46 protein-coding genes and 2 pseudogenes (2 of these 48 only partly in view) are annotated in these 57,671 nt (G+C 46.3%); 24 read left to right on the plus strand and 24 right to left on the minus strand.

Annotated elements, in window-relative coordinates; all coding sequences use genetic code 11:
* Positions 1 to 192 carry the start of a cytochrome-c oxidase, cbb3-type subunit I gene (gene ccoN / locus F5971_RS02720; protein ID WP_036507188.1) on the minus strand. It extends 1,245 nt beyond the left edge of the window, so 192 of the gene's 1,437 nt are visible here — the first part of the coding sequence; it begins with the start codon at positions 190 to 192; the stop codon falls past the left edge of the window.
* A 438-nt stretch (positions 193 to 630) separates the two neighbouring features.
* Here ccoN and rlmM point away from each other — a divergent pair, with 438 nt between their 5' ends.
* The 3 genes from rlmM to F5971_RS02735 all read left to right on the plus strand — a co-directional run bounded on the left by rlmM (position 631) and on the right by F5971_RS02735 (position 2,655).
* Entirely contained in the window at positions 631 to 1,701 is a 1,071-nt protein-coding gene (rlmM, locus tag F5971_RS02725; RefSeq protein WP_193493859.1) for a 23S rRNA (cytidine(2498)-2'-O)-methyltransferase RlmM, read from the plus strand.
* Positions 1,702 to 1,835: 134 nt separating this feature from the next.
* Positions 1,836 to 2,078, plus strand: a complete 243-nt coding sequence (gene tusA / locus F5971_RS02730) for a sulfurtransferase TusA (protein ID WP_036514456.1) — start codon at positions 1,836 to 1,838, stop codon at positions 2,076 to 2,078.
* Positions 2,047 to 2,655, plus strand: coding sequence for a ProQ/FINO family protein (locus tag F5971_RS02735; RefSeq protein ID WP_237748701.1), 609 nt, complete (start codon positions 2,047 to 2,049; stop codon positions 2,653 to 2,655). The genes tusA and F5971_RS02735 overlap by 32 nt, the downstream gene beginning before the upstream one ends.
* On the opposite strand, the gene F5971_RS02740 is transcribed toward F5971_RS02735, so the two are convergent.
* The 3 genes from F5971_RS02740 to F5971_RS02750 form a co-directional block, all read right to left on the minus strand.
* Positions 2,630 to 3,643 carry a DUF3080 family protein gene (locus F5971_RS02740; RefSeq protein ID WP_193493861.1) on the minus strand — a complete coding sequence of 338 codons (1,014 nt, stop codon included), beginning with the start codon at positions 3,641 to 3,643 and terminating at the stop codon, positions 2,630 to 2,632. The two genes, F5971_RS02735 and F5971_RS02740, sit on opposite strands and share 26 nt — an antisense overlap.
* 55 nt (positions 3,644 to 3,698) lie before the next feature.
* Positions 3,699 to 5,066 carry an MATE family efflux transporter gene (locus F5971_RS02745; protein WP_193493863.1) on the minus strand — a complete coding sequence of 456 codons (1,368 nt, stop codon included), beginning with the start codon at positions 5,064 to 5,066 and terminating at the stop codon, positions 3,699 to 3,701.
* A gap of 92 nt (positions 5,067 to 5,158) precedes the next feature.
* A complete protein-coding gene (locus F5971_RS02750; RefSeq protein WP_036514460.1) occupies positions 5,159 to 6,895 on the minus strand; it encodes a PHA/PHB synthase family protein in 1,737 nt (578 codons plus the stop codon).
* A 171-nt stretch (positions 6,896 to 7,066) separates the two neighbouring features.
* Here F5971_RS02750 and F5971_RS02755 point away from each other — a divergent pair, with 171 nt between their 5' ends.
* Positions 7,067 to 7,318, plus strand: coding sequence for a glutaredoxin family protein (locus F5971_RS02755; protein WP_193493866.1), 252 nt, complete (start codon positions 7,067 to 7,069; stop codon positions 7,316 to 7,318).
* Positions 7,319 to 7,359: 41 nt separating this feature from the next.
* On the opposite strand, the gene F5971_RS02760 is transcribed toward F5971_RS02755, so the two are convergent.
* Positions 7,360 to 9,303 (minus strand): transglycosylase SLT domain-containing protein, encoded by a 1,944-nt coding sequence (locus tag F5971_RS02760; RefSeq protein ID WP_193493868.1) that lies wholly within the window; start codon positions 9,301 to 9,303, stop codon positions 7,360 to 7,362.
* A 137-nt stretch (positions 9,304 to 9,440) separates the two neighbouring features.
* Here F5971_RS02760 and F5971_RS02765 point away from each other — a divergent pair, with 137 nt between their 5' ends.
* The gene (locus F5971_RS02765) at positions 9,441 to 11,342 is read left to right on the plus strand and encodes an ATP-binding cassette domain-containing protein (protein WP_193493870.1); all 1,902 of its coding nucleotides are present in this window, start codon (positions 9,441 to 9,443) and stop codon (positions 11,340 to 11,342) included.
* 20 nt (positions 11,343 to 11,362) lie between these two features.
* Here the strand turns inward: F5971_RS02765 and F5971_RS02770 are convergent, their stop codons facing one another.
* Entirely contained in the window at positions 11,363 to 11,797 is a 435-nt protein-coding gene (locus F5971_RS02770; RefSeq protein WP_036514462.1) for a universal stress protein, read from the minus strand.
* 77 nt (positions 11,798 to 11,874) lie between these two features.
* Between F5971_RS02770 and F5971_RS02775 the strand changes: the two genes are divergently transcribed.
* Both F5971_RS02775 and F5971_RS02780 read left to right on the plus strand, forming a co-directional pair.
* Positions 11,875 to 12,381, plus strand: coding sequence for a hypothetical protein (locus tag F5971_RS02775; RefSeq protein WP_193493873.1), 507 nt, complete (start codon positions 11,875 to 11,877; stop codon positions 12,379 to 12,381).
* Positions 12,382 to 12,388: 7 nt separating this feature from the next.
* Positions 12,389 to 12,616 carry a DUF1653 domain-containing protein gene (locus tag F5971_RS02780; RefSeq protein WP_193493875.1) on the plus strand — a complete coding sequence of 76 codons (228 nt, stop codon included), beginning with the start codon at positions 12,389 to 12,391 and terminating at the stop codon, positions 12,614 to 12,616.
* On the opposite strand, the gene F5971_RS02785 is transcribed toward F5971_RS02780, so the two are convergent.
* Positions 12,611 to 13,336: a DNA topoisomerase I gene (locus tag F5971_RS02785; protein ID WP_193493877.1), complete on the minus strand. Its 726-nt coding sequence runs from the start codon at positions 13,334 to 13,336 to the stop codon at positions 12,611 to 12,613. The genes F5971_RS02780 and F5971_RS02785 overlap by 6 nt on opposite strands.
* Before the next feature lie 171 nt (positions 13,337 to 13,507).
* Between F5971_RS02785 and topA the strand changes: the two genes are divergently transcribed.
* Together topA and F5971_RS02795 are read left to right on the plus strand one after the other, a co-directional pair.
* Complete coding sequence (topA, locus tag F5971_RS02790; protein WP_193493880.1) at positions 13,508 to 16,153, plus strand: type I DNA topoisomerase; 2,646 nt, start codon at positions 13,508 to 13,510, stop codon at positions 16,151 to 16,153.
* 30 nt (positions 16,154 to 16,183) lie between these two features.
* Positions 16,184 to 16,708 carry a DUF6586 family protein gene (locus tag F5971_RS02795; protein ID WP_036514470.1) on the plus strand — a complete coding sequence of 175 codons (525 nt, stop codon included), beginning with the start codon at positions 16,184 to 16,186 and terminating at the stop codon, positions 16,706 to 16,708.
* A gap of 66 nt (positions 16,709 to 16,774) precedes the next feature.
* Here the strand turns inward: F5971_RS02795 and lexA are convergent, their stop codons facing one another.
* The gene (gene lexA / locus F5971_RS02800; RefSeq protein WP_036514471.1) at positions 16,775 to 17,398 is read right to left on the minus strand and encodes a transcriptional repressor LexA; all 624 of its coding nucleotides are present in this window, start codon (positions 17,396 to 17,398) and stop codon (positions 16,775 to 16,777) included.
* A gap of 121 nt (positions 17,399 to 17,519) precedes the next feature.
* Here lexA and dinG point away from each other — a divergent pair, with 121 nt between their 5' ends.
* The 6 genes and pseudogenes from dinG (at position 17,520) to F5971_RS02830 (ending at position 24,661) form a co-directional block, all read left to right on the plus strand.
* Complete coding sequence (dinG, locus tag F5971_RS02805; protein ID WP_246187746.1) at positions 17,520 to 19,640, plus strand: ATP-dependent DNA helicase DinG; 2,121 nt, start codon at positions 17,520 to 17,522, stop codon at positions 19,638 to 19,640.
* Positions 19,641 to 19,679: 39 nt separating this feature from the next.
* Positions 19,680 to 20,981: pseudogene (gene rhlB, locus F5971_RS02810) on the plus strand (ATP-dependent RNA helicase RhlB); the annotation flags it as partial.
* A gap of 531 nt (positions 20,982 to 21,512) precedes the next feature.
* Entirely contained in the window at positions 21,513 to 21,740 is a 228-nt protein-coding gene (locus F5971_RS02815; protein ID WP_193493885.1) for a hypothetical protein, read from the plus strand.
* A gap of 18 nt (positions 21,741 to 21,758) precedes the next feature.
* Positions 21,759 to 22,796 carry an NAD(P)H-dependent glycerol-3-phosphate dehydrogenase gene (locus tag F5971_RS02820; RefSeq protein WP_420329360.1) on the plus strand — a complete coding sequence of 346 codons (1,038 nt, stop codon included), beginning with the start codon at positions 21,759 to 21,761 and terminating at the stop codon, positions 22,794 to 22,796.
* A 37-nt stretch (positions 22,797 to 22,833) separates the two neighbouring features.
* A complete protein-coding gene (locus F5971_RS02825) occupies positions 22,834 to 23,688 on the plus strand; it encodes an alpha/beta hydrolase (protein WP_193493888.1) in 855 nt (284 codons plus the stop codon).
* Positions 23,689 to 23,719: 31 nt separating this feature from the next.
* Positions 23,720 to 24,661: a DUF4892 domain-containing protein gene (locus F5971_RS02830; RefSeq protein ID WP_051514664.1), complete on the plus strand. Its 942-nt coding sequence runs from the start codon at positions 23,720 to 23,722 to the stop codon at positions 24,659 to 24,661.
* A gap of 47 nt (positions 24,662 to 24,708) precedes the next feature.
* Here F5971_RS02830 and F5971_RS02835 read toward each other — a convergent pair whose 3' ends face one another.
* The 5 genes from F5971_RS02835 to F5971_RS02855 form a co-directional block, all read right to left on the minus strand.
* Positions 24,709 to 25,266, minus strand: coding sequence for a Smr/MutS family protein (locus tag F5971_RS02835; protein WP_193493890.1), 558 nt, complete (start codon positions 25,264 to 25,266; stop codon positions 24,709 to 24,711).
* Positions 25,267 to 25,458: 192 nt separating this feature from the next.
* On the minus strand, positions 25,459 to 26,232 hold the full coding sequence (locus F5971_RS02840) for a glutathione S-transferase family protein (RefSeq protein WP_193493892.1): 774 nt from the start codon (positions 26,230 to 26,232) through the stop codon (positions 25,459 to 25,461).
* Between the two features lie 64 nt (positions 26,233 to 26,296).
* Positions 26,297 to 28,732: an EAL domain-containing protein gene (locus F5971_RS02845; RefSeq protein ID WP_193493894.1), complete on the minus strand. Its 2,436-nt coding sequence runs from the start codon at positions 28,730 to 28,732 to the stop codon at positions 26,297 to 26,299.
* 174 nt (positions 28,733 to 28,906) lie between these two features.
* The gene (locus F5971_RS02850; protein WP_193493896.1) at positions 28,907 to 29,746 is read right to left on the minus strand and encodes a nuclease-related domain-containing protein; all 840 of its coding nucleotides are present in this window, start codon (positions 29,744 to 29,746) and stop codon (positions 28,907 to 28,909) included.
* A 206-nt stretch (positions 29,747 to 29,952) separates the two neighbouring features.
* Entirely contained in the window at positions 29,953 to 30,399 is a 447-nt protein-coding gene (locus F5971_RS02855) for a bleomycin resistance protein (protein ID WP_223116232.1), read from the minus strand.
* 264 nt (positions 30,400 to 30,663) lie between these two features.
* Between F5971_RS02855 and F5971_RS02860 the strand changes: the two genes are divergently transcribed.
* The gene (locus F5971_RS02860) at positions 30,664 to 30,933 is read left to right on the plus strand and encodes a hypothetical protein (RefSeq protein ID WP_193493898.1); all 270 of its coding nucleotides are present in this window, start codon (positions 30,664 to 30,666) and stop codon (positions 30,931 to 30,933) included.
* 431 nt (positions 30,934 to 31,364) lie between these two features.
* Here F5971_RS02860 and F5971_RS02865 read toward each other — a convergent pair whose 3' ends face one another.
* Positions 31,365 to 35,936, minus strand: coding sequence for an AAA family ATPase (locus F5971_RS02865; RefSeq protein ID WP_193493900.1), 4,572 nt, complete (start codon positions 35,934 to 35,936; stop codon positions 31,365 to 31,367).
* A gap of 256 nt (positions 35,937 to 36,192) precedes the next feature.
* Between F5971_RS02865 and tnpA the strand changes: the two genes are divergently transcribed.
* The 3 genes and pseudogenes from tnpA to tnpC all read left to right on the plus strand — a co-directional run bounded on the left by tnpA (position 36,193) and on the right by tnpC (position 38,565).
* Entirely contained in the window at positions 36,193 to 36,474 is a 282-nt protein-coding gene (gene tnpA, locus F5971_RS18765) for an IS66 family insertion sequence element accessory protein TnpA (protein ID WP_425489318.1), read from the plus strand.
* The gene (gene tnpB / locus F5971_RS02870) at positions 36,474 to 36,842 is read left to right on the plus strand and encodes an IS66 family insertion sequence element accessory protein TnpB (RefSeq protein ID WP_193493902.1); all 369 of its coding nucleotides are present in this window, start codon (positions 36,474 to 36,476) and stop codon (positions 36,840 to 36,842) included. The genes tnpA and tnpB overlap by 1 nt, the downstream gene beginning before the upstream one ends.
* A gap of 44 nt (positions 36,843 to 36,886) precedes the next feature.
* Positions 36,887 to 38,565: pseudogene (tnpC, locus tag F5971_RS18485) on the plus strand (IS66 family transposase).
* Between the two features lie 438 nt (positions 38,566 to 39,003).
* On the opposite strand, the gene F5971_RS02880 reads toward tnpC, so the two are convergent.
* The 5 genes from F5971_RS02880 to F5971_RS02900 all read right to left on the minus strand — a co-directional run bounded on the left by F5971_RS02880 (position 39,004) and on the right by F5971_RS02900 (position 44,681).
* Positions 39,004 to 40,284: a hypothetical protein gene (locus tag F5971_RS02880; protein WP_193493904.1), complete on the minus strand. Its 1,281-nt coding sequence runs from the start codon at positions 40,282 to 40,284 to the stop codon at positions 39,004 to 39,006.
* A 117-nt stretch (positions 40,285 to 40,401) separates the two neighbouring features.
* Positions 40,402 to 41,433, minus strand: a complete 1,032-nt coding sequence (locus F5971_RS02885) for a DNA helicase UvrD (RefSeq protein ID WP_193493906.1) — start codon at positions 41,431 to 41,433, stop codon at positions 40,402 to 40,404.
* Entirely contained in the window at positions 41,418 to 42,983 is a 1,566-nt protein-coding gene (locus tag F5971_RS02890; RefSeq protein WP_193493908.1) for an ATP-dependent nuclease, read from the minus strand. Before F5971_RS02890 ends, F5971_RS02885 begins: the two co-directional genes overlap by 16 nt.
* A gap of 132 nt (positions 42,984 to 43,115) precedes the next feature.
* Positions 43,116 to 43,775: a hypothetical protein gene (locus F5971_RS02895; RefSeq protein WP_193493910.1), complete on the minus strand. Its 660-nt coding sequence runs from the start codon at positions 43,773 to 43,775 to the stop codon at positions 43,116 to 43,118.
* A 69-nt stretch (positions 43,776 to 43,844) separates the two neighbouring features.
* Positions 43,845 to 44,681 carry a restriction endonuclease gene (locus F5971_RS02900; RefSeq protein WP_193493912.1) on the minus strand — a complete coding sequence of 279 codons (837 nt, stop codon included), beginning with the start codon at positions 44,679 to 44,681 and terminating at the stop codon, positions 43,845 to 43,847.
* An 864-nt stretch (positions 44,682 to 45,545) separates the two neighbouring features.
* On the opposite strand from F5971_RS02900, the gene F5971_RS02905 reads away from it, so the two are divergent.
* From F5971_RS02905 to speE, 4 genes are all read left to right on the plus strand, one after another.
* Positions 45,546 to 46,307, plus strand: a complete 762-nt coding sequence (locus F5971_RS02905) for a response regulator (protein WP_193493914.1) — start codon at positions 45,546 to 45,548, stop codon at positions 46,305 to 46,307.
* A 273-nt stretch (positions 46,308 to 46,580) separates the two neighbouring features.
* Positions 46,581 to 47,672, plus strand: coding sequence for a chorismate synthase (gene aroC / locus F5971_RS02910; RefSeq protein WP_193493916.1), 1,092 nt, complete (start codon positions 46,581 to 46,583; stop codon positions 47,670 to 47,672).
* A gap of 28 nt (positions 47,673 to 47,700) precedes the next feature.
* Positions 47,701 to 48,156: an adenosylmethionine decarboxylase gene (gene speD, locus F5971_RS02915; RefSeq protein ID WP_193493919.1), complete on the plus strand. Its 456-nt coding sequence runs from the start codon at positions 47,701 to 47,703 to the stop codon at positions 48,154 to 48,156.
* A complete protein-coding gene (gene speE, locus F5971_RS02920; protein WP_223116233.1) occupies positions 48,153 to 48,998 on the plus strand; it encodes a polyamine aminopropyltransferase in 846 nt (281 codons plus the stop codon). The genes speD and speE overlap by 4 nt, the downstream gene beginning before the upstream one ends.
* Here the strand turns inward: speE and F5971_RS02925 are convergent.
* From F5971_RS02925 to F5971_RS02945, 5 genes are all read right to left on the minus strand, one after another.
* Positions 48,995 to 50,845 (minus strand): protein kinase domain-containing protein, encoded by a 1,851-nt coding sequence (locus tag F5971_RS02925; RefSeq protein ID WP_193493921.1) that lies wholly within the window; start codon positions 50,843 to 50,845, stop codon positions 48,995 to 48,997. The genes speE and F5971_RS02925 overlap by 4 nt on opposite strands.
* Before the next feature lie 13 nt (positions 50,846 to 50,858).
* Positions 50,859 to 52,112 carry a 2-oxo acid dehydrogenase subunit E2 gene (locus F5971_RS02930; RefSeq protein ID WP_193493924.1) on the minus strand — a complete coding sequence of 418 codons (1,254 nt, stop codon included), beginning with the start codon at positions 52,110 to 52,112 and terminating at the stop codon, positions 50,859 to 50,861.
* Positions 52,113 to 52,139: 27 nt separating this feature from the next.
* The gene (locus F5971_RS02935) at positions 52,140 to 53,117 is read right to left on the minus strand and encodes an alpha-ketoacid dehydrogenase subunit beta (protein ID WP_193493926.1); all 978 of its coding nucleotides are present in this window, start codon (positions 53,115 to 53,117) and stop codon (positions 52,140 to 52,142) included.
* Positions 53,110 to 54,300, minus strand: coding sequence for a thiamine pyrophosphate-dependent dehydrogenase E1 component subunit alpha (locus F5971_RS02940; RefSeq protein ID WP_193493928.1), 1,191 nt, complete (start codon positions 54,298 to 54,300; stop codon positions 53,110 to 53,112). Before F5971_RS02940 ends, F5971_RS02935 begins: the two co-directional genes overlap by 8 nt.
* Before the next feature lie 165 nt (positions 54,301 to 54,465).
* Positions 54,466 to 56,496 carry a diguanylate cyclase domain-containing protein gene (locus F5971_RS02945; protein WP_223116234.1) on the minus strand — a complete coding sequence of 677 codons (2,031 nt, stop codon included), beginning with the start codon at positions 56,494 to 56,496 and terminating at the stop codon, positions 54,466 to 54,468.
* 562 nt (positions 56,497 to 57,058) lie between these two features.
* Between F5971_RS02945 and F5971_RS02950 the strand changes: the two genes are divergently transcribed.
* A protein-coding gene (locus tag F5971_RS02950; protein ID WP_051514554.1) for a carbohydrate porin crosses the window boundary here: on the plus strand, positions 57,059 to 57,671 show its 5' portion. It continues 371 nt past the right edge of the window; only the first 613 of its 984 coding nucleotides appear in the window; it begins with the start codon at positions 57,059 to 57,061; the stop codon falls past the right edge of the window.

Here is a 57,671-nt window from a genome sequence, read left to right on the forward strand (position 1 = left end):
CGCATTGGTGTGTAACGGACGTAAACGTCCATAGGTCAAGTAAGGTATATCAAAGTTAAGCGCCGGCCAGACGAGTTGGGCTGCTATAAGTACGCCTACGGCCATACCTACAATACCCCAGACGACTGTCATGATGGCGAATTGACGTATTACTTTATAGTTGTACGTCGGGTGATCAGTTGCAATGCTCATATCAGGCTCTCATCAACAAGCTGTTAGTAGTAAGAAGAGTTCCACCGCGGATTATCAGGGAATTACCCCATCATTTCAACGTAATGCTCAAGCACGCTGTGACATGATGTCGCAGTGAAAAGAAGAAAACACCTAAAGTGTTTTGGGTTGGAAGTTTGTAATTTTTTTATGTATCTTTTTGAATATTAAAGATTATTTTTATTCTGTTGTGGCTCGTTAAGAGTACGTCCTACGGCAGAAAGTGTACTTTTATAGGTCGTTACTGCAACTTTGGACTAAGACTAATGACAGAATATTTTCATTTTAATTGATGTAAGTCAATTCACGAGGTGTCCATTCAGCCGGGGAACTCGGTAAAAAGTAATCGATTGTCGAAAATCCTGTTAAGATAGTGGCTAATTGCATTCTGATTCATTTGATATCTATAGGTTTTACTCCATGTTACCGTTAAAACTTCTCTTACTTTACTGCCGAGCTGGATTTGAGGCCGAATGTGCAGCTGAAATATCCAATCGTGCCACGGAAGTTGGAACAGCGGGTTATCCTGTGTTCACGAAAGATCAAGGATACGTCGAGTATCATCTTTTTGGTGATGCATTGGAGTTGATGTCTCAGATAAAGTTCCGCTCGTTAATCTATATTCGTCAGTGGGTGGCGTGCTTGCCTGTTTGTTCGGAGCTGCCAACTCAGGATCGGATCACACCTCTTTCTGAGCTCGTTCAACAATTGCCGCAGACGGCAGAGTTGGTGGCCGAAACTCCAGACACAACGGAGGGGCGCGAACTGCAAGGGTTTGTCACTAAGTTTGCGTCTGCTTTTTCGCAAAGTTTGCGTAAAAATGGATTGATGCTGTCACGTAAGCAGGCTTCTTTATGGCGTTTGCATCTATTTGCTTTATCTGGACGCGAAATGTTCCTCGGCGTCAGTCCTGTAAAAAACAGTTCCTCTCACCCAATGGGCATTCAGCGCCTTAAGTTTCCAAGTCATGCACCCAGTCGTTCAACGTTGAAGCTTGAAGAGGCCTGGCACTGGTTTATACCTAAGTCAGCGTTTGATGAGGCACTCGGTGGTGGGTTGACGGCTGTGGATTTGGGCGCTGCACCGGGTGGTTGGACGTGGCAGTTGGTTCAAAAGGGCATGTTTGTCACCGCGGTTGATAACGGCCCCATGAGTGAAACGCTGATGGAAACTGGCCAGGTGACGCATTTACGTGAGGATGCCTTTAGGTTTGAACCTGCTCGGCCTGTTCATTGGATGGTTTGTGATGTGGTTGAAAAACCCATCCAAGTTACAGAGTTAATGTTGGATTGGGCAATCAATGGGTGGGCTGAACAAATGGTCTTTAACTTGAAGTTGCCGATGAAACAGCGCTATAAAGAAACCCTTCAGTGCTTAGACCGATTGAAAGATGGATTGAATGAACATTCAATTAACTTTAAGCTTTCCGCTAGGCATCTTTATCATGATCGTGAAGAAATTACCTGTTATTTAGATTTGCGTAAGGACTGATGGGTCTTTTTTGATTAAGATTTTCTGTTTTAAGGCATCATTAAGGCATTAAAGTTAAAAAAAGATCCGAGTATTGGTTTATATGGCTTAGGATATTTGAGAGAATATGCGACGTAATCCCAACGAGATAGGTTATGGAAACGATTACTGTTGATCAGTTTTTAGATGCAACGGGTCTACTCTGTCCTGAACCTGTGATGATGCTTCATGCACAGGTCAGAAAAATGCAGGTAGGTGATGTGCTGCATGTTAAGGCGACAGATCCGTCGACAGAACGGGATATTCCCAAGTTTTGTACATTTTTGGGACACGAATTAATCAGTCAGAGTCATCAGGGTCAAGTGTATGAATACTATATCCGAAAAGGTTCTGTCTGAAATTGAACAAATGCAATTGAAAATGGATGTTTTGCTCAGCGAATGCGAGCAGCGTCTGAATAGTCTTGAGCAGAGCTTGTCTCAGCAGGAATCAACAGTCGAGAGAAAAATAGTGAGTGATACAGCGTTAATTGAAACCAATAATGGTCAGCGTAAGCCAGTTTCAAAAAATCGTGCGGCGAACTTGGCAGCGTTGCAAGCCTTAATGGAGCAGTACCCTGCAGTTTTCTCTCGTGAGTCAGTAAAGCCTCTGAAAATTGGCATTCAAGAAGACTTGGTTGCTGACGACAAGGTATCTAAGAGTAAAATTAAGCGTGCGCTTGCATCCTACGTGCGTTCTCCCCAGTATTTGAAAAGCTTGCAAGAAGGGGTCGATCGTATCGGAATCGATGCCTCGCCTGTCGGAAAAGTGACAGCAGAAGAAGCAGAGCATGCGAAAGGGAAGCTCAAAGAGTTTCATCAAATGCGTAAGCAGCGTAAAGCTGAGCAAGAGAAAGAAGCGCGTCGTAAGGAAAAAGAAGAGCGCTTAAGTTCAAAGCTCGATCAATTGCTTACGCTGAATCGTCAAGCACGATAGGTGCACTGGGAAGCATCCCGCACTGATTCAGTAATTGTTGCCAGGCTAGAGTGTGTCGATCTCTGGCTTGGACATAGGCTTGCCATACTCCATGAGAATGTGTCTTACTCAATACCTTCTGTTGATACTCTTGCATGGCATCAGGAAGGGGGAGGTTCTTAAGAATACGTTCATGGCCGCTTAGCCAGCGTTCACCGAATTGGTGTACTTGACTTAAGTAGGGCTGGAGTTCTCCCGCATAAAAATTAAGAAAGACATTTCTGATAATGGCGGATTGATTGTTCGGTTGTTGGTTAAAACAAACCGCTCTGCGGTTTAAGCGCGCTTCAATCCCATCAGCAACTTGGTTTAGTGTGTAGGTGAGCCAATCTAGGCTTTTTAGCCACTCGCCGCCCGATGCATTCCTATATAAGATCTCGTAATAGGTCTCTATATCCTTAGCTATTTTCGGTTCTGGCCATTCGCTCAATTGAGTCAGCTCACTTATCTGAATGAAAGCATTTAAAGCGATTTCAATGTCGCTAATACGGCCTTGGCTTTCAAGTGGGAGCGCGGTTTTGGCTAGGGAAAACTGTTGTTCCATTTCTGAGCTGGTATAAATACTGTTCCAGATCAGCTTAGGTAACTCTCGTTCTTTGTGAGCAATGATCTCATTGACTCTGTTGATGAAAATCGACGAGTTGTCGTGTTGATCCTCCATCAGCTGCCTTCTGCAGTCATAAAGTGCGGGTAAGAAGCGCAGTTCGTAGCGTAACTGCTGGGAGGGTTGCATGACGCGGCCTAGGTTACTGTTACGTTCGGATATGAGTGGTAGCAAGTCGCACTGTCTGAACTCCAATACATCCAGTAAGCCTTCACGTATTGGCACAATTTCAAGCAGCCGCTCTCTGCGCAAGGGGAAAGCGGGCAGTCTTGCCGACGTGTTGGGCTTGAACTCGATAGGCTGATCGAGCGCGTTGCTGACGCGTGAGACGTAGTTCTCCAGCATTTTTTCAGCGCTAGGTTCTGCGCACCCTACAAGACACAGACAAAGAGTAAGTAGGCTAGCGGCTCTGATAGTCATGTTTGGACACTCGGTGTAATCGACTCAACAACATTACGGCGCCAAAGCTGAGTCCGATCAATAATCCATACCAGAACCCAGCAGCACCTTGGGCAGGCAAGATAATGTCGGTTAATCCTAAAATGTACCCGGATGGAAGTCCTATAATCCAGAAAGAGATAAAGACCAATAGTAAAGGGACGGCAGTGTCTTTATATCCACGAAGTGCGCCGGCTGCACAGACTTGAATGGCATCTGAAAATTGAAAAAGGGCGGCTATGAGTAGTAGTTGTGTGGCCAGTGACACGATATTTGTTTCTGATGTGTATAGACCCACAATTGAGCGCACAAATAGAAAGACAAAGAGGCAGGTAAAAAATGCGATAAGCAGTGTTAAGTAAATGCCGGTAAAGGCGGCTTTGCGAGCCTCCAGTATTTGCTTGGCACCCGCAAGCTGTCCGACCCGAATCGTAAGAGCCATTGCGATGCTTAATGGAATCATAAAAATCAGCCCCGTAAAACTGATTGTGATTTGGTTCGCCGCAATTACTGTTTCGCCGTAAGGGGCAATGAGCAAAGCGATGACACTAAACATGCTGGATTCAATGAGTAATGCAAAGCCTATAGGTGTACCAAGTTTTAAAAAAGCGATGAGTTGAGAGGGGATAGGCACTTGCCATTTGAAGCTTAAATGTGCAAAAAATTTGCTTTTGTTAAGGTAAAGAGTGCCTGCAAATAGCATGATCCACATTACTATGGCGCTAGCAATGCCGCATCCCACACCGCCTAAAGCGGGTAATCCTAGCTTTCCAAAAATGAAAATGTAATTCAGTGGTATGTTGCATAGAAGGCCAAGCAAGGCGATTTTCATAACAGCTTTTGTTCTTCCATGTCCCTCACTAAAACCACGAATGACCTGTAAGAGCAGCAAGGCAGGAAATCCCCACGAAATCGCCGCTAAATAGCCCTCAGTCTTGGCTTGTAGGCTGGGTTCAAGAGAGAGTCTTGACAGTATAATTGAGGTGTTTTGCAATAAGAAAACTGAAATCGCCCCCAAAAATAGGGCTACCCAGAGGCCTTGGTAAAATGTTGAGCGGACTTTGTGTGTGTCTTGGGCCCCAACATGGTGTGCCACAATAGGGGTGGTTGCCATGAGAATTCCGGCCAGCGCCAAAAAGATGGGAAGCCATAAGCTGCTTCCGAGTGCAATTGCCGCGAGGTCTTCGCTGCCCGCGCGTGCAGACATGAGGGTGTCGACAAAGCCCATGGTGTTCTGGGCAAGTTGAGCGATCATGATTGGCCAAGCCAGCATTAAAAGGCTTTTGCTTTCATGTAATATAGACGCAGTTTGAGTGGGGCTGGATCGCATGGTCTGAACTTATAATAGGTAAAGGTAGGGGGAGTGCCAATAAAAAAGGGCACTGTTAGTGCCCTATAGTATGCCATAACGTAAACCGGATATCAGTCGAGTCGTGCTTTGACGTAGCTGCCAGGTGCCGCCTCAATCACGGTATGATCGGCGTTACCGTACTCTTTCGGAGCGTCAATTTTCTTACCTGCGCGGCGTTTGACCCATTCCGCCCAATTGGACCACCAAGATCCTTCTTGTTTTTCAGCTGTTTCGAGCCAATGATCAGGTCCTTTTCCGAGTTCGCCTTTAATCCAGTAATGTCTGCGATTTTTGGATGCTGGGTTAATAACACCTGCAACGTGGCCGCTCGCGCCGAGTACGAACTCCATTTGACCTTTAAACAGCTCAGTGGCGGCAAAGGTGCTCTTCCATGGTGCGATGTGGTCTTCAATGGTGGATAAGAAGTAGCAGGGTACTTTGATTTTACTTAAATCAATGGGTTCGCCACAAATTGAGACACCATTAGGCTCAACTAACTTGTTCTCTAGGTACATTTTCGTTATGTAGAAAGTGTACATGCGAGCAGGTAAGTTCGTTGGGTCGCTGTTCCAGTAAAGGATGTCGAAAGGTGCAGGCGTTTGGCCTTTGAGGTAGTTGTTAACAACATAGGACCAAATCAAGTCGTTTGAGCGAAGCATATTAAATGACGTCGCCAACTCACGACCGTGCAAAATGCCTTCTTTATTGACCTTTTCTTTCAACTGTTTGACTTGGTAGTCATCAATGAAGACCTTAAGATCGCCCGGATCGCGGAAATCTGTCAGGGTTGTTAAGAAGGTTGCCGACAACACGCTGTTATCTTTGCGGTTAGCCATAACGGCCAGCGCTGTTGCCAGTAAGGTTCCGCCAACACACCAAGCAACCGCATTCACTTTTTCAGACTGGCTGATTTCTTTGGTGACTTCGATTGATTTTAGTACACCGCGCTCGACGTAGTCGTCCCAGCTGAGAGTTCTCATTTCTTTGCTTGGGTTGACCCAAGCGACTAAGAAAACGTTATGTCCTTGTTCGACACAGTATTTGACATAGGAGTTGTGCGGTTGTAGGTCGAGAATATAAAACTTGTTGATGCTCGGCGGTACAATCAAAAGAGGTTTTTCAAAAACCTGTTCACCTTCCGGTTTGTATTGAATCAACTGGAAGATATCGTTTTGAAAAACCACAGCGCCTTCAGTGGTGGCGATGTTTTTGCCGAGTTCAAAGGCAGACTCATCTGTCATGGTGATATGACCTTTGTCGATATCACCCAGCAGATTTTTCAAACCATCTACTAAGCTTTGACCATTGGTTTCAATGGCTTGGTTGATCACTTCAGGATTGGTGAAGGCAAAGTTCGTCGGAGACATGGCATCCAAATACTGTTGAGTATAAAACTCTAGTTTTTGTTGCTCTGCGTCAGATAGCTTTGCATTTGCTGCCATTTCAGTCAGCATTTTTGAAGACAGCAAATAGGATTGTTTGATGTAGTCAAACACTGGGTTTTTAGACCATTCGTCACTCTGAAAGCGGCGGTCGCCCGGCGCTGGTGCTGCAACTGTCTCAGTTGTGCCAGTAAACAGGTTGCGCCAAAGATTAAGCTGTGCTTGCTGATAATCTGCGATGGCTTTAATCCATACTGTTGGGTCTTTCAATGAGCGGGTAGCGAGATCGGTCCACGTCTGGGTGAAGTTGCGGAAAATATCATCCCCCCCCGTTGCCGAATACATCTCTAGTATTTTGCTGGTTTCTTGGCTTACATACTCGATAAACTCTTGAGGATCAGAAACTTTACTGTTCTTTTGTTCCATAATATACGCCTATCTGTCCGGAGGGTTGTCTGATCACGCTGTGATCACCATACACCTTATAGCATGCGATGTTTGAATGACATTATCATTAAGGTGAAAGTGCGTAAACCCCGAGAGTCGTGTTAATGTTATTAATCTGCAGCAATTATACAAATGGGCTGGAATCGATAGATGTTAAAACTTGAGTTAATGAGTACGGAAGGGTGTCATCTGTGTGATGAGGCTGAAGCCGTTTTACAGCTGTCGGTGCTGGCTGACCAGGTTGAGGTCGACTGGGTGGATATTGCGTATGACGATGCGCTCATGGATCAATTTGCAACGCGTATTCCCGTGCTCTATTGTCCATCAACAGCGCAAGCGCTGGATTGGCCATTTTCACCAGAAGATGTTCACGCCTTTCTAACATCCGTGTTAGAAGGCTAAGCTGTGTTTGAAAAACCAGCTTAGGTCGGCGCGAAGGTCTTTTAGCGATTTGAATACCAAGCCAATTGTCTTTGTTCCTCTTGGCTCAGTATGCTGGCACTGTAGTTATGCATTTCAGCATAGATGACACCAAAAGTAAGAACGTTTTGCACGTACTGGCGGGTTTCATCAAAGGGGATGGTCTCTACCCAAATATCCAAGGGTAAGTGTCCGCGAGCCGACAACCATTGGCGAACTCGGCCAGGACCTGCATTGTATGCGGCGGTCGCATGGACGCGGTTTCCATTGAAAAAGCCAAGCATCTGAGAAAGGTACGCTGAACCTAGGCGAATATTCGTGTTAGGCTCGTTCAAGCGCTCCAGATCGTCCAGTGGGATCTCAAAGCGTCTCGCTGTTTCGCGTGCGGTCGCAGGCATGAGCTGCATCAGTCCTCTTGCGCCCGCCCCAGAGCGCGCGACATTCTGAAATGCACTTTCTTGACGAGTCACGGCTAGGGCCCACGCAGGATGGATATTGAACTCACGGGTCGCATCCGCAAAGAGTCGCGCGTGTGGTGCGGGGAAGCGTAGTTCTAAATCATCCCAGCGATCACTGGCAATGGCACCGCGGATACCTTGGAAATACCAGCCCCAGGATTTAAAAAGATGGGCGGCAATATGCAGTTCGTGATCAGAAAGGTGTGCGGTGACATGGTTCCATTCAGACCGAGCTAGATCTTCAAAGCCGAGGTGATAAAGCTCATGTATGCGCTGCATAGCCGGCAGTTTTCGAATTCGCTCGATTTCAGCCGTTGTTGCCTGCTTGGGTTGGTGATTGATTGAGAAAGGCTTGCCTTGCATTTCCGCAGCAATGAATCCGTAGAAACTGCGATCCGCCACTAAGGTTTGTATAAGCTCTGGTGCTGGGCGTTGGTTAAGACGCATTTGGGTCACCATGTGCCAGTATTGCCAGCGTGGTGTGTTTTTAACGTGATCTGGAAGGCGCTGAATGAGCTGGCTAACCGTTGTCCAGTTTTGTTCGGTGAGTGCTAAGCGTATGCGCCACTCCGTCAGCTCTGCAAAATTAAAGTTCGGGTCAAGTTGAGCCAACAATTGGGGGGCATTGGCATGGAACCCTTTGGCGTAGCGTACACCATGTCTAACGCTGATGGCCTCTTGCTCTTCCGTTGGAATGGCTAGACTTCGCGTTAACGAAATCCAAAGTTTTAAAGAGCCTTCTAAGTCTTTAGGAGCCAGCTTATTCACCGCAAGCATGGCTAAGCGACGATGGTGAGGTGTGTTGCGCGTGAGCTGGTTAGGTTGTGCTTGCAGTGTTTCAGGCGAATTATAAATTGACCAGATCAGATTCAGATGGGCTTTGTCTTGATCACGGGTGATAAACCGCTCAGCGTAGCGTGCAATACCGATGTTATCCGCTTCGAGCGCTTTCATGAAGCGATCAAAGGCCAGTTCGCGCGAGATACCTTGTTCATTGATCCAAGCGTCAAATAGAGGATCGCAGGCATTGTTCTGAGACTGGCCCACATTCCAGAGTTGTTCTGCTTGACGGAACGCAGATGCTTTATCACCTTGCGCCAAGGTGGCTCTGGCTGCAAAGCAATTTAGCCTTGGATTGGGGTGTTTGACCCTTGGATAAAATTCAAGAAAACTATTCCAGCGCTGCTGTTGGCCCAGTTGAGATGTCCAGCTGTTGAGTAGGCGGTTATAGAGAGGCGTGCCTTGATACTGGTCCAAGAGTTCTTCAACTTCGCCAGCATTAAGCCTGGGCAATTGTTTAGATTGTTCCGAAAAGGTTAGATAGGGCAGAAGTGGGTAGTTCTGCAGTTGTTTCAAGCCATTGATATAGTCAGTTTGATTGCCTGTTTCCAATGCATTTAATGTTGATAAGTAAAGTGTTCTTTGGCTCTCAAGCGAGGGGGTGGCTTGAACACAGGATGAGAGCAAAACGCTAGCCGTAAGCGCACAAAAAAACTGGGTACCAGGCACGATAAGATGACTCCGATTGTTTAACACTGAATTAAAGAGAGTGTAGCGTTTTTTTAGGCTTTTAGAGAAGAGATTAGGCCGATTTCGTGTCTTTAGGGTAGAATAGTATTTTTTGATTCAAGACCCTTGAGAATTTCATGTCACTGATCCGAATAGATTCGTTGTCGCTTGCGTTTGGTACACAAATTATCCTAGACAACGCTTCCTTGCAGATAGAGGCAGGTGAGCGTGTTGCATTGGTCGGTTTAAATGGCGCAGGTAAATCAACCCTTTTAAAACTGATTAACGGTGAGCAGCAGCCTGATAATGGCACTTTATGGCGTGCTCCATCTTTACGCATTGCTCAATTGCCACAAATGTTGCCTGCTGCCGATGAACGACCCGTTAGAGATGTTGTGACGGCTGGGTTGGCGGATGTATTAGCCCTGCGAGAGCAATATGAAACCTTGGCGATGACGGCCAGTGAATCCGATATGCGCGAACTGGATCGCCTGCAGCACGCTTTGGAGGCGGTTGATGGTTGGCAGTTAGAGCAGCGTGTTGACACAATTATTGCGAAACTTGGCCTGGATCCAACCAAAAAAATGGCGGAGTTGTCTGGAGGTTGGCGTCGAAGAGCGGCATTGGGTGCTGCCTTGGTTCAGAATCCTGATTTGTTGTTACTCGATGAGCCAACCAACCATTTGGATATCGAAGCGATTGAGTGGATGGAAAAGATGCTGCTCGACTTCCAGGGCGGCTTGTTGTTTATTTCACACGATCGCTCGTTAGTGGAGCATTTAGCTACCACTATTCTTGAGTTGGATCGCGGAATTTTGACGCGTTTTCCGGGCAGCTACAGTCAGTATTTAGAGCAAAAACAAGCCCTGTTGGAAGAAGAAGCGCGGCATCAGGCTGAGTTTGATAAAAAGCTCGCTCAAGAAGAGCGCTGGATACGTCAAGGCATTAAAGCACGGCGTACCCGTAACGAGGGGCGTGTCAGAGCACTCGAAAAAATGCGAAAAGAGCGCTCCGAGCGACGTATGCGTCAAGGAAATGCGAAATTTGGAATGGACGAGGCTCAGCGCTCAGGTAAATTGGTTACTGAGTTGGAGGCCGTCTCCAAGTCGTTTAAAGGCGAATGTTTAATCGATACGCTGACCTTAAGTATTCAGCGCGGTGATCGTATCGGCTTGATTGGTCCTAATGGCGCAGGTAAGAGTACGTTATTAAAGCTCTTGTTGGGTCAGCTTGAGCCTGACACCGGGACGGTGCGCTTAGGAACTAAGCTGGAAGTCGCTTATTTCGATCAAATGCGTGATGCGTTGGACCCCGAGAAAACCATTATCGACAATGTGTCAGGCGGTCGAGAAAGCATTGAAATCAATGGTCGTGCCCGTCATATCATCAGTTACCTGTCTGACTTCTTGTTCAGTCCTGAACGTGCGAGAACGCCTGTCAAAGCCCTCTCGGGTGGGGAATGTAACCGAGTGTTGTTGGCAAAAGTATTCAGTAAACCTGCCAATATTCTTGTCCTCGATGAGCCAACCAACGATCTGGATATAGAAACCCTAGAGCTGTTAGAGGAAATCCTCTTAGAGTTTCAAGGGACCTTGTTAATTGTCAGCCATGACCGAACCTTTTTGGATCATGTTGTCACCAGTACTCTGGTCTTTGAGGGTAATGGCAAGGTGCAGGAGTATGTCGGTGGCTATCAGGATTGGTTGCGTCAACGGCCTGTTCTGGAAAAAAGCGCCTCAGTTAAGGCTGACGCAACGCCGCCCGTTTCTTCGCCAAGCTCGGTGTCTAGTGCCACAGAATCAAAAAGTGCACCAGCGCGCACTAAACTGAGTTACAAGCTTCAGCGCGAGTTAGAAACGCTGCCAGGCCTGTTGGAAAACGCAGAAGCTGAGTTGGAGAAAATGCGACAAATCTGCTCTGCACCTGATTTTTACAATCAGGATCGTGATCAGGTCGCTAGCCAACTGCAGATGCTTCTGGAGCTTGAGCAAAAAGCAGAGCAGCTGATGGAGCGTTGGTTAGAACTTGAGGCCATGTAAATGGATGGCCTCAAGCAAGGTTAACTTTTTACCCTGATGGCTAGAACATCGCATATGGCACCGTGAAGCACGCCATTTGCTGTTGAACCCAGCAGTAGCGCTAAGCCGTGACGACCGTGACTGCCGACGACAATCAGGTCGGCATTAATTTCTTTGGCGACACGGTGTATTTCAGACTCGGTATGCCCAGTCACTATATGGCGCTGCTCTACAGGCTGATCAATCGCGGCACACAGGGTATCAAGTTTTTGTTGAGCATGCTCGTCCAGTTGCTCTTGTATGGTGGATAAGTCCATGGGGACATCTCCTCCATACGCAAAGGTCAGTGGCTCAACAACATGAATAATATTGAGGGCCGCGTCATAACGTTTGGCAAGATCAGCGGCTTTGGTTATGAGTTGCGCGGATTCATCGGACAAGTCAATGGCTAACAAAATGCGGTTGTAAGTGCTCATGTTAGTATCCTTTCTCAGTCTGGTCTAAAAATGACGCAGCCTAAGCGCGTCGATGTGTGTACTTATAGGATAGCAGTATGGAATGGGTAATCTCTATAGTTGTCATGCTTTCATTGGTTGGTTCTGTGATGTGGATCAAGCCTAGCCCAAGAGAGCGCATGCAATCGCAAATTCGTCTGCATGCGCGAGCATTGGGATTCATTGTGCAAATAGCAACCATCGAGACACCCCGGGCCAAAGGGGAGATGGATGTTGAGCGAAAGCGTCTACCGGCGTATCGGATTTTACGATCGGATCTATCACGCGATGAAAAAGACCAGTGGAATTCCTGGCAGGCATTTCGTGTGGAAAATGTTGCGAATCAGGGGTTGCCAAGCCAGTGGTCTTGGAAGCGCGGTGAGGGGGTATTGACGTCGGAACAGTGTCAAATGCTGTCTGCGGTCATAGAGTCTTTGCCAGAGTCGGTATTTGCACTCGAGTCATCGCCTATGCATTTTACGGTCTATTGGCGCGAGTCAGGTGGGCCCGAGGTGCTAGATCAAATTAAAGCGGCTATCGAGCCTGTTCTAAAAGCCAAGTTTTAAGAGGAATATGATGTTGAATCCAACGCCTGGGCGTTATCGTCATTTCAAAGGGGCGGAATACGAGGTCATTGAATGTGCTCGTCATTCTGAAACAGAAGAGTGGTATGTTGTCTATCGTCCTCTGTATGGTGACAGAGGGCTCTGGATTCGCCCTGTCACGCTGTTCTGTGAAGAGGTTGTCGACAGTAATGGCAATAGAGTGCCTCGGTTTCAGAGCTTAGCAGCGGGCTTATAGCTGACGCTGCTTTTGCTCATGATAGGTATCCATCGAATCAGCCAATGCCCCACGTCCAAAATCTTTTCGTGGCTGCAGCAGATCGAGTTGAACTTGCACCTTATCGAGCCTCTCTTGTTTTTGTCTTTTGGGAACAGTGGCTCTCACCAACATGGCTTTTGCATGTTTTAGATGCGCCAAGGCGGTGAGTTTATCGTTCTTCTGGATTTGATCCATGGCATGCGTGTAGTGCGCATCGGCTACCAGAGTAATGTTTAGCCAGTAAAGTTCCAATTGATAGGATTTTGCCAACGAGGCTGTAATTTTTCCTTTACTCACCATTTCGCTAAAAAGTTTTTCAGCAAAACGTATATAAATCTGAGCTTTTCTGACCGCACGGTCATTTGTGAAGGCTTCCGGTTTGGGACGGGCTCTGTCGGTGGAATCCTTGATTTTGCTGATATCGGTCATCAAGTCAGAGTCAGGAGCCAAAATGCCGATTTCTTCTATTAGCGACAAGGCGTGTTGATTTAGCTTGTCAATAATGTCGGATCGACAATTGATTTCCTTCAAGACTGATAGTGCATTAAGTGTATGTTCTGATTGATCTTTAAGCCACTTCATGCGCGCGCTTTTCGCTGCTTTTTCTTCTTCGCGCGTCGTAATGACATAGTTCAATATCAGTGCTAAAAGTCCAAGCACGGCGATCAAAAAAAGAAAAATGAGGTTGTCACTGAGCATTCTGTTTGGCACTCTGATAGGTAAAGGTTAACAGCATTGAACCTATTATCGTTTTTTTTTCGTAAAGATAAACTGAATGAATTATACAACTTTACTTGACCCGCTGCTAAACAGCACTTATATATGCACCCATGTTTCAGGGCAGACCTCTGCATTTAAGGATCTAGTTTAATGGGAAAGACCCTCGTTATTGTCGAGTCTCCGGCAAAAGCCAAGACGATCAACAAATACCTCGGTAGCCAATACGTGGTTAAATCCAGTGTGGGCCATATTCGCGATTTGCCCAGTAGTGGCAGTGGTACGCAAACCGATCCTAAAGAGCGGGCGCGTCAAGCGGCTTTGACCCGTAAGCTTTCTCCAGAAGAAAAAGCGGAGAACAAAAAGCGCAAATCACATGAACAGCTCATTCGACGAATGGGGGTTGATCCTGAGAATAACTGGGATGCTCGCTATGAGATCCTGCCAGGAAAAGAAAAAGTTGTAGAGGAATTAAGAAAGCTTGCCAAGTCGGCAGATGCTATTTATCTCGCAACGGACTTGGATCGCGAAGGAGAGGCTATCGCTTGGCACTTGCGTGAAGCCATTGGCGGAGACGAAACACGCTATAAGCGTGTGGTCTTTAACGAGATCACCAAAAAAGCGATTCAAGAGGCCTTTGAAGAGCCGGGTGATCTTGCCATGAGCCGTGTTAACGCTCAGCAAGCACGGCGTTTTCTTGATCGTGTGGTAGGTTACATGGTCTCACCGCTGCTTTGGGAAAAAGTGGCTAGAGGTTTGTCTGCAGGGCGAGTGCAATCCGTTGCGGTTAAGTTGATTGTGGATCGTGAGCGTGAAATCCGAGCCTTTAACCCTGAAGAGTACTGGGAAGTGTTCGCTCAAACGCAATCGGCTCAAGCCGATCAGTTGCGATTAGGGGTCGTTAAATATAAAGAAGGTGAGTTCCGTCCCACCTCTGAGTCCGAAACGAACAACTATCTAGAGCTGCTCAAAACGCAAACCTTTACCGTGGTGTCTCGTGAAGATCGCGCGACCAGCAGTAAGCCGTCGGCTCCCTTTATCACTTCTACACTGCAACAGGCAGCCAGTACTCGGTTAGGTTTTGGTGTTAAAAAGACCATGATGATGGCGCAGCGCCTGTATGAAGCCGGTTACATTACGTACATGCGTACTGACTCAACCAACTTAAGCGTTGATGCCGTAGAATCCTGTCGAGCCTATATACAGACCCAGTTTGGTGAAGCCTATTTGCCTGAGGCCCCTGTGCGTTATTCAAGCAAAGATGGCGCACAGGAAGCGCATGAGGCGATTCGTCCCTCGGATGTTACGCTGCTGCCCAAAGACTTATCTGGGATGGAGTCGGATGCCGAGCGGCTCTACGATTTGATACGTCGTCAGTTTTTGGCTTGTCAGATGATGCCTGCCTTGTACACCAGTACACGCTTAATTGTGCAAGCAGGCGAGTTTGAACTTTCCACTAAAGGACGCATTTTACGCTTTGATGGTTACACCAAAGTGATGCCAAGCAAGTCCAAAGGCGATGAAGACGTTATTTTACCTGACCTAAAAAAAGGTGAGGTCTTAGCGCTTGAATCACTTGATCCTAAACAACATTTTACCAAACCTGCACCTCGTTACACCGAAGCAAGTTTAGTTAAAGAGCTGGAAAAGCGTGGAATTGGACGACCTTCTACCTACGCTTCGATCATATCAACGATTCAAGATAGAGGGTATGTTGAGTCTCAATCCAGACGTTTCTACGCCTGCAAGATGGGTGATATAGTCACCGAGCGCCTGAATGAAAACTTTGCTGATTTGCTGGATTACAGCTTTACGGCACGCATGGAAGCCGATCTAGATGAGGTTGCTCAAGGGCAGTTGGATTGGCGAGAGTTGCTCAATCGTTTTTACGCTGATTTTGTCACGCACCTTGAAAAAGCTCAGGATAATGAGCACGGAATGCGTCCAAACACCCCAACACCAACAAACATTGACTGCCCAGAGTGTGGCCGTAAAATGATGATCAGAACTGGGAGCACGGGCGTGTTTCTAGGCTGTTCGGGATATAACCTTTCACCGAAAGAGCGCTGCAAATGTACCATTAACCTCATTCCGGGCAATGAAGTGGTCAGTGCGGATGGCGACGATGAAGAAGAGTCTCGAATTTTGCGCAATAAGCATCGTTGCTCATTATGCGGAACGGCAATGGACTCTTATCTAGTGGATGAGGGGCGTAAGCTGCACGTGTGCGGTAACAATCCAGATTGCAGTGGTTACGAGATTGAAGAGGGCAGTTATCGCATCAAGGGCTATGATGGCCCGAGTATTGAGTGTGATAAGTGCGGTTCGGATATGCAGTTGAAAACCGGTCGTTTTGGTAAGTTTTTTGGGTGCACCAATTCGGCGTGTAAAAACACCCGTAAATTGCTTAAAAATGGTGAAGCCGCACCTCCGAAAATGGATCCTGTGCCTATGCCTGAATTGGCATGCGAGAAAGTTGACGATACCTATATCTTGCGTGACGGTGCCAGTGGTTTATTTTTGGCGGCCAGTCAATTTCCGAAAAATCGAGAAACACGTGCACCTTTAGTGTCCGAATTACTGCCTCATCAGTCGGAAATTGATAGTAAATACGCGTTTCTATTCAGTGCGCCTGTTCAAGACAGTGATGGAAATCCAACGATTGTTCGTTACAGTCGCAAAACAAAAGAGCAGTACGTTATGACGGAGGTCGAGGGTAAGGCAACAGGCTGGAAGGCCTACTTTACCAACGGTGTCTGGAAAGTGGATGCCCCAGCTAAAAAATCTAGCAAAAGTTAATTGGGTGGCCAAGTAGGCTAGGAGAAAATGATGGCAGAAGTATACCTTGCTAGAACCAATCAGAAGTTGACCTTCGCGCGTTTGCATTTAGAGGCGTTAGCGAATGCTCAGGCGTCATCAGGATGGAGTAAGCATGCATTGATTGAATCGTATCAAGAGTCAATCTTGTTTCACCTGATGTCAGCCTATGTGTCCCTTCTTAGAGAGATTGCGGAGCGCTATCGAGTCAACGCTCAGAGCATTACCGAAATTCATGCATTACAACAGGCATTTGATGAGGCTGGCTTTGAGTCATCAGAGTTGTCTGAGTTGCTGGCGTTGCAAGAGAACCCTGTGAGTTGGTTACACAAACTGCACAATGCTTACAAAGCCTGTTGGGTAGCCACTGATAAAGTAAAAGAGGTGTCTGCTCAAACAAGCTTATCTGAAATTCAAGTTATGCAGGTTAATCCTGACCACTCTGAAGACAGTGGTGTTTATCAGGAGTACACGTCTTGGTTGGCTGAATTTAGAGCGCTGCTTGAACGTCAAAGAGCCGGTATGCAGGAGTGGTAAGCTGCCTGTTAAAGTCCGGTCAACCTTAGCCGGACTTAAACCTTGATACACATTTTTCGTCGAGGTTTAACTGCCTTGACGAATAACTCCGACGCTAATCCCTTCGATGACAAACTCTTCTTGACTTAGGTCGACCAAAATTGGATCGAAGTCTTCATTTTCGGCGATCAATTTTACGGTTTTACCCTTGCGTTCAAAACGCTTAACCGTGACCTCATCGCCAATACGAGCCACCACGATTTGCCCATTGCGCACGTCTTGAGTTTGATGCACGGCCAGTAAATCCCCATCGAGTATGCCAATGTTCTTCATGCTCATGCCACGTACACGAAGTAAATAGTGTGCGGATGGCGTAAAAAAGTCGGGAGCAATGGCACAGCGGCGTTCAATATGCTCAACGGCAAGAACCGGTGATCCTGCCGCGACAGACCCTATAACAGGCAGTTGATTGATGTCGCTATGGACATCCGGATCGGGTTCGGCATCTGGCAAGCGTATCCCTCTCGATGTATTTTGTATGATCTGGATCGCCCCTTTTTTTTGCAGCGCTTTCAGGTGTTCTTCAGCCGCATTCGCGGATTTAAAGCCGAGCTTAAGTGCGATCTCTGCGCGAGTGGGGGGGTAGCCTGTGCTTTCAATGTGTTGACGAATGCAGTCCAACACTAGGGTTTGTCGTTGAGTTAATTTCATGTTTTTGCCTGTTTTTGTGTACAGTTACTGCATTTTTGTACAGTATTTTCATTAGGTCAAGTATTATCTGTTTGTATATCCAGTATTTTGTTAAAATAGGCGCAAGGTTTATGAGAGGGACATGCGTTTGCTAGATGAGTCAATAAAAACAACGATCCAACAGACGTACTCGCGTTTTTTGGAAAGCCGTGGTTTGCGTGCGCGTTCTGCTCAAAAACAAATGATTGCAGCTGTTGCAAGGACATTGGGCAGTATTCGTTTTGATGATCAAGGTAAACGCCTTGGGGAAGCGCATGTTGCTGTTATAGAAGCCGGAACCGGAACAGGTAAGACGATTGCCTACCTCTTAGCAACCTTGCCAATTGCAAAAGCCAAAGGGTTAAAATTAATTGTTTCGACGGCTACCGTTGCCCTTCAGGAACAGTTAGTGAACAAAGACCTTCCCGAGCTGTTGCAGCACTCAGGCCTTGAGTTTCGTTACACGCTTGCAAAAGGGCGGGGGCGATACTTGTGCTTGTCTAAAGCTGAGCAATTGTTGGAACAGCAGCAGGTGATGGGGCAAATGGCGCTCTATGCGGATGAAATTGAGCAGCGTCTTGAACCTCAGGTCTTGGCGGATGTTCAAGGCTTAATGGAAGTCTATGCGACAGGGCAGTGGGATGGTGATCGTGATCGATTAGAGAAAGCCGTTCCTGATGATCGTTGGCAGTTGCTCACGAGTGATCATATGCAATGCACCAATCGGCGTTGCTTGAACTTCAGTGTATGTCCCTTTTATCGTGCCCGCGAGAGTATGGATGAGGCGGATCTGATTATTGCAAACCACGATTTGGTTTTGGCCGATTTATCCTTGGGCGGGGGAGCGATTCTTCCTGAGCCCGGTAAAACGCTTTATGTGTTTGATGAAGGCCACCACCTTGCCGATAAAGCAGGGAGTCATTTTTCCTATGCGATGCGTATTGAGAGCAGTATTCGATTGCTGGCGAACTTAGAAAAAAAACTACTGCAATTTAATGAGCAAGCACGAGTTCCCTTAATTGAAGATTTAGTGAGTCGTTTTCATCAACCCGTGAGTGATTTACTTTTAGTCTTGGGAACATTTAAAGATTTAGTCCAAGTACTCGCCTATAATGACGACACAGGGCGGTTGCCGCGGCATCGGTTTGTAGGTGGGCGGCAACCAGATGACTGGCTTGGTCCTGCAAAAGAGTTGTCCATGGGGTGTGCTCGTCTAGAAACCCTGTTTGAGCAGTTAGTGGGTGTGCTCAAAGATGCAATGGAGGGCAGCATCAAAGACATAGACCGACGTCTCGCAGAGGGGCTGTTTCCGCTGATGGGGATGTTCTGGGGGCGTATTCAGCAGATTGGCTGGCTGGCCGATTCCTATGCTAAAGTGGATGCAGAAGGAAAAACGCCTGTGGCGCGTTGGGTGGTTAAACATGACTCGGCGGGTTATACCGATTATGAGTGCTGCAGTAGCCCGGTATCCGTTGCCGCAACCCTAAAAGAGCATCTTTGGAATCCATGCTTTGGTGCGGTTTTGACCTCCGCGACCTTAACATCTTTGGGTAATTTTGATCGGGTGAAAATAGGGTTAGGATTACCCTTTGAAAGTCATTTTTTGCAGTTGAACAGCCCCTTTGACTATTTCAATGCGGCCACTTTAGAGATCCCGTCGATGAGGAGCGATCCCAGTTCTGTCGCAGAGCATACGGAGGAGGTGGCAGACTTTCTTAAGCAATATCTGATAAATACGAAGGCTGTGTTGGTTTTATTCAGTTCTTGGAAGCAAATGCTGACAGTGCTTGATAGAATGGATGAAACAATAAAGAATAGACTGATGGCGCAAGGTGATTACCCTAAGTCTGAAATCATTCGTCGGCATCGTGAGCGTATCGATCAGGGGTTAGACAGTGTGATTTTTGGGTTGGCCTCTTTTGCAGAAGGTGTAGATTTACCTGGAGATTATTTAACCGATGTGGTCATTACCAAATTGCCGTTTAGTGTGCCAGACGATCCCGTCGACGCCACAATGTCGGAATGGATAGAGCAAAATGGCGGTAACGCTTTCATTCAATGGACGATTCCAGCCGCTTCAATGCGTTTGACACAGGCCGTTGGTCGCTTGTTGCGCAGCGAGCAAGATCAAGGACGAGTGATCATTTTAGATAGACGTTTGGTTACAAAGCGCTATGGTCGACAGTTGTTGAACGCACTGCCGCCCTTTCGTCAAATATTTTAGCCAAACGCCCGTAACTTAATTAGATAGATAACAGTAGGCATGACTTTGAATACAGACGTTAACCTTTCCGAGTCCAGTGAAAACACCTCGAACACTCACCGTAAACCGCGTCGTAAACGCCGTGATCCGCGGTCCGAGGGTGCAAAAAAATGGACTCCTAAAGAGTTCGTTGTTCCTGAGGTGCTAGATAAAAAGCGATTTCATGACTTTAATCTGCCGGACGATCTTATGCATGCGATCGCGGATCTTGGTTTTGAGTACACAACACCGATCCAGGCGGCCACAATCGAATTGGCTTTACAGGGTAAGGATCTTATTGCGAAGGCTCAGACGGGAACGGGGAAGACGGCTTCATTTTTGATTGGTATTATTACGGACCTACTGGATTATCCTTTACCTCAACCTCGAAAGTTAGCAGAGCCACGAGCACTGATTATTGCCCCCACACGAGAGCTTGCCTTGCAAATTGCGGCCGATGCAGAGGCATTAACAACGCACACTGATTTGAATGTTGTGGCGTTAGTCGGTGGAATGGATTTCGATAAGCAGCGAAAATCTCTATCTGCCAATCCAGTGGATATTGTTGTCGCAACTCCCGGGCGTTTAATTGATTTTGTTAAGTCAAAAGACATCGACTTGTATCAAGTTGAAGTGTTAGTACTCGATGAAGCCGATAGAATGCTTAGCATGGGCTTTATTCCTGACGTCAGAACCATTATTCGCCATACTCCTCGCAAAGGGCCGGAGCGTCAAACCTTGCTTTACAGTGCCACTTTCTCAGACGACATCATGCGTTTAGCACGTCAATGGACGGTTGACCCCGTGCAAATTGAAATCGAATCGGATGCTCAAGTGTCTGATACCATCAGCCAGAAAGTGTTTCTTGTGGCGTCGGAAGACAAGTATAAACTGTTGCGTAATTATCTGCGGTTAAATCAGATTGAGCGTGCTATCGTGTTTGGCAATCGTCGCCATGAAACGCGTGCCTTAGCAGAAAAACTGCAGAAGGATGGCCATAAGGCTGCGCTGATGTCGGGTGAAATTCCCCAGAATAAGCGTGTAAAAACGCTGGAAGATTTCCGTAATGGCAAGATCCAAGTCTTAGTTGCGACCGATGTGGCGGGGCGTGGTATTCATATTGATGGTGTGACGCATGTCATTAACTATCAATTACCAGAAGATGCCGACGATTACGTGCATCGTATAGGCCGAACAGGCCGCGCTGGAGCACAGGGCACCTCTATTTGTTTTGCGTGTGAAAATGATTCCTTCCTGATTTCGGAAGTTGAAATGGGAACGGGTGTTAAACTTGAGTGTATCCACCCAAGTCCAGAACTCTTGGAAGATCCTGATGCGTTTAAGTTACGCTCTGAGGTGTCTGAAATATCTGAGGTGTCTGAAGTGTCTGAGGTATCTGAGGTATCTGATATAGATGGTGCTCCTGAATCTTCACCGCCCGAAATAGAAACGACACAGCCTGAGCTTCCGATAGAGGAGCAGCAGGATGAAACGTTGAAAGAGACGATTGTGCCAGTGGAAACCGAGGTTGCTGCTGATGAAGCCGCTAAAGTGGCTCAGGCATTGGTTGACGAGTCACCGGAAGTATCTGTAGATGCCGCCACGCTTACCGAAACACTAGAACCCATGGAGGAGGCTGCAAAAGCAGAGAACCCCACCAGTGCGCCAATTCTAAACGATGCGTCGAGGGTTGAAGCGTTGCCGAACTCAGACGTATCAGACGTGCCACAGGTTTCAACACCTGATGAAATGATTGCGCAGTCGGCGGAACCTGACCCTGAGTGGCGAGTCGAAAATACGTCTGAACAGGCATCAGATCCCAGCAAGCCACCCGTATCTTGATGAGATTGTCCTATGGCAGAGGTTGAAGATAAACATAAACTGCATGTGTTAAGCCGTGTAGTCGGTGTCGCGTTAAGTGCATTTTTCGCAGCCGTTGGCGTTGCGGGATATCAACGTACCCAAGATGTGATGCAGCTGTTGTTGTTTCTCGGTCTAGCATTTGTGGCATTTCTTTTGGTTAAGTTATTGTTTATGGGTATTGGTCGGTTGTTAGACCAACTGGATCAGACATCCAAGTAAGGTGAAGGAGTGGTTACGTTGATTCAATCCAATCAGCCAATTGCAGTGCTCGGCGGAGGGAGTTTTGGCACTGTCATTGCGAACATGATGGCGGAAAAAAATCTACCCGTTCGTTTGTGGATGCGAGATCAAGAAAAAGCCGACGTGCTTAATTCAACACGAGAGAATGCGCGTTATTTGCCAGGCTACTCTTTAGCGCCGTCGTTAGAGGCAACGGCGGATCTTGCCTATGCTTTGGAGTCGGCACGGCTTGTCTTTGTTTCGATCCCGAGCAGTGCCTTTCGCAGTGTCGTGGCTGAAGCGGCACCCTATCTGCGTGATGGGCAGTTGCTGGTGAGCACAACAAAGGGGATAGAAGCGGATACTTTTTGCTTAATGAGCGAAATCCTAAAGCAAGAAGTCCCCAATGCCAACGTTGGCGTTTTGAGTGGGCCAAACTTAGCCAAAGAAATTGCCCAGAGGCAGTTGGCGGCAACGGTGATCGCCAGTGAAGATGAAGAGGTCAGGACGCAGGTACAGGCCTTATTGCACTGTCCATATTTTAGAGTCTATGCCAGTACAGACACCTATGGTGTAGAGCTAGGGGGAACGTTAAAAAATATTTATGCCATTGCTGCGGGGCTTAGTGCAGCATTAGGTATGGGTGAAAACACTCGAAGTATGTTGGTGACACGGTCTCTGGCTGAAATGAGCCGTTTTGCGGTGTCCATGGGTGCAAATCCGATGACGTTTTTAGGGCTTGCCGGGGTAGGTGATCTAATTGTGACCTGTATGTCGCCTTTAAGTCGTAATTACCGAGTGGGGTATGCATTAGGTGAAGGAAAAAGTCTAGATGAGGCAGTTTCCGTCCTTGGTGAAGTGGCTGAAGGCGTGAATACCCTCAAGCAAGTTCGTGATAAATCAATCGAAAAAGACATTTACATGCCGTTAGTGTGTGGACTGTATGATGTTGTTTTCAAAGGTCTACCTGTTAAGGAAGTGGCGCGTAACATGATGTTAAATGTGCAAAGTACAGATGTTGAGTTTGTGTTAGCGCGCAGTGAGGTGCCTCGTTGATTGGTGTCTTTACTGAAGCCTCTTAATAAGGATATTCATGCAAGAAACCCACTTTAAATTGCCACATATCACCTTGTCAGCACTGGTCCAAGGTGAGCCGGGGTCGCCCCCGGTTCTCGCACTACATGGTTGGTTGGACAATGCGGCAAGCTTTAGAGCGCTTGCTAGGCATTTGCCTCAGGTCAACCTGATTGCAGTTGATCTAGCAGGTCATGGTTTTTCGGAGCATCGACCCAAAGGCGTTCCCTATTACCTTTGGGATAATGTTACAGATATCATGGCGTTAGCGGATCACTTGGGCCTTGATCGCTTTCATTTACTTGGGCATTCCATGGGCGCGTCCGTCTGTAGCTTAATTGCATCGCTATTTCCTGAGCGAGTGTTATCGGTGAGCCTGCTTGATGGTATTGCGCCATTAACAGATGAACCTGCCGATTTACCTAAGCTGATGGCGCTAGCTATGCAGCAATATCAACGCGTATCGCAAAAGCGTTCTGTCGGTTATTCCCGCTTTGAGGATGCAATTGAGGCCAGAATGCAAGGGCGTTTGCCTTTGCCTGATCAAGTGTCTGCCGTGGCGCTGCTCAAACGTGCGCTGACGATGCGAGGTCAGCGTTGGTATTGGCATACGGATCCAAGATTACGTTTGGCATCCGTTTTACGCTTGTCGAATGCCCAAGTTCAGGCTTTACTAAAACATATTCAGGCGCCCGTGTTGGTATGTCTAGCTGAGAATGGAATCGCAACAGAGGTAACCTATTCCCTTATAAAACTCGTACCTAATCACCGAATAGACGTTAAAGCTGGCCAACACCATTTTCACATGAAAAATGAAACGGCTGCGCAATTAGCGTGTCTTATAAATGAACATATTACGACTGCAATACGTTGAACCTATGTCTCTAAAAACAACAGGGGTTGTTATGCAAATCTTACGTTATGTGTTAGTGGTGAGCCTTTTTTCAGTTTTGAGCTGCTCTTCGGTGTTTGCGCAGCAACCTTCGGGTTTGCCTGACTGGTTTCAAGTCTTTCCTTTGTCCTCTCTTGAGATGAGAACTCAAAAGAATGAGCCCGACTATTTGTTGGCGTTGAGTCAGATTACACGGATACAGGGCTTATTAAGAACGCAAAATGAACGACGTCTCAATGGGACATTAATTCGACATACATGGCAGTTAGCTGCAGGTCATGGGCCCGAACAAGGATTCGATCATGTCAAGCAGCAGTTGATAGCACAGGGGGCAAACATACTCTATGAATGTAGCTCTCGACAATGCGGTGCCAGCAATTTGTGGGCCAACCAAATATTTGGTTATGCCAATTTATTAGGTGTCGATAGCAGTCAATACTACCTTGCAGCTGAAGTCGAAGCAGGGCACATGGCTCTTTATGCTGTTCGTAGAGGTAATGGGCGAGTGTATTTACATTTGGACTATATAGTGGATCCAAGCCAACCCGCAGCTTCCCAAGCTGTGGCTCCAGAACCTCAAGTTAGCGACAGGGATATTCGTTCGGAGGCGCCTGAGAGCTCATCCGATGTTTCGTGGTTAAGGTTGATGGAGTCACAGGGCTTTGCTCAGCTGCCAGGTTGGCCCGATAGGGCAGAGGATGCAAAAGCGTCGTTAAAAGACTATTTGGACCAACATCCCACGCAACGTTTACGAGTTGTATTGCACCGAGCTAGCTTTTCAACCGAGCCTCTTTTGACTCAAACCAATGCTGAAGCGCAAGCCTTCTTAAGCGCTCTTGTCAATTTGGGTATTAATATTGACCGAATCGACATATATGGAGCAGGATCTTTAGCGCCTGAAGCGTGGCAGGGCAGAACCTCTTCTGCAACCGTTATGGTTATTAAAGAAGATTAGCTTCTCTCGCTATTGGTTTTTAAGCTGAAGCGATCTTGTTGTCCGTGTTAAGATCGCTTATCTTTGTTGCGCTTCAAGAGAACGTAAACAGCGCCAGTGCCACCGTCTTTTGGTTGGGCTGATGTAAATGCCAACACCTGAGGGATTTGTTGTAACCAATCATTCACGCACGACTTGATCATCGCCGCTTGCCCACCTTCACTATAGGCTTTGCCATGTACAACGATGACGCATTGATGTTCAAGTCGAATAGCATCGCGAATAAATCGGCTGAGCTCATCACGGGCTTCATCAATTGAAAAGCCATGCAAGTCAATGCCTTGCTCCCAAGGGATATGGCCTTGACGCAGTTTTTTGATGCGGTTGATCTGTACACCGGGCACAGCAAAAATCAACTCTTCTTCTGACTCTACCAGCTTAGAGACCTCTGAGGACAAGCCATCGACAAGCGATTCCTCTTCTTTGCTTGCCACCCAACGACGATACGCCAGCTTCGGGTCTTTGCGAGCTGAAAAAGAGGGACGTAAATCGGCTTTGGTATTTTGTATGGGTTTGACGTCGGACATCAAACGTGCAAAATCGGGTTCATCATCAGTACGGGGCATCTTCTACAACTCTGTCATCGCATTTAAACACTTAATTCTACTGCATAAGGTCGGGTATCAAAAGGGTGAGGGTGGGCAATAATCTTTCGCTCTTTAACAAAACGCATTTATACAACACAGTAACACAGAGAGCTTTCGTACTAGGGGGCAATCAATAGCAGCAACCCAAAATACAGTACCCGTAACATTTCCTCATGTAATTGCAGAGGCACCTGTAAGGGGGGTTAAATTCAGGTGGCGGTATCGCTGATAAATGTCTGCCAGTTCATTCAGGTTTGATTGATGTTTATCCATCCATGCCAGCATCTCAGTTGGCAAACTTCGAGTATTACCCCAGTCGATACCATAACCATCTGGCATAAATAGCGGGGCAAAGAGTGCGGCGGCTGTCAGGTCAGCACGGGAAAAGTGATCTCCTGCTAGGTAGCGTCCTGAACGATATATCTCACTGATTTCACCTAAACTGCTTTCAATTGTCTGGCGCGCGGTGTCGGCATTGGCCGCATTAATACGCATTTTTTTGCGCATCACCTGCGCTATTTTTGGAAACAGCAGTCGGAATAGCCAGCGTTTGTAAGCCGGTGAGCCTGTTGTCAGCCAGGGAACCAGAATGTTTGGTCGATCAAGCAGAAAATGATAGGCAAAGACCCGCACAGCGGTACCCACTTCAGTATCCAGTCGCGACTCCCAGTGCTGGATTTGCTGTATTTCAGACTCACTGCTCTGAACCAGAGGGGGCTGCAAACGATCAAGATAGTCCAAAATAGCCGCAGATCCCTGAATGATCTGTTCACCCTGTACCAGAAGTGGAAGGGCTGTCGAGCGGGATAACTGGCTTATCCGTTTGATATGGAAACCGGGTATCAGGTTACAGGTTTTGTAGTCGAGTCCTTTCAGATCGAGCGCCCAGCGTACCTTCTCACAATAATGTGAAATAGGAAATTGATAGAGGGTGATGTCAGTCATGCTTTAAAGTCCGGTTTTGTATGCCAATTTTGGGGTTCTAATACTTGATCCAGAGTGTTGCTGGTTATAATAGACTAAGATATTCCTCTGGCGACATGGGACGATGAAAAAAATACCCCTGACCGGAATGGCAACCCCAGGAAGAGAGCAGCTTCAACTGCTCCTCCGTCTCAATCCCTTCTGCTGTCGTATGAATGTGCAGATCGAGGCTCAGTTGAATCAGACTACGACACAACGTTTGGTTCGTCGGATTACTGTCCAAGTCTGACACGAACAGGCGGTCAATCTTGATTTCGTCTGGCCGCAGGCGGTGGATGTTTTGCATGGAACTATAGCCAGCGCCGAAGTCATCTATGGACAGACTAAACCCTGCTGATCTCAGCAGGGCCGCATTATCAACGGCTAGCCCACTGTCACTGACCACAAATGTTTCGGTAATCTCCAAAACGATGCTGCTAGGTGAAATAGCATAGCCCTTGCAGAGTTCGATGACACCCGTCGCAAAATTTTGCTGCAGTAGATCGCGTGCAGAAATATTGATGGCCAGCGTTGTTCCTTGCAGTTGATTTGCATGCTGCTGCATCCAGTTGAGGACCTGATGCAGTATCAGTTGCGTCAGCTGATAGATCATCCCCACATGTTCAGCCAGCGGGATAAAATCAGCGGGTGACACCTTGCCCAGCGTTGCGTGATTCCAGCGTAATAACACTTCGCCACTGGTGATCTGGCCTGTCGACAGGACGGCTTTGGGTTGGATTTCAAAGTGGAAGTCATGATTGCGGATCGCTTTGCTCATCTCAGCCACCAGCATCAACTGTCGATGCTGGTGCGATTGCAGATCCTGCTGATAGGGACTCCACAGGTGCGTTGAGTGCCAGTTGGCGCGAGCAGCCAGCTGTGCATGCTGGTAGAGCGTCGTCACATCCATCGTATTCAGATCGCCTGATGCCACGCCGATAGAGAAGAGTTGCTGGAACTCAAGCTGTTTCAGATGTATCGTCTGGTTCAGCACGGGCTCAAGATGCTCAATAATCGCTCCGGGGCTGCCCTCTTGATAACACAGAAACACCAGATTTTCTTGATCCATATCGATCACATTGGCATGGCAGAGGTTTGGCAGACGATGGCGAATAATATGGGGTTCTGACTCCAGCGCTTGATTGATGCGCTGTGCCAGCGTTGCCGAGGCTTTCTCCGCACTTTCCGGTCCCACGGCTTCACTCAGTTCGGTGATACCGGATAACTGAATCAGTACCAGATGTACCGTATCATTGGGTAGCGCATGTTGTCGGTGCAGGTGGTTGATAAAAAAGTTCCGGTTGGCCAATCCTGAAACCGGGCTTGTCAGCAGCTTCTGGTTTTTTTCGGTCTCCAGATATTGGGTACGTCGAGTCAGACTGAATGAAAAGCACAGCAGCTCAATCACAGTACTGATCAGCAAGGCGTGTTCGGTGAAGGTGTTAAAAGGCAATTGGTTGCGGAACACCATACCGCCAATAGCAGCACCTGCAATGAAGAACGACCAAGCGACCAAAAACAGTGTGGCAGGGGAGAAACCCGTGCGTAAAATTTTGAAACCGAGGTACAGGCAGCAGATGGATACCGCACCCTGGAGTACCGAAAAGGGGGTTGCATAGGCGTATTCAGGCACAACCAGACTGACCAGCACGGCACTGGCAAAGGCCAGATCCGCCAAGCGACGATAACGCCACCAGCTGGGCAAACGGGTGCGAATCTGCAAAAACTGTAAACTGAAGTGGAAAATACTCCAGGCTGAGAGGGTATATAGGGTCAAGATAATTGAACCGAGAAACTGGTTGAACGCCATCGGCCACAACCAGGGACCAAATCCCTGCGTGACGCCCAGACTGAGAAACACCAGCGAGTGAAACAGAATGTAACAGCCGTAGGCAGGGTAGCGGAACAGTATAAACGTGACGGTGTTATGGATCAGCAAGATCAGCAATGCACCAGCAGCGGCTGCCCAGATTTTGAAGCTCGTCTCGGTCAGTTGCTCAAACTGATGCGGACTCATCAGCCGCAAAGGTAAGAGAAGCGGTCCTTCGCTGGCTTTGCGAATCAGTACCTGATGGTTACTGCCCGGTTGCAGTTCCACCGGGAACCAGATGCTGGCGTAGGCGGCATCTGGACTCCATGGCTGCGTGTCGCCGCGTACCCAGTGACGCACGACCTCACCGTTCTCGATTAGATAAAAATCCAGCTCATCAATCATGATGTTGCTGAGTCGCAGGATTAATTCAGTTGGTGTATCAACCGTAGCAAACTCGATTTTGTGCCAATAAGCCTGAGCAGAAAGATCACTGGCCTGATGAAATAAAGCGGTGTCGAATTCAAGGCTTACCAGTGCATCTTCTGCCGCAAGGCGCTCCGAACCTTCCTGCGCTGTGAGCAGTGGCTCATGTAAATAGTCTGTCGTTCCAATGAATCCTGAAGGCATGACAAATGCTCCGACAGGTGTGGATAACAGACAGAACAGCACTATCCCGGCGCGACTCAGTAATTGCAGAATGCAGCTCCCATGCAGGTGCTCACGACATAAAACCTGAATGGAGTATAGTACGAAATTTCTGGGGGTGCCCAACTCGGAAATAGAGGATTGTTCTAGTTTATTGGATGTTCCTGTGGGAGGGTGCCAGAGTAGGGAAGGTGTATATCAGTTCTCTTTTAGATGTAACCCACGACACTTGGGAAAGGTGGAACATCCCCAAAATTGCTGACCCGCATTTGCACCACGCTTGGTTTCTCTGATGACCATGGCAGAACCACAACGTGGGCAGAGGGGATCACTACTCACGTTACTGGTTTCTGGACTGATCTCTTGACTGACTTCCTTGCCGACCTCTTTAGTGACCTCTTTACTGACCACAAGCTCCTTCACATGCTGGCGGTGTTTATAGTCAGTTACCAGACCGGGTTTTAGCTTGATTTGGTTCAGTTTTGTAACCAGCCGATAGACTTCCGTGTCAGGCATCACCGCCTCATTGAACTGCTTAATATAGTCAAGACAGCCTCGTGCAGCAGTCACATTATCCGGCATTTCGGTTTTAAAGGTACTATCACCCACAAACACAATTAAAGAGTGCATGAACTCAGGATTACAGTCCAAAACAGACCCCAGCGTTTTAATGTGTTTGTAGTTTTGATGCAGTGGGTTTTGAAATTTGGCAGAGTGACGGTAAATTTTTTGTGTCCACTGCTTCTGATGAGGTGACCCAAATATCCAGCCTTTCATGTTCTTGGTTTCGATCACAAAGATACCAAACCGTGAAACCAGAATATGGTCGATTTGCGTGGTGCCATCCTCAGTTGGAAGAGTAACGTTTTTAATTAACTTGTAGTCAGTTTCAGGTAGTCCAGCCAACAGTTTGTTGACAATGTATTCTCCCAGAACACCTTTAAACCAGCGACTTTTTAAAGTTAATACGAGGATTAACAGTGGTATTATATACCAGGCTTGTAAAATGCTATTGAGTAGTATGTTGGATATGTCCACTTGATTTCCTTATGCGATTAATAGATTGTTTTAATTGGATTTTTAATGGTTTAGTTTAGGGAGTTAAATGCGAAATAGTTAAATAAAATATAGATATTATAATGGAGTGCATGGTTTAGTATCTCGATACTTAACGGTTATGGTTAAATATCGGGCATTAGCCAGTTCCAGTAAATGAACCGAATGATTTGAACTAATTATTATACCTAGGGTGCGCCCGTGTTTACCTTAGCAAGGCTGTTCAGCCTTAGTAAGTATCCATCTGGGTCAATGATCATAAATTGTCTAACGTTCACAAATTTACCACCGATCCGATATGATTTTTGCTCTAGTGGCAGCTGGATTGGGTAATGGTGCTTCGCTAGATGACTGTATATACCATCAAGATCTGTAACAGTTATTTGAAAGTTGATACCTCGGCCAAAGGGGTATTCAAGTTCCGCTGTAATCCATGGGTCATTATGTGGTGCCAATTCTTCTATCTGTTCAAGCATGAGGACTGCACCGTCAAGCTCGATGGTTGCAAAGCCATCCTCGGGACGTTCAAAGCAAATCCTAAAGCCAAGCAGATTTGTATAAAAGCTCAACGACTTTTTAATGCACCGAACATTTAGTTCTGGTGTTAACGGAGGAAATATATTGATGCTGGCCATAACTCATACCGTACCCCGAAGCGGTGGGAAAATTGTCACAACAACAGTGACTTGATGCTCATTTAGCTTTCTCTCCAGCCTAGCCAGATTGGCTTGGCTGGAAGGCGACGAAACCAAAGAGGAGAAGACCCAATGAAATTTTATACTACACAACATCCATATTATTGTGGAATAGATTTGCATGCATGGTCTTTGTATGAGTGCATTCAGGATGAAACTGGTAAAACCATCCTAAATCTCGAAATCAAGGCATGACCTGAACACTTGCTTGACTTAAACATCATCGCGTTTAACCGCCATGAACTCAGATTAATCGAGAGCTTTATTGAAAAGCATGCCACGCATCACAATGGCCGAGATTACCATATAGTCACCAGCTTCCCTATTCTTGGTCGCATTCTGGCACTGACTATCCTGTACGAAGTCGGTGATATTGATCGCTCACTTTCGTGCTGGGTGATGTTGCAGCCCGTATCCAGACCGTTACAGTCCGGCCTTCGCCTTTTCCGACCTCCCAAGCCCGCATCACCATAGGCAGGCCTCACAGCCTGCTGTCCCACAGGGAGCGATACGGGGTTTCCATAGTGTGCCGGGGTAGGTGCCTGCTCTGGACCGGGAAGCTTATGGGTCACGAGCGCGCAGAGCCAAAGCGCCACTTCCGCTTGTTCACCTTAACGGCCTTTACCACAGATTCAGATATCTTCACCATACCAGCTATCTAGCATTCATCCAGCTTGTGGCTGCCAGAAGGGTGTGCCTCTCACGATTTTCGCCCCGCGCCCGAAGACGCTTCATTACATTGTTCGAGCCGCTACTTTATTCAGGCTCGTAGATTCACCCGGTGACACGGGCGGTTCCGTCTAGTCTTTAGCGGAACAACTTCATTGCACAACTTCGTGTCGCACAGGATCATAGATGTTATGTGGTCGACTAAAACGCGGGACTCTGTATTCATGAGGGCTTAGTTATTGCCTCTCGGCCATCTTTAGCCAATCATTGATGGAGTTAACTCCTAGTGACAGCAGTGAATCTTGCACTAACACCACGCGTTTAAGCATCGCACCTTGATCGGATTCTTCCCGTTCCTCGGCTTCGGCGAAAAAACAGGTCATTAACTGGACAAGTTGATTGTTATGATCGTAAAAATACGATGTGGCGCGACTAACATAGGCTAGGTAAATTTCTGTTGCGGCTAAGGCGAGATCTGGATCGCGCTGTGAAATGGCATTGAGCCATTCGTCAAATCCAAATAGCCGGTTATGTTTGTTTTCGCTATCGCTTTCTAACGCGGTAAAGCACAGTTGGATCAATTCTATCGGGATAGAGATAGGTGGCGTTTTGTCTCGAAAGATGTTCTCGGTATGTCGAGCAACCACCGCTGCATGATGACTGTCTGTGTTTAGGGCCGCCTCGATACCTGCAAGACATTGCTCTCGATGCTGTTTGATATTTTCAGTATGAGTCCAAACGCTTACTGCTCCCTTCCAAGCTTCGGTAACGTTTAATGTGTTCAACTCTCTTAGCAACTCGGCAAGTTTGATATGCCCTGTTAGGGCAGATAGTGCAGAGATACGGCCCCAAGTTTCCAAGTCTTCCTTGCTTCCCTCTCGGCGAACGCGCTCAAGCAGGGGGGCAACTTTATCGAACTGATCCCGATAGACGTAGTACAGACAACGTTCTGCGGATTTCCACAGACCCACCGGATCCTGCATGGCATGGTCAAATAGATCCCAACCTAATTGAGGGTTCCGGCTTTGGAGGTACGGCAAGCGTCGTAAAATTAGAGCGCGGATTGCCGGGTGTTCCTTGCTGGCAAATCGAAGTAATGTTGGCGGCAACAACTCGGGTAATTCAATGCTCTGCTCTTGGAAGTTGCTGGCTAAAATCATCAAAGCTTCTGTAATATTCCCGGTCATCATATTGATACCAGTGGTAAGCAAATCGACCGAATCCTTATGGATGGTGCTTTCTTCTCTTAGATTTCCAAAGCCTATCGATAAGAACACCAGCCGCTCAGCAGCTTGTGTGTCCTGGATTGCATGTGCACAGGCTTTTAAAGCCTTGGCTGCGGAGCGATTAAGTTGCCAGTGAGTGGGGTGCCTTTCCAGCTCATCAAGGATTTGGTTCACCAGGGCAGGTGCATCAGGCTCATCAATTGGTACCCAGTTAGTGTTCGTTTGCAAGTTGCCATAGCGATGTGCCAAGTAGCTGGCAATACCGTCCATGATGTCGTTGTAAAATCCTGATGAAATATTTGTCCAATGAGATGTCAGTAATCCCAAGAATCGTGATGGATGGCGAGATGAAGCCTCGTGTAACTGCCAACCAACCTCTCGTTTACCGCCGACCAAAAAGTCATCGAAATCTCGGCCGTGTCCAGTGTAGTGAGCAAGTAAACGAACTATTCCACCATCACTGGCATTGAGAAACACCTCATAAGAAAATGGGGCGGCGACAGTGCCGCCTATCATGCCGATGTATGGCTGTCGATAAAATGTCCCATATATCTTTTCGTATGTATCTAGTATCGCTTGGGTTTCTGATGAACGCAGATGGCAGGGGATCGTGGATATATATTCAGCTCGTTTCTTTAGCGCCCATAAATGTGTTTCGCCATCCGTTACCGGTTCATCCTCCCACAGGGTCTGTATTGTTGCCATGACTGAATCTTGTGTATGGCTATCTAGGTAAATAAATGTAGTCTGAATCAATGTTCCTAATTCATAAGAGAGTTCGAATTCGAGTAAATATCTGTCACATAATAAGCGACCGATCAAGTCTATATTTGCCTCAGGAGTGCTGATGAAAGCGAGGATGGCGAAGTAAACTAACGCCCCTTCGTGGTTAAAGCACAGGCGTTCTCGGTTATCTTGCCACCAGTCAGAGTGATTTTGGGCGTGATCAAGAATGGCTGCTTCGACAGCATCTAGTAAAACCCGCTCACTATCTATGTGTTTATCTTCGTTTTGCGTGTGAGTGTCGCTATAAGAGCAGTCATTCAGGAACCCACTACGATAGCCTATTCGGGTAACACCATAACGCGTTGATCGGATTTGGCTCCATTGTTCGATTGTTCCCAGTGCCAAATCGAGCAAGGCAGTGGATTCAACCATCCGCTGCTTCAGGAAGTTTTCACCCTCGCCACCAAACTCATGGGGTTGGCAATGCAGCTTGTTGTCAAAATGAAATTTAATTACTTCATCATCGTTGATCTCGCCAGTGATATAGCTCCAGAGAGTTTTGTCATCAATAGCGCCAGTGGTGACACTACGTGCAACAGTACGTCCTAACAAACGATGGTCTGGTTTAGGCACACTGAGTAGTCGTTCTAGTAAGGGGGCGACGAGTGGTAAGTTTTCTGTCCGAAATTTGGCTAGAGAAAAAACTAATAGCTCTGAAATTCTATTGCCGTCCAGCCAATCTAAATCAATTGCATCCATCCAGAACGCCAATACGCCAACAGCATCGTCATTTGCCCACTGCGCTATGCGATGAACATGTGTTGTCAGCTCATCAGCATCACGCATTTCTTTCAATACGGGCACCAAATGAGAAAGCCAAAAGTGATGCCACTCAACCAAGTTTGCTTGGTTGTAAATCACTTGGAACACCTCACGATGGTTGGCACGTAAATCTCGTATCAGTGGCCAGTCATCATCTTGAGGTATCTGCTGCGAAAATGATTCGGCAATCAGGCGACGGATATGGAAGGCGGAGTTGCCTGTCAATACTGTCCGCAATTGCTTTCTAAATTCACGGCGCTCTCCAGTCGCCAACTGTGCAACAAAGCTACGTATGCTTGGTCGTACGAAGGGCACGGGCGGCAAGCCTTGGATGAATTCATTGAGCGAGACGCCCTGGCGTAAGGCGCGACTAATGACCAATACATCTAATAAAGTTTGATGACCAAATGTCAATTTACCATCATGGGTATCTAGCAGGACATTGAGACTGTGTAGTCGTCGCAGGATGTCCTGTGAAGCATTGAAGCGTTGATTTGAAATAGACAGGCTGCGTGACTTCAGCATTGCATCGGCTATGTCTTCAATTGCTTGCAAGGCTGTGTCCCCCAACGTGGGATCGGCCTTCACGATGGTGTCGAGGTAGCGTTGCCCCAGTGCTTCGCTGGTTACTACGTTAAAGCTGCCTTCACGCTGAGCCAGTTCGACAAACAGGGCAAGTTCGCGAGGATTACGGATCAGTTCACGGGTGAGGGCATCAATAGTTGTGGAATTGATTTCCAGCTTGTTAAAAAGCGGTACAATTTCGGTTTCCCAGTCCAATGGTAGGCACTGCAATTCGCAGTCCCATTGCCGAGCAGCAATGCGTCGATCGTATTTACGGTCGAAGTCGCGGCAAGCAGTGATAACGGTAACATTGGGAATTAGTAGCAGTTGGTCAATTTGTGCCAGAAAGTACGTCAATATGCTGTGTTCGCGAGCGATGGACAAGACATCGAGTGAGTCGATGACTATGACAACATGCGCGTCTTCAGCTAAACGGGAAGCCTGTGCTACCCACTGCTCTGGCAGGCCCTGTGCCTGGCGATCCATCGCCGTTGCTAGGTCGGCGAATTCGCGTGACTGGATAAAGAGTGGTACTAGGTCAGATCGGGCTTGCATACGCTGTTCTAGTGCTTCTTGCAGGCTCAGCATCACACAGGTTTTGCCAGAACCAGGCAGACCCGTAAGCAAGACAGAATGCTTTTTGGCATCGACAGCTGCTAGGAGTTCGCCCACAACGGGGCTAGAAATACGCTGCCCGGCAATGTCCCGATGCCAATGCCTGCCAATGACCGAAGTGCTGGCAAACGATTTTCGTACCTCTGAAATGTCCATGCTCGGAACGAGCATTGCACCCGTGCGATGAAGGGTCTCTTTGATATTGTCTTTGGTCAGTCGATGCTGAGTTGAAGCGGACAGGTTGCCGTCTTCCATACGACTACCAAGTTTATCAAGCCGTATACAGAGAGCGTTGAAGGCAGCATCTGAGTTACTTGCCATTTGGCGCAAACGTTCACGTAATAAAATCTCCATGCGATCAAAATCTGGGCTGATCTCGAAGGAGGTTCGGTATAGGAATTCATATGTCGAAAGACCGGGTACCCCATCGGTAATGCGAGCGGCCAAGTCACTATTTGTTTTTTTATGCTCTTGGGTCAATTCCGCGATATAGTCGGCTTCATTGCCATGGAGGGTACTGTATTCACGTAGTTTAGCAAGTGATCCAAATTCGCTACGCGAATAGAAGCGGACTTGGACTTGTTTATTTCTAGCCAGTTCTTGAGCCGCCTTGTCCAGCTCATCTGAAAGATCCGCTACCGACCATGCCCTGAAGTTAGGTTGGTTTTTTTTGCATTGGCAACAAATCAGGGAACCGTCAGATTTACCAATAACAACATCATCTACCAGATAGGTTGTCGAATCTATCTCAATCCATTGAAATTTGGGATCGGACAGGACCGTTAGTGCCCAGTCGAAGGCTACAAGAGTCTGATAAATATCGCCGCGGTTGGAGAGTATTCCTGCGATGCTCATTTAATCGCTTGCCAGATTTTTTGCATTCGTATTCCATACATTTAGAATGTGCGCATTTATGATTGCTTTAGATGGAGCAGTTGTTGATACCGTTATTAGAGTTCTGATACCAGATTTTCTCAGCTACTTCAATGTATGCGCCAATAAAACAGCACCTACAATTTAGTATTTAACCGCGACACACTATCTCCATCACATTTATTTGATGGAGACCCGCATGAGCAATCAAAGTAAGCAATAAGCTTGGGAACAGATTATTACCCAGTGGCAAGATTCGGATCTGTCAGCCGCCTTCTGTCGCAATCAATCGGTGAACTATGAGCAGTTTAACTATTGGAAGAAAAGTCTCACAACAAACTTGAGTGATGTTGCTATGCAGCCAAGTTCACAACATACCTCTGGCTTTACCCGAGTGACTCAAGTTAAACATCATGAGCCCACTCACAATCTAACCCTGAGTTTACCCAGTGGTATTTCCATATCAGGGCTGCAATCTAACAACATCCATCTGCTGAGTGATATTTTGAGGCAGTTGTGATGAAGCCACGGCATCTGCGACCCTCGTATCACTTACCACAGATTTATCTGTATCGTGAACCAATCGATTTTCGCAAACAGGCCAACGGATTGGCCTTACTGGTCGAGTTAGAATTAGGTCATAATCCCTTTACGGGTGCACTTTACGCTTTTACCAATCGGCAGCGAAATAAAATCAAATGCCTGATGTGGGAAGACAATGGTTTTATTCTCTATTACAAAGCCTTGGCCGAAGAAAAGTTTAAATGGCCGAGTCCTTCAGACGAGTTGATGGCGCTGACAGGTGAGCAGATAAATTGGCTCCTAGATGGCTATGATATTAGTTTGTTAACGGGGCATAAAACCTTGGATTATCACTCGGTTGGTTAATGTTTTTAGGTGTATTAAAGCACTGTTTTTGCTATACTTTGCTAATGAAAATACCACCTAAAAACACTCATCAACCAACTGATTTAAGCGGCCTTTCGGCGGCTGAACTCTTGTCGCTGGTGTCGAGCTTACAGCAAAGTTAGGTGATCAACATGAGTCGCTTCGCCAAAAAGAAGACGCCCTCAACGCACAAAATGAGATCATTCGTCATCAAGAGCAGCATGCCAAAAAGCGTGAGCAATATATCGCGCTACTGGAAGAACAGCTTCGCTTAAAACTCATTCAACAGTTTGCGGCAAAAAGTGAGAAGTCTACTCATCAGATCCATCTCTTCGATGAAGCGGAAATGGAGTCCGACATTGCCGATCTGAAAGCCCAGTTACCGGATGATGTTGTCTCTGAGGATGATGCAACTCAATCAAAACAGAGCAAACGTCGTCAACGTGGCTTCTCTGATAATCTTGAGCGTGTCCGTGTTGAGCTTCGTCTCACCGATGAAGAAAAAAACGGTGCGATCAAAACCTTCTTCACTAAAGTCAAAGAAGAGCTAGAGTACATTCCTGCCAGCCTTCGAGTGCGTGAGATCTGGCAAGAAAAAGCGGTCTTTGATGAAAATGATGAAGAAAGCATCCTCGCTGCCAAGCGTCCCGCTCATCCATTAGGCAAATGTATTGCGACCACGTCCTTACTGGCTTACATCATCGTCTCTAAATATACCGATGGCTTACCTTTATATCGCTTAGAAACGATCTTCAAACGACAAGGTCATGAGATCAGTCGAACGAATATGGCTAACTGGATCATCCGATTGGATCCGTTACTGCAACCGCTGATGAATCTGATGCGAGAAGTGCAGAATAGTAGCAACTATATTCAAGCGGATGAGACACGGATACAAGTCCTAAAAGAAGATGGCAAAACGGCACAGTCCGATAAATGGATGTGGGTCACCTGAGGAGGCCCACCAGGACATCCCACCATCTTATTTGAATATGACCCATCACGTGCAGGCCATGTCGCTGTGCGTTTGCTTGATGAGTTTACCGGTATCTTACAAGCCGATGGCTATTCCGGCTATGCCCGTATCTGTGCTCAGAATAACATTACCCGGATCGGATGTTGGGACCATGCTCGCCGCAAGTTCGTTGAGGCCGCAAAAGCCGCTAAACCCCAAGACAAGAAAAAACAGGTAAAACTCTCTAAAGCTGAAAATGCGCTGAGTATGATCAATAAGCTGTATGTGATTGAGCGTGAGATCAAAGACCTTAGTGTTGCTGATCGTTATCAGACGAGACAAAAGCACAGCTTACCCAAGCTTATCGAATTTAAAGCGTGGCTAGAGAAAAATGTGACCCATGTTGCGAAAGGCTCGTTAACACGTAAAGCGATGGACTATACGCTGAACCAATGGGAATACTTAATGGGTTACTGTGAGCGTGGTGACTTGAACATCAGCAACGTTCTTGCTGAAAATGCTATCCGACCCTTAGCACTTGGAAGAAGAGCTTGGTTGTTTGCCGACACATCACGGGGTGCGAAAGCGAGTGCGACCTGTTATTCACTGATTGAAACAGCTAAAGCAAACGACTTGGAGCCAGCCGCCTATATTGAGTATGTTCTTAATCACATCGCTGAAGCCGATACCCTAGAGAAACTTGAACAGCTCTTACCTTGGAATGCACCACTAGACAAAACTTCAAAAAAAGTGACTCAGTACAGCTAGAGGCAGAGTGCTGATTTATTGGCGGATACGATTTACCAATAACAACATCATCTACCAGATAGGTTGTCGAATCTATCTCAATCCATTGAAATTCGGGATCGGACAGGACCGTTAGTGCCCAGTCGAAGGCTACAAGGGTCTGATAAATATCGCCGCGGTTGGAGAGTATTCCTGCGATGCTCATTTAATCGCTTGCCAGATTTTTTGCATTCGTATTCCATACATTTAGAATGTGCGCATTTATGATTGCTTTAGATGGAGCAGTTGTTGATACCGTTATTAGAGTTCAGATACCAGATTTTCTCAGCTACTTCAATTACAGGCCGCTGTCGATCGATAGCTGATATTGGGCTTTCACATCACGTTTGAATTCACCGGCCTGCGCGGCTTTTTGCGTAGGTCCGGTGGAATAATTGGTTGGGCCTCGAAGACTATCAGTCATAGAAAAGAGTGCAGCGTTAAGTCTCCAAAATGTTCAGCATTAACCCATTTGTCGGACTGAATGTTCTTTAGCACTTCGGTGTCTTCTATCGAATTGAGACAAAACAACGTTTGCACATTGCTTCTGTCCAACTCAGTAAGCCTCTTGAACACATATGATTTTCGTTGTTGATCCAATCGCTGAAAGAATGTTGTATCGAACACGTAAATCCAGTTCTCGTTCCTTGAGCCGCAAGAGGCAAGTTTTAGAGTGATATCTAGGAATGCCATTTGCTGCTCAGTAAAACTCAAGCCCCTGTGCGGCAAAAAGAACGGGCGGCCATCTGGCACGAGTATTTCGACCTTACGATGCCCTGTTCTTCTGAATCGGTTTCCAAATATAGAGCTTGTGAACAATTCCTCACGGAGAGAATCCCAGACCAAATCCTCATCAGTGCCAAGCACGTTAGCCAGATAGCGTAGAGCTTTAACGAAAGTATCTTTTGGCTCTGAGTAATGCATGTGGTAAAGCTGGGTATCGAAATACAAGACCCTGATCAATGATCTCGGCCAATCAGGGGATGGACAGCTGTTTATCTCAATGTGAATTCGCTGGCGTGTATTTTCGGCCTTCCGTCTGCCGTCGGACAAGACCTGAGGGCTAAGCCTAATGGCTGTCGTTGTGTTGTCACTCTGGTGAGATAGCTGGATGTAGGCATGGTTTTCGGACTGTTTTGAAAAACTGAACCTATCGTTGAACTGCTTCCAATGATCTCCGCCCGAAAAGGCGGACAGAATTTGGCAAAACGTAGTTTTGCCCGATTCATTGACGCCTACGAGGACGTTATTTCGACCAAACGGAATAGCAAAATCCCCGGAAAATTTCCCAACGTTTCCGAAACTCAGTCGGCAAACCCCACGGTTGAAAAGCTCTACTCCGCTTTCGACTCGATCAAACACCCACTTTTCGTGCTGTGCCTTCCAGCGGCGAAGCTTATCAACCGAGCACTTGCTCGGGTTGTCATCGATAAACTTGCCATGAATTTGGCAAGCCCAAATTCCATTTGTCTCGCCTGCCCGCTCTTCAGCGCTCATGTCCGGGTCGTATCGCGGCCCCTTCTTTGATGCTGCAGTAATGTGTGCAGCGACACCAGTCATGGTAAGGCCGGACTTTCGATCATCTGATCCAGCAACCGTCATCCGTTTGCAGCCCGGATAAGCACAGATGTAGCCGGACCGCTTGGCCAGTAGTTCTCTCGTCAATTGCGAAAAGTCATCTCGTTTATCTTCTTTGGTCAAGGTATGGTCAGTCATAGCTGGAATGTGAGATGCCGGAAACCGTCTAGCAAGAAGCCCAACGCCTAAATCAAGTGTGCCGTAGGCGCTACCTGAATTTACTTGTTACACGTCGTATGCTCATTGTTTATGATGCCTATAGAGACTCTCGGGCACAAGGAAAATATTCCTTTTGGCTCGAGTACATGCAACGTAAAACTTATTCTTTGTTTGGGGAGCAAGTTCATTTAATTTATTTTTTTTGTAGTGCTGCAATGTTGTAGGATTTAGAACAATGCATACATCGGAGTAACAGTCGAGGCCTTTTGTTGCCCCCCAGTTTTCAGTAAATCCGCAGTATCGTTTACTATCTTTGAAGAATAATTTTACAATATTTTCATCGTAGAAGATTTCGTCAGCTAACTTTGCAGACTGTACTAATTGAATCTTTGTTTCATCATCTCTGTGTGATTGAATTTTTATTCCTGTACTTTCAGAGACAAAGCTACAAGTTGTAGGACTACAACGATAACTATGTGACAATAGCTCTGTATCTAATGTATATCCCGCTTGGGTTAGCTTTTGTGTATAAGTATCAAGGTTTTTATGGATGTTTGAGTTGACATTTCCATCTCTGCTAGTGTCAAAAGTGTGTTGAAAAAAATCACCAACCAAAAGTAAGCTTTCTATGTTTGGAGAAAGTTTACAGATAAAATTGAAATCATGACCACCAAAATCCTGTACTTCATCAAAGCACACCAAGTCAAAATATTTTTCAACTCTTTCTGAAACCTCATGCATTACACCGTACTGATCAAGTAGCTTGGCAATTCTATTGTGGTAGAGTCTGTTATGACCATCTAAATAGAATTTAGGGTCATTTCTATTTAACTTAAGTGTGAATGAAAGAGGCATGTCCCAGTTAATTCCTTTTGACTTGATTTTGTTTCCTAATAATGGTTTTAAGCAAAATGAATAAATAAAATTAAAATAGGTATGCACTCTTACACCTGCAGGTATAAACCCAACCTTATCCATTATTCTCGACTTTATGTTCTTATAGTTATTTTCTGTGTAAGTCACTATTAAAGCTCGAGAGCTTTCATCAATCTTGTTTATTATATGGCTGGTTTTTCCTGATCCAGCAACGGCTAATACTACTCGTTTATCCATTCTATAGCTCGAGATAAATAAGTTGGTGGATTTAGTTTATCTGATTTTTTATCCAATAACTCAAAAGCACAGTCTGCCTTGTTTTTTAGCATGTGCTCTAAAGCAGTTAGTGTTTTTCTTCCTGGTAGGAAAAGCTCGTCACAAATCCCTTTGTTATCTTCGTAAAAACAAATCTCAAAAGTGCTTTTCTCATTATCCTCTTCATAAAATATATTTATATTATCATCTAAGTACCCATTGTAATTCTGAGCGCAATTGGCCTCGTAGTCACCATCATTATCTCTGATAACTGCAACACGAATATTCAAAAGTTTCGCTAAATCAAGATATCGTTTGAAGCTTGTCCCACCTACAGAGATTATATGAACATCATCATTTTCCAAGGTTCTTGATGTGACCGACTCATATAGAGCACCCATTAAAATATACTCTGCATCACCTTCGACCAAAATTACTTTTGAAGATAATATAAATTCCAGAATATTATTATCAGGTGCCTTTATGAAAAATTTGGCGGTGTCTTCTGGTAAAGCCTCAAGAGATATTGGGCTTGTGCTATTGCTATTGAGCAGAATTGTGTTTCTTAGATCAAGTCTTGTACTAATCAAGCTGTTATGAGTTGCTATGAATATTTGTTTTGCTTCGGAATTTGAAATCCTACTTATTAGCTTTTTCATATTCGTATGACTAAGATGGTTTTCTGGCTCTTCAAGCAAAAGAGTATCTATACCTTGACCATCACCACTTCGAGTAAGTGCAAATTCTGTTTTTATGAAACACTGACGCCCTTTTCCTCTATTCTCAAGAGCAATATAATCTTCAGTGATTGTTAGATCTGTTTCAAGATTTGATTTATTTCCAGTTTTTACAGAAAACTGATATTTGTCAATATCTTTATTTATTTTTTCTAAGTTTTCTTCAACGAATTTACTTTTCTGTAATCTATATTCATTTCTCAATTTAATCCTTTGGTTTTGTTTTGCAAGAGATTCATAAACAGTTTTTATATATTCTCTTGTTGCATATTCACTATTTATTTGAGAACTGTCAATTGATAGATGTTTTAAGAATTTACGGTATCCTGAATATGCTTCACCAGAAAATGTAGTAAAATTTACACTGTAGTATTCAAATGGAAAGTTACTTTCATCCTGATTTAGGATTTCACGAATTTCGCTACCTAACTCCTCAATAGGCTCGCAAACTAATTTGATGCCATCTGATATCGTACCATCACTGTTATTTCTTCCATTCAGATCAGGGTTTTCTTGCTCATTAAGAAATACCTCTACGTGCAGTGTGGGCAAGTCACTTTCTTTTTTCTCACCGGTCAAGAATTCTTTGACAATATCTGTATTAAATATACTTTCTAAACCAATTGATTCAACTTTGTTTTTGCTTCCGCTAAGCACCAGCTCAATAGCAGTTAGAATAGTGCTCTTGCCCGCTTCATTATCACCTATTAAGATGTTCTTCTCTTCATGGAAATTGATTTCACTATCCCTAAACCTTTTAAAGTTCTTCAGCTTTATCTTTTTAATTTGTTTCATCAAATACGACCTATAAATTCTAGTGATGTAGTGATGGGTGTATGTTTAGACATGTAACGCCGCTTTAAAGGGCTGAAAAATCGTAGCTTTTGAGGTCCCAGTGAGCAAAGCGAACGATTTTCGACGCTTTTTTTATAGTAAACTTTCAATAACTATCATTTTATTATTTCGTTCTTTTATTGCTGCACCTAGATTCACTGTAGCTGTATAATACTCATTTATTAGATCATCCAGCTCTCCATTAAACCTTGCCTCAACTTCAGTATATACTTCTTCCGATACTGTCATATTGGCTTTATTATATAAGAAATCCAAGTGCCCATTAATTACTGCATACTTTGATTGCACTATTTGGCAACACTCGCAAATCTTTGAATATACTCCATCATCAATAAATGGGAATCTTGAGCCACCAAGCTCCTCTAATTTAACCTTAGATTCACCAAAGCCAAAAAACTCCTTTTTATAAAATTCGAAGCTTGAAAGATGTAGTTGTAACAACTTTATCTTTCTTAAAAGAGAAGATGCTTCTTTCCAAATTTCTTCGTAGCTATTAAATTCTCGTTCATACTGGATTTTCCCGACATGAACATTCGACTCTAGTCTAGATGATTGCACGGCAATTTGACTATCAAGCTTAGCCTTTAATTCAGTTATTTTATGCTGTGTTCTTTCTATTTCACTATTTTGGATTCTATTTGCCCACAACTTTCCCAAAAAGCTTGATAGGCCAATTATGAAAACTGAATAACCTCCAAGGAGTGTAACGGCCAGCGTATCTAACTCTTGCAAGATGCTTGTCCTTTTTTATTATAACGCTCAGCTCTGCGGCTAGTAAAAGTGAAGGCAAAGCCGAAGCTTTTACCAGCCCGGCAGCAGCTGCTTGTTAGCTTGTGGTTTATATTTTGAGACCCAAGCCAAAACGTCATTGATGTCTCTTAGATCCATATCCCATTTACTTCTCAACTCTTCGTTAACAAACTTTCTAGCGTCTGGTGTGAAGGTTGAAGTGGTAGCAATTATCGACTTATTTGGGCCATTCAATGAAGAATGAACGCCGTAAAGTTCTCTCACGATACCCACATCAACTTTATTTGACTCAGAATGTCTTTTACACTCAATAAAATAACTAGTTTCTACTCCCATAACATCTTTGTTTACTGCAATTACGTCTTTACCACCGTCTCTTGTACGCTTTGTCAAAGTGACCTGATACCCATTGTTTCTAAATAATTCAGCGACAACCTCTTCAAATTCACGAGGTGATATTCTGTAAATATAACTATTATCTTGTTGAATCAACCATATTAAATTAGGAATAGTATTATGAATTTCAGAAAGGTCGGTGATTATCCTTTGATCAGGTACATATATGTCTTGCTCAGGGAGGAGAATCGTAGGCTCATCATCTATATATGTAAAATATGGTTCCCCAGAGCAAGAAACACCTGTTGAGCGATTAATAACATAGCTAAACATGTCTACCGGGTACTCTGTTGCATCAAAATTTATCTCAAACTCAGCTCCACAACACTCACAGTTATAAACCTGAGAAAGCTCATAATTATTCTCAGCTCCCATTCCATTCTCATGGTATGAGCTGTCATAACAGTCCACGTTTAGCTCACCCACCTCAATCAAATGAACATGTTGACAATTATCACAGGAGGCATGAATCACCCCATCAAATACCCACATTGTTTATTTAGACTCCTTGAAAGCTAACAGTCCGTTTATGAGTTCCCCGACCTCAGAATATTTATTAGAGGGTATACCTTTATAACTTGGTCTTGGTCAATAAATTTCTCTAGTAACATGATATAAAAAGACTTTTCTATGTAATCCATTCAACGCGTTTACCTAAAAGGCATCCAGTTCAACACAGAGCACCAAAAAAGGCATTAAGCACGTGAAACGCTTCAACCACATCAAGCCATCATTAGAAGAAGAGAATTTTACCATCGGACACGCTACCGCCCGGCCCGAGCTCCATCACAGCAGTAAGTATTCCCTGATTGTCTATCTATGATTTAAACAGGACTATTCCAGCCTTGCAAGGTGGCTTCGTTCAAACGGGTCTCTTCGGTACTGAATCTGCACTGAGAGGATCTTCATACCAAGAGTATTTTGGTAGCGCCTCACATTTATTTGCATACGTCTGCGTAGGTGTTTCGCCAGAAGTGAGGCAACCGACACAGTACAACATGCAGGGGAGAGCAGCTGGATGAGCATAAGGTTCTGGCCGTGTGGCTGATGACCTTGTGCGATAAATTGCCCAGAGCCTCCTAACGCATCATTGCAGGGTTTTGAAATATTTTATAGAATCCTAAGTCTCTGATTCATGTCTAATTCTTAAGGAAAACCTAAATCAGGCAGTGGTGCCATCAATAATGTTGAGGATGTTGGCTACAGATCAGCGATTCTTTAATATTGTTAGGCGCGATTGTACGAATTGCGTGGGGGCTGTTAGTTAAGTACATCAACCCCGTGTAGTTTGAAACATAACAAACCCTCAGGGTTTACTTAAAAATTGGATGAACACTCTGTTCAAATAGGCCGCTTATGAATGTATCTGTGCTTGTGGTTGACGATGCTAAAGCAATTTGTACACATGTGACACGTATTGTCCGCAACGCATACCCTAAGGCTAGCGTAGTCTCTGCCTTTAATGGCCGCGAAGCACAGAAATGTTTAGAGGGTGCTCAATTCAATATCATCATTTGCGATTGGGAAATGCCGCAAATGTCAGGTCTAGATCTGCTGAAATGGGTGCGTCAACAGGATGCCTATAAGTCGGTGCCTTTCTTAATGGTCACCAGCCGTGGCGAACGAGACTATATCTTAAAGGCCATTCAAGCGGGTGTCAGTGATTATCTTGGCAAGCCGTTTTCAGCCGCTTCGCTTGAGACAAAAATCCAAAAACTCTTGTTTGGCAAGACATCAGAGACAAAAGCGGGCGTTAGCAGCACCGGATCAATCGCGCAACAGAAAAGCTTTGCTAAAAAGCCGAAGGGGTTAGCGCAACTCAGAACAAGCAAAGGGGTGTATCGCTGCGCGATTAAAGACCTCAGTTTGCGAGATGTGTTAGTGGTCATCAAAAATGAAGAAAACGGCACCTTTCCCGACATACTCGAACAAGCCGTAGTGGATATTGAACAAACCTCGGGTGATAGTGTGGCCCGTATTAACGGGTTCGTGTCGCGTCTAGAGGCGTTTGATAATCGTATTGATACGCCGTTTGTATCGGTGAAAGTCACGTTTGTGGACGATGATCCTGAGAAGTTAGAGCATATCTCCAAGTACATTGCGAGCATTCAGCGCTAGTGTTGATGCTGGCAATGTACAAAAAAAGCTTAAGTCAGCGATCGTATCCGTGTCTATCTGCTCTAGCCTTGCGGGATGGCCTTGTGCGGCCTTATCCTGAATCAACCTGCTGAAAGATCGTATAATTTTTTAGCAGCACTGTTAGCCATTACCATAATCGATTAAGATTACGTCCGAAAGGATAGTGGTTATCTCTACTATCGCTTGATATCTTATTATTCACAAACTCTGACGCTGGTGACACGCCAGTGGTGATTCATACAGGATGACAGCATGTCGGGTAACAGCATAGGTAAACTTTTCACGCTTACAACCTTTGGTGAAAGCCATGGTTTGGCCCTTGGGGCCATAGTGGATGGTTGCCCTCCGGGAATCGAGCTGAGTGAGGCTGATCTCCAGCTGGATCTAGATCGTCGTAAGCCTGGGACGTCTCGCCACACAACGCAACGCCGTGAAGCCGACGAAGTGAAAATTTTATCGGGTGTGTTTGAAGGGCGGACGACGGGTACTCCAATAGGTCTGGTCATTGAAAACACTGATCAACGCTCTAAAGACTACTCTAATATTCAAGACACCTATCGTCCAGCGCATGCGGATTACGTGTATGACCATAAATATGGTTTCCGTGATTACCGTGGTGGTGGCCGTTCATCGGCACGCGAAACAGCGATGCGCGTGGCCGCCGGTGCGATTGCCAAAAAAGTGCTGGCCAGTAAAGGTGTGCAGATTCGTGGGTATTTGTCGCAATTAGGCCCGATTGCCATCGACCCTGCGCGTTTTGATTGGTCAGAAGTGGATAACAATCCTTTTTTCAGCCCGGATGCACAGGCGGCTCTGGAAATGGCCGATTACATGGATGCCTTGCGTAAAGAAGGCAATTCCGTTGGCGCTAAAATCACGGTGGTTGCTTCAGGTGTTCCGGTTGGATTGGGGGAGCCGATTTTTGATCGACTCGATGCGGAATTGGCGCATTCATTAATGAGCATCAATGCGGTTAAGGGTGTCGAAATCGGTGATGGATTCGATGTCGTGAGCCAAAAAGGCACGGAGCATCGCGATGAAATGACGCCAGAGGGCTTTTTATCGAATCATGCTGGCGGAATCTTAGGGGGAATCTCTACAGGCCAAGACATTATTGCCCATATCGCCTTAAAACCCACATCCAGTATGCGTCTTCCAGGTCGCAGTATTAATCGTCAAGGTGAAGCCGTTGAAGTGATCACCAAAGGGCGGCACGACCCCTGTGTGGGGATACGCGCAACACCGATAGCGGAAGCGATGATGGCCGTAACACTTCTTGATCATTTGCTTAGACACCGCGGTCAAAATGCCGACGTGGTCACTGACCTGATCAAACTTAGTTAATACTTAACCCTAAGAGGGGAGTAGAGCCTTGGCAGATCCAAAAGATAGACAAGCCTTAACTCCAATCAATGGTAGCGGTACCCCCGTTACCACTGAATCTAAAGATTTTTTTATTCAGCGTGACGATTACTGTTTTGCGGGAACCCATTTAATCATCGATTTATTTGGGGCCGATCGTCTGGATGATATCGAGACGATGGAGCAGGCGCTTCGTGAGTCGGTGATCGCCGCGAACGCGACCTTGTTGCACCTGCATTTACACCACTTTACCCCGAATGGAGGGGTGTCGGGTGTTGCGGTGTTGGCCGAGTCTCATATCAGTGTGCACACATGGCCAGAGCGTCATTATGCAGCGTTTGATGTGTTTATGTGTGGTAATGCAACGCCTAAGAATACCCTGCCCGTGCTAAGGCGTTTTTTTTCGCCGGATGAGGTGAAGGTAACCGAGCACCTTCGAGGGCAGATGCCACTGGGGCCCTTATGATGACCTTTACCGAAACACTTAACTCTGGCTATGGGCAGTCTTTCAGTGTTGAAGATGTTTTGTACGAAGTGCAAACCGATTTTCAACACCTGATCATTTTTCGCAATCCTGTGTTTGGTACCGTGATGGCGCTCGATGGCGTGGTGCAAACAACGGAGCGGGATGAGTTTATTTATCACGAAATGATGGTGCATGTGCCGCTGATTGCGCATGCTCAGGCAAAACGTGTCCTCATCATTGGCGGAGGTGATGGCGGTATTTTGCGAGAGGTGGTCAAGCATCCCGGTGTTGAGGAAATCACTCAGGTTGAGATCGATGCTCAGGTCATCGACATGTGTAAAACCTACTTGCCACACCACTCTAACGGGGCCTTTGATGACCCGCGTGTTTCCATTGTGATACAAGACGGTGTTGAGTTTGTAAACCAAACCACGCAAACCTTTGATGTCATTATTTCCGATTGCACCGATCCGATTGGTCCGGGCGAAGTTCTGTTCACCAGCGATTTCTACGCAGGCTGTAAACGAATCTTATCCGATAAGGGAATTTTTGTGGCTCAGAATGGTGTGCCATTTATGCAGCCTCAAGAGCTTAAGGATACGCGCCTTCGCTTAGGTGCGTATTTTAACGATCAGACCTTTTATACGCTGACGGTGCCAACCTATGCCGGTGGTGTCATGGCATTAGCCTGGGCAAGTGATCATGTTCTGTATCGCAGTGTATCGGCTGAGCAGATTAAGGAATATTTGGCTAAGCATGCGATCCACACCCGCTACTATACGGCTGAAGTTCATCAAGCGGCATTTGCGTTGCCGGGGTATATTCAGGCACTGCTGGGTTAAAAATCCTGATTTGAATCCATTTTTTGGACTGCCCGCGGGTTTTTGGGAAAAAAGTGTGCGTCGGCCTGAATTTGAAGGCTAAATTGGCGAGTGTTTTTATAGGGCATTTTCATAAACCCCGAGACCCCTAAGCCATTGATTAAGGGAACGGCTGAGATAATGCGCGCCAAGGAGGCCTTGAAAACATCGTGTTGGGTAGGATCTAGCAGCACGTAATCACTGTGAATTTTGAGATGCGTCGGCAGTGCCTCGAAGATAATTAAGCCTGTGTGCCGAATATCGTTGAGGTAGGCGATTTCAGTCATAATCTCGCTGGGTAGCGTGAGAAACTCATCAGGATCTTGTCCATCCTCAAAATACGAGTGATTGCGGCTTTTGTCTTCAGAGAGTGGCGCTTGCATCACCTCGAAGGGAATCACTAAGTCGGCGGGCGGGATAAATGCATCGCTCTCGGATGCGCGCCGAATATGACGCGTGTTTTTCGCATTAAATAAACAGCATTTGAATACACCGTCACGATGAATGGCTCTTGCTAAATTCACCATCGTGTTGACGGCTTGCGTAAAAGCTAATGTTAGGTTGTCATCCTGTAAATTAAGGCTGGAGTCAATGAAAACAGCGTTTTCTTCCCAGCGAATTGCCAGTCCGCCCAACACAGGGTAGCGGCCTAAGCGGCTGATGGAGGCAAGAAAGGCGCGTTCGGTTTTTCCCATGCCGTGCATGAAGTTTTTATAGTATTTTTCCAACTCCACATCCTTCACGTCAGCCATTAAATAGGGGTCGATGTTTCCTTCACGCAGAAAACTCTTGCGCGAGCTGTAGACCACTGTTTCGATATCGAGGCCATCGTCATGATTCCAAACAGGGATCAGGGCTTTTTCAGGAGGAAGGTGTAAATCGGGAAGGGCTAAGCGGCTCATGTATTTCATGTGGGTTAACAAATAGTCGCCCGCTTGAGCACGAACCTGTGATGAGCCCTCTAAAAGTGCTTGCAGTGTCAGAGCGAACTCCTTGGGTAAGCCCAGAGAGGTGGCAGGGATGGCTTCGTAGCCATATCGACAGCTTTGACCCGATGCTAGGGCATAGAGAGTACCTGCCATGCCTTGTTCATCAAAACGCGGTGAGCTGAGTTCGCCATTTAATTGCTCATCACCAATAAAATAGACATCGCCGAGCTTGGCGTTGGTTTGTTGTAAACTATCACTCAAAAAATTAAAGGGGGATTGTCCAATCGCGTGGCCATTGGCATCCACTTGAGCAAAGACGCTGGATCCCCAATCAATCAGTTTGATGGTTTCTGTTCTTGGATCAAACACGATATTAGAGGGTTTAATATCACCATGAACGATGGGGCAGTCATGGTTGTCCTGACGAACATTGCGCAGTGCAATCAATACGTCTACCAGTTGTTTGGCAATTTTAATAATTAAGCGTGGTGAAAGCTTGCCGTGTTGAATGGAGTAAGCGTCCAGATCTAAACCGGGTGCGCGCTCCATCATTAAAACTGATTGGCGTGAGATTTTTGTATACTCGCTGACGGCTGGAATAATCGGGTGCAAGACTTGGCTCTGCATCCAGGCCTCATCTTCAAGCCGATCTTGAATGTGTTGCGGGAGGTTAATGCGCGAAAACTTAAAGACATAGTCATTTGCATTGCTATCACGCCCCCCGAACACAAAGCCATACGCGCCTTTGCCGATAAATTCGATATTGCTGAAGCCCAGCCGCATGAGTTGGTCCATGCAGAGCTTAACCCAGTCTTTGATCTTCTGAGCATCTTCATGGCTCATCAGATAAATCGACTGTTCCTCATTAATATAGAACTGTTGCAACAAAGGACGCGTCATCTGAATCCCCTCGTTACTTCAATTCAGCCAGCATCCGTAAGGGGTTCTCGAGATAGCCCTTCCAGTGACAACAGAAGCGTGCCATGGTTGCACCGTCGAGAAGGCGATGATCTCCAGACCAGCTTGCGTGTAGGATTTTAGCGGCGACGACATTGCCGTTTGCATCAAAGCGAGGCAGCGTTTGTATACGTCCGAGTGCGACAATGGCGACTTCTGGCTTATTGATGATAGGGGTCGCAACTGTTCCACCTATGGCACCTATGTTGGAAATCGTGATACTACCGCCTTTCATATCGTCGGCTGATAGCTTCCCTTGTCGTGCGGCATGCGTCAGTTCATTGAGTTTGCGAGTGAGTTCAAGCAAAGACAGATCCTGAACACGTTTCACGTTAGGAACCAGAAGTCCGATGGGGGTATCGGCCGCCATGCCAATATTTATGTCATCCAAGTAATGAATTTCGGTAGCGTCTTCGTTCAGTCGGCTGTTCAAAATAGGATAGGCTTGCAGCGACAGCGCCAGTGCTTTCATGAAAAAAGGCATGAGGCTGAGCGATAAACCTTCGGCTTCAAACTGGGGCTTGAGTTCACGGCGGACAGCGTCAAGCTGGGTAACATCTATCTCTTCTGCATAGGTGAAGTGAGGAATGCTGCGTACAGAGTCTGCCATTTGTCGAGCCATGACGGCACGAACGCCTTTGATGGCTTCAATACGAACACCTGAAGACGGGGGTGCGCTTACGGATTGAGTTGGGGCGTGTGTTGTGTCGACGGATGATGGCTCAAGTAGGTCTTCTTTGAGCACGCGGCCATTTTTGCCAGATCCCTTTACCTGAGTTAAATCGAGATTCATTTCTCTGGCGAGTCGTCTGACGGCCGGGCTGGCAATGGCCTTGGATGATTGTGCCATCGGGCAGGCGAGCGCTGAGCTGGTTGCGGTGGAGGATGCCGTGTCGTCACCGGAAGAGGTTGCTTGGCTGGCGGATTTTGCGTCAGGAACCTCTGCTCCAAGCGTTAACTCTTCGGCGTCACTCACGACCTCTATCTCAAACAAGGGTTGGTGCACCTTCGCAATTTCGCCTTGAGCATAGTAGAGTTTTGTAATGACGCCCGTGTGCATAGAGGTAATTTCGACCAGTGCTTTGTCGGTCATGACGTCAGCAACGGGTTGATCCTCTTGGATGTTCTGTCCTTCGTGAATGTGCCACTCGACCAGCTCGCACTCAACGATGCCTTCACCTATATCGGGAAGAATAAAATCAATTTTCATGTTCATGCTCCTATTAAAATCAATGCATCAAAAAGTCATGCTGGCCTTAATGGCTTCGAAGGTTTTCAAAGCATCGGGCATGTACTCTTTTTCTAAAGCCAAGGGGAAGGGGGTATCCAAGCCTGTGACTCGTATGATGGGTGATTCCAAATAGAGGAAGCATTCTTCTTGGATTGCAGCGGCAATTTCAGCGCCAAAACCTGAAGTTTTCGGAGCTTCGTGGTTAATGATTAAGCGGCCTGTTTTTTTCACAGAGGCCGCCAGTAAATCTCTATCCCAAGGAAGCAGGGTTCGTAGGTCTATAAGCTCACAGGAAATACCTTGTTCAGCGGCCATATCAGCAGCTTTTTCAATGGCTTCTACCTGTGCACCCCAAGCCACCAGTGTAATGTCTGTTCCTTCACGTAGCAGGTCTCCTTGGCCTAACGGAAGTTCATAGTCCGTGTCGGGAACCTCCCCAACAGAAGCGCGGTAGAGCTTTTTAGGTTCAAAGAAAATAACGGGGTTTGGGTCGCGAATCGATGCCAATAACAAGCCTTTGGCTTGATAAGGGTTGCGCGGTACCACGATTTTCAGGCCGGGTGTGTGCGTAAAATAGGCTTCGGGTGACTGTGAGTGATAGTGAGCGCCATTAATACCGCCACCATAAGGGGTACGGATGGTTAGGCTACCGACGTTGAATTCATTGCCCGAACGGTAACGAAACTTTGCAGACTCATTAACGATCTGGTCGAATGCTGGAAAAATATAGTCGGCGAACTGAATTTCAGCAATGGCTGTCATGCCTTGCGCTGCAGCCCCATTGGCAAAGCCGATAATGCCTTGCTCAGTTAGGGGGGTGTTAAAGCAACGTTGTTTTCCGTACTTTTCTTGCAAATGGCTAGTGGCACGAAAGACACCACCAAAGTGTCCGACATCTTCACCAAAACAAATAGCGAGGTCATTTTGCGCCAGAGTGCTATCAAGTGCTTGGTTGATCGCTTGCAATAGGTTGATTTTACTCATGGTCAAGCCTCCAGGATGTTTTGGGGTAAGCCTCGGGGTATTTACGGATATGGGCTTTTAGAGCGTCATATTGTTCCTGTAAATGCCAGGGAGGCGTGTCATAAACATCGCTGAATAGATCTTCCAGTGTTGGAGCTGGAATCTTTTCGGCTTTTTTCATGGCGTTTACAATCGCACTTCTGTGCGCTTGTTTGCGCTGTTCTTCTTGGTCTTCATCCCACCAGCCTTGTGCGATTAACCAGAGTTTGAAACGAAGGACAGGACACTTGGCCCGCCAGGTTTCTTCTTCAGATTTATTGCGGTATCCACTGGGGTCGTCAGAGCTGGAATGCGCACCTAGGCGATAGGTCATGGCCTCAATTAACACTGGCTCATGCTGTTCGACTGCCATTCTGCGGGCTTCTTGCGTGGCTTTGAGGACGGCCAGTACATCGTTGCCATCGACTCGCAGCGTTTTTATACCGTAGCCAACTCCTCTTGATGCAATCCCATCTCCAGCGAACTGTTCGTGAGCGGGCGTTGAAATGGCATACCCATTATTGCGACAAAAGAAAATAACGGGCACTTTAAAAACCCCTGCCATGTTCAATGCGGCATGGAAGTCTCCTTCGGAGGCTGCGCCTTCACCAAAGTAACAAATAACGCAGTTGGGTTTATTCTGCGTTTTTAACGCGAAGGCGTAACCCGTTGCTTGCGGAATTTGTGTGCCAAGTGGGGATGAAATGGTCATATAGTTCAGCGCTTGCGAACCATAATGAATTGGCATTTGGCGTCCTTTGCCTAGATCCAGCTCGTTTGAAAAAATTTGATTCATGAATTGATCAAGGCTGAAGCCTCTAAAGGCGAGTGCGCCTTGCTCACGATACTGTGCCATGATCATATCATCAGCCGTTAAAGCGGCTGTACTGCCAATATCTGCGGCTTCCTCGCCCGTTTCGGTCATATAGAAACTAATGCGGCCTTGACGTTGCGAGGCAAGCATGCGTTCGTCTAAGGCACGAATGAAGAGGAATGTATCGTAAATTTTGAGTGCGAGTGCCTCGTCAATATCCGGCAAACTGGCGTCAGGGTATAGCGTTCCATCATCCTTGAGAATCCGCAGTGTGGGGATGCTCAGTTGAGAGCTATCAATAAATACAGGTCGATGCACGATCAGCGCATCTGTCTTGCGTTTATCCGTCATAATGTACCTTCTTGTTCTTATTGTGGTGACCATCGATTGTGTCGATTGTCGATAATTGAATCGGCTAGGGGATCACCCTAATGAGTTCAACGCAGAGAATGTAATACTCTGCTGCGTATTTGTAAAGCCTAGACCAAAGAAGGAAAAAATGAAGCAAATGAGGCGTTATCGACCTTGCTTGTTTTGATACATGCGTATGTCAGCGACTTGAGTCAGTTCAATTTCAGTTGCGCCATCATCAGGGTAAAGGGCGATACCAATGCTACAGCTAAGATTGACAGAGTCAGGCTCGCAAAAAGGATCGGTAAATGCTTGATGGATTTTATCGACGACTTGTTGAGCGGCGGCTCGTGAGTCAACATTGTGCAATAAAATCACAAACTCATCCCCGCCGATGCGACTGACGGTGTCTGACTCTCTTACGATGGCTTTGAGTCGGGTTGCGACCTCTTTTAAGACTAAATCGCCGAAGTTATGGCCAAATTCATCATTTATGGGTTTAAAGCCATTTAGGTCGATTAATAGAACGGCAAATGACGATGAGTGACGTTTTGCATGTTTAAGGGATTGATTCAGTCTGTCTGAAAAAAGTGAACGGTTGGCCAAGCCTGTGAGTGGGTCGTGTTGAGCAAGATGGCGATGTCGCTCTTCGCTACGACGCAATTCGTCATAGGCTAGATGGCGCTCAATCGCAATTTCAGCAAGCTGAGCGCTTTCACGGATGAGTTGAATGTCATCGGAGGTCGGTTCAGAGACCTTGGTGTGATAAATGGCAAAGGTCCCTAAGAGATGTCCATTTTTCCGCATAATGGGTTCTGACCAGCAGGCTTTAAGGCCATGTTTAAGCGACAAGTGTTTATAGTCTTTCCAAAAAGGATGCTGAGCGATATCGGCGGTGATGACGCGTTTTTTGAAATAGGCGGCACTGCCGCAGGCACCAACGGCTGGGCCTATTTTTACGCCATTAATGGCTTGGTTGTATTCCTGAGGCAAGGAGGGTGCTGCACCAATGTGCAGTGTTTCAGTATCGGAATGAAAGAGTAAGATACTGCAAAATGTTTTTGGGTTGTAGGCTTCAACACTGAGAACGATCTCTTGTAGGATCTGCTCAATGGGTTGATCGGCGGCAATCATTTCCAGCAATGTGTTGCGATGGCGTTGCAGGACTGCGGCTTTATTTTTTTGACGTAAAAGCGAGTTGAGCTTGAGATTGACGCGGTAAATATAAAGGGCAATACCACTCACCAGTGATGCTATCAGTGAGGAGATGATCAATGGAGCAAACCAAGACGTGCTCGTATTGCTGGGATGCTTAAACAAAAACTCGGATAGATCAAGTGGACTTGAGACTAGGTTCAAGGATTGGTAGGTGTTGTGAATATGCGCCCATCTTCCGGGGTTGATATAGCCTATCTCAATCAGCTCAGGCTTGATCAATTGGTGCATGCGGCTGGCTTCAAATTGAAGAAAAGATGCGCTATGCGTTTGAGTGTATTGTTCCAGAATCAATTCGATGATGTAGTCTGGATTTTGTAAGGCATAAGTCCAACCTTTCAGGCTCGCTTGGGTGAAGGCGCTGACAATGTCAGGGCGCTGTTGGGCGAAGGCTTTGCTGGTAAAGAGATTGTCACCGTAAAAATCGATGCCGACCGAGCGGGGGGTGTAGATATGGTATCGGAAGTTGGCTAAGTCTAAATAATAAGGCTCATGCGTAATATAAGCCGACATGGCATCGACCTTTCCGGTGATTAAATCCTCAATGGAAAAGGTATGAGGTAAGCGCTTGTCTTGCTCAAGAAAAATACTTTCATACATTAGATACGCGAGTAGCTCGTCGGAGCCTTCTTCTAGCATGATCGGCTTGTCGGCAAGGGTATGGATGCTTTGTAGGGCAGTGTCCGCTTTCGAAATAATCACTTGGGGCGAGTGTTGAAAAATATTGGCAAGCAGAACCACTTCGTTGCCCTGATCTAAGTCGAGCAATAGGCCGCTGGTCCCTACGCCAAAATCAGCTTGGCGAGAGACAACCTGTTGAGTCGCATTAATACCGGGAGCTCCTTCAATCAGGCTTACATCAAGGCCTGCTTGCTCGTAAAACCCCTGATCGATGGCGGCATAGTAACCTGCAAACTGAAATGCGTGAGTCCATTTGAGTTGCAAGCTCACTTTTTCCAAACCAAAAGCCGTAGGAGGCAAAAATAGTAGGCTCCATAAAACGATGCATAAGGAGTAAAAAATTCGACCGAGCGTAGAGCGCAATTTCAAGTCACTGGCCTCGTGAAGGGTACATAGGTTGTAAGGCTCTCTTTAAGTGTAGAAGGTAAGTGTGAAAAGTATATAGTGTCTTGCCTCAAGAGTTGTGTGTATTGGCTGTTGTGCGCTAGTACGGCTATAAAGCATCGCACTTTTTCTAAAGTGACGTCAAAATTCAAACGCTGTTCCTATCAAAGCGAAAGCAAGAAAAAGCACAATCGCTCAATAAATTAAGGCTACATACCGAAGTTATTTTTCCGCAGTTGCTTTCTATTCAAACAAATAATATCAGAAAAAAACGAATTTTTAATCACATGCCCTCCATTATGGGCGATTCTTCAATGGTTTTTTTGCGTTTGCACAAAAGATAAGTATGATTTAAGTAAATTTTATACTTGATTTGCCGGTCTAAAATTAAATACACTCTTTTTATCGGCTCAGACACCCTTTGAGTTGTTGTTTTTATGTAAATTAACCAAATAAATACAATAAGCATGGTGAGAAAATGAAGTTTACGCCTTTTCGGGTGCCAAGACTGGTATCCTGTGTCTCCTTAGCACTTGTTGCAATGGCTGGAATCCCAAGTATTGCAGTTGCAACACCTTCCCTGACATTAGATGCCAACATTGAGTTGGATACGGATGCTGTGAAAGCATCGTCAAGTAAATCCAGCTATGATCAAGGCGGGCGTTTGGAAGTCAATTTTATGGCTGAGCATCGCATGGGGGATCACTTTGTGCGGGGTAAAGGGACAGGGTTGCTGAAAACCGATGGGAAAACGGCGACGGATGATATGTGGCTGATGTTTGGTTCGGATCAGTGGGATATACAGGCAGGGCGATTTGAGGCGGTTAACCTGTTCCCTCTAGGAAAAGATACGGTCATTATGCATGCAGGTGATGGCTCTGCCCGTGTCTATGAAGCCAATTTAGTGCGTGGGCGAGTGAGTGATGGAGGGCAGTTTGCGTTTCATGCGAACCCATCGGATCAAATTCGTTTTGAGCTGGCGACCGCCTATGGTCAAGGTGATAAGTCGAGAGCATTTACCGGTGTTCGTCCTTCGGTCACGTTTGTGGGTCAGGGCTTTACACTAACCGCAGGGTATGAGCATCAGAAAT

It is taken from the genome of Nitrincola alkalisediminis (assembly GCF_009821115.1).
Classification (GTDB): domain Bacteria; phylum Pseudomonadota; class Gammaproteobacteria; order Pseudomonadales; family Balneatricaceae; genus Nitrincola; species Nitrincola alkalisediminis.

Excerpts from the sequence above, each read along its gene's own strand:
- rlmM (WP_193493859.1), top strand. The coding sequence starts at position 631 with ATGTTACCGTTAAAACTTCTCTTACTTTACTGCCGAGCTGGATTTGAG.
- tusA (WP_036514456.1), top strand. The coding sequence starts at position 1,836 with ATGGAAACGATTACTGTTGATCAGTTTTTAGATGCAACGGGTCTACTC.
- F5971_RS02735 (WP_237748701.1), top strand. The coding sequence starts at position 2,047 with ATGAATACTATATCCGAAAAGGTTCTGTCTGAAATTGAACAAATGCAA.
- F5971_RS02740 (WP_193493861.1), bottom strand. The coding sequence starts at position 3,643 with ATGCTGGAGAACTACGTCTCACGCGTCAGCAACGCGCTCGATCAGCCT.
- F5971_RS02745 (WP_193493863.1), bottom strand. The coding sequence starts at position 5,066 with ATGCGATCCAGCCCCACTCAAACTGCGTCTATATTACATGAAAGCAAA.
- F5971_RS02750 (WP_036514460.1), bottom strand. The coding sequence starts at position 6,895 with ATGGAACAAAAGAACAGTAAAGTTTCTGATCCTCAAGAGTTTATCGAG.
- F5971_RS02755 (WP_193493866.1), top strand. The coding sequence starts at position 7,067 with ATGTTAAAACTTGAGTTAATGAGTACGGAAGGGTGTCATCTGTGTGAT.
- F5971_RS02765 (WP_193493870.1), top strand. The coding sequence starts at position 9,441 with ATGTCACTGATCCGAATAGATTCGTTGTCGCTTGCGTTTGGTACACAA.
- F5971_RS02770 (WP_036514462.1), bottom strand. The coding sequence starts at position 11,797 with ATGAGCACTTACAACCGCATTTTGTTAGCCATTGACTTGTCCGATGAA.
- F5971_RS02775 (WP_193493873.1), top strand. The coding sequence starts at position 11,875 with ATGGAATGGGTAATCTCTATAGTTGTCATGCTTTCATTGGTTGGTTCT.
- F5971_RS02780 (WP_193493875.1), top strand. The coding sequence starts at position 12,389 with ATGATGTTGAATCCAACGCCTGGGCGTTATCGTCATTTCAAAGGGGCG.
- F5971_RS02785 (WP_193493877.1), bottom strand. The coding sequence starts at position 13,336 with ATGCTCAGTGACAACCTCATTTTTCTTTTTTTGATCGCCGTGCTTGGA.
- topA (WP_193493880.1), top strand. The coding sequence starts at position 13,508 with ATGGGAAAGACCCTCGTTATTGTCGAGTCTCCGGCAAAAGCCAAGACG.
- F5971_RS02795 (WP_036514470.1), top strand. The coding sequence starts at position 16,184 with ATGGCAGAAGTATACCTTGCTAGAACCAATCAGAAGTTGACCTTCGCG.
- lexA (WP_036514471.1), bottom strand. The coding sequence starts at position 17,398 with ATGAAATTAACTCAACGACAAACCCTAGTGTTGGACTGCATTCGTCAA.
- dinG (WP_246187746.1), top strand. The coding sequence starts at position 17,520 with ATGCGTTTGCTAGATGAGTCAATAAAAACAACGATCCAACAGACGTAC.
- F5971_RS02815 (WP_193493885.1), top strand. The coding sequence starts at position 21,513 with ATGGCAGAGGTTGAAGATAAACATAAACTGCATGTGTTAAGCCGTGTA.
- F5971_RS02825 (WP_193493888.1), top strand. The coding sequence starts at position 22,834 with ATGCAAGAAACCCACTTTAAATTGCCACATATCACCTTGTCAGCACTG.
- F5971_RS02830 (WP_051514664.1), top strand. The coding sequence starts at position 23,720 with ATGCAAATCTTACGTTATGTGTTAGTGGTGAGCCTTTTTTCAGTTTTG.
- F5971_RS02835 (WP_193493890.1), bottom strand. The coding sequence starts at position 25,266 with ATGCCCCGTACTGATGATGAACCCGATTTTGCACGTTTGATGTCCGAC.
- F5971_RS02840 (WP_193493892.1), bottom strand. The coding sequence starts at position 26,232 with ATGACTGACATCACCCTCTATCAATTTCCTATTTCACATTATTGTGAG.
- F5971_RS02855 (WP_223116232.1), bottom strand. The coding sequence starts at position 30,399 with ATGGCCAGCATCAATATATTTCCTCCGTTAACACCAGAACTAAATGTT.
- F5971_RS02865 (WP_193493900.1), bottom strand. The coding sequence starts at position 35,936 with ATGAGCATCGCAGGAATACTCTCCAACCGCGGCGATATTTATCAGACT.
- tnpB (WP_193493902.1), top strand. The coding sequence starts at position 36,474 with ATGAAGCCACGGCATCTGCGACCCTCGTATCACTTACCACAGATTTAT.
- F5971_RS02885 (WP_193493906.1), bottom strand. The coding sequence starts at position 41,433 with ATGGATAAACGAGTAGTATTAGCCGTTGCTGGATCAGGAAAAACCAGC.
- F5971_RS02890 (WP_193493908.1), bottom strand. The coding sequence starts at position 42,983 with ATGAAACAAATTAAAAAGATAAAGCTGAAGAACTTTAAAAGGTTTAGG.
- F5971_RS02900 (WP_193493912.1), bottom strand. The coding sequence starts at position 44,681 with ATGTGGGTATTTGATGGGGTGATTCATGCCTCCTGTGATAATTGTCAA.
- F5971_RS02905 (WP_193493914.1), top strand. The coding sequence starts at position 45,546 with ATGAATGTATCTGTGCTTGTGGTTGACGATGCTAAAGCAATTTGTACA.
- aroC (WP_193493916.1), top strand. The coding sequence starts at position 46,581 with ATGTCGGGTAACAGCATAGGTAAACTTTTCACGCTTACAACCTTTGGT.
- speE (WP_223116233.1), top strand. The coding sequence starts at position 48,153 with ATGATGACCTTTACCGAAACACTTAACTCTGGCTATGGGCAGTCTTTC.
- F5971_RS02925 (WP_193493921.1), bottom strand. The coding sequence starts at position 50,845 with ATGACGCGTCCTTTGTTGCAACAGTTCTATATTAATGAGGAACAGTCG.
- F5971_RS02930 (WP_193493924.1), bottom strand. The coding sequence starts at position 52,112 with ATGAAAATTGATTTTATTCTTCCCGATATAGGTGAAGGCATCGTTGAG.
- F5971_RS02935 (WP_193493926.1), bottom strand. The coding sequence starts at position 53,117 with ATGAGTAAAATCAACCTATTGCAAGCGATCAACCAAGCACTTGATAGC.
- F5971_RS02940 (WP_193493928.1), bottom strand. The coding sequence starts at position 54,300 with ATGACGGATAAACGCAAGACAGATGCGCTGATCGTGCATCGACCTGTA.